This window comes from Anaerocolumna sp., assembly GCF_032079385.1.
Lineage (GTDB): Bacteria > Bacillota > Clostridia > Lachnospirales > Lachnospiraceae > Anaerocolumna.
Map to the genome: position 1 here is coordinate 1 of NZ_DAMAUC010000001.1, position 57,671 is coordinate 57,671.

Below are 57,671 nucleotides of genomic sequence, written 5' to 3' on the forward strand. Positions count from 1 at the left end.
CTCAATTTTTAAATATTGGCGCGATTCCTATCGCATAAGAACCATTAGCGAATTTCTCAAAGTCACTAGCAATATACAATATCCCCCACTCTCTATGGTCAATTTAGGTTTATGAGGCAAAGCTGTGTATTGAATAAGTTTAGATTCTCTTTTATAGGAATTTATAGTACTCTGATAGAGCCAATATTTTTACAAATTAATACTCAATCTAGATAGTAATTTCTATTGATTTCAATGTCTGTAAAATCTCTAATTCTATAGGTAATAATAGCTTTTAATCCCCATTAGCATTTGAAATATATGATCTGTTTAGAAATATGTATAGGAAATTGTAAAGCTTCTTACTTCTTTACAATTTAGATATGTTCTAAGTTTTTACTCTAGGTACTAATGATACTTGAAGGTTAGTAAACAGCTTTGCCACACAACGTAAATTGAACTCAGAAAGTGTTACTGGGGTTTTCGTAATGACTTTCGATAAAGTAAATCAGGATAACGTGGTGTATAGGATAAATTTGGCGTCATCCGGCCGAGAAGGCTGTTTATGGACGACTAGAGACTCAATGACAAGTATCGCCCTCTGCGATACTTGTCATGCGCTTTGAGGCTCTACAAAGGCCATGCCGCACGAGGGAAAGGTAGCAAAATTTATCCTATACACCGCGTTATCCTAACAAAATATAAATTGAGTCATTATGAAATCCCAGTAACACTTTCTGAGTTCTCTACAACTCCCCAGGCAAAGCGTCCTACTACGATAAATTTTTATATATCCTACAAGATTACGCCATCTCGGAATATGGAGATATCTTTATAGCCATAGATTTCGTTTTTGGTTTTTTCGCCGGAAGCAACTTTTAGTAAATAGTCGAAAAAGTCTTCGGTTACATCTTCAAAACTTTTGCCTTCTACCAGTTGGCCTGCATTATAATCAATCCAGTGCTGCTTTTTTTCAAAAAGCTTGGAGTTGGAAGATATCTTTACAGTTGGGACAGGAGAACCGAAAGGATTTCCGCGGCCTGTTGTAAATAAAATCATCTGGGCGCCGCTTGCAACTAAATTGGTACAGGATACCTGATCATTACCAGAGCCGGTAAGAAGGTTAAGACCATTTTCCTGTATGAGCTCTCCGTAATTTAGGACACCTACTATAGGAGCGTTTCCGCCTTTTTGAATGCAACCTAAGGATTTATCTTCTAAGGTGGTTATGCCACCTTTTTTGTTACCTGGTGAAGGATTTTCGTAAATGGTTTGATTATATTTTTTAAAATAGTTTTTGTAATTATTAATTAAATGAACTATATCTTTAAAAACATCTTGGGATACTGCACGTTCCATTAATAAGGTTTCTGCGCCAAACATTTCGGGAACCTCGGTAAGGATAGTAGAGCCGCCCTGTTTCACCAGAATATTATTAACTTTTCCGCAAAGAGCATTGGCAGTGATTCCAGAGAAACCATCAGAACCACCACATTTAAAGCCAAGGACTAATTTATCTGCCGATACTTTTTCACGTTTCATGGTAGATGCATAGTCTGAAAGTTCTTCAAGTAATTTTAAACCTTCTTCATATTCATCTTCAACCTCTTGGGTGATTAGGAATTTTACCCGGTTGGGGTCATAGTCTCCCAGGACAGGTCTAAAATTGTCCAAGTCATTATTCTCGCAGCCAAGACTTAATACTAAGACAGCTCCTGCATTGGGGTTATTGATAATACCTTTTAACAGCTGCTGGGTAGTTTTAAGGTCATCCCCCAACTGGCTGCATCCCATATTATGAGTATAAGCAAAGATACCATCGGTCTTACCGCCATATATAAGGTTTCCTTCATCTGCCAATAGTTTAGCAGTGTTATTAACGCAGCCAACGGTTGGAATAATCCAAACTTCGTTACGGATTCCTACACTTCCGTCGGGACGTACATAACCATTAAAATGCTTGTCTTTCTTTATTTCTGAAAATTGTTCTAAGATTTCTTTATTTGGATGATATTTATATTCAAGCAAATCATTTAAATTGGTTTTGACATTGTGGGTATGAACATGTTCCCCTTGCTTTATATCGGTAGTGGCATGTCCGATGGATTGGCCATATTTAATAATATGTTCCCCAGTTTTTATATCCTTTAAGGCAACCTTATGTCCAAAGGGTATATCTGTACTTAAGACTATGGAAATAGAACCAAGGGTATAAGTTTCACCGGCTTTCAAATCTTTTACAGCTACTGCCACACTATCTGTATCCGATATTAAAATTAATGCATTCTCAGATTGTGCCATATTCATTCTCCTATTCCTCACTTTTTGCTGTTTCTTAATTTATTCATTTTTATGTTCAATGTTATTAACAGTTTGATATCGCTTATCGTTTTTGCAACTTTATATAACTTGGATTATTTAGTTACAATTTCTTTTACTATGTCGCGAATGTTTCCATTTTCGATTTTCACTAAATAATCGGTAACTTTCTCTGTAAGGCCGCTAATCTTAGTTAAATCTTTTCCGCTCCAGAAAGCAGTATTGGAAAGGACAGCTTCCGGAATATCTTTTACGTTCTTCTTGGTCCATATGTCATAGAAGAAATCAATTACTTCTCCGTCATCTTTTATTTGATATTCTGTACCATCTGCTCGCTTGCCCCAATATTCCATACCCCGTTTTTCGCCCTGATAGAATTTAATAAATGCAGCCAGGGAGAAACAGAAAGCTTCCGGTAATTGAGATTTACGTTCCACATATTCTAAGATGGTAGGAAGACATCTGGCATTAAATTTAGAGCAGGAGTTTAATGAAATATCAAGGAGCTTATGTTTAATATATGGATTAGCAAAGCGGGCACCTACTTCATTAGCAAAAGACGCCAATTCTTCTTTTGGAAGATCTAAAGTTGGGATTACCTCATTGAGAATAACTTCATTTAAATAAGCTTCAAATACTTCGTCATTCATAAAGTCACCAACGAAATTATGTCCAGAAAGGTATGCTGCCAAAACCGTAGAAGTATGGGCACCATTTAAGATACGGACTTTTCTCATCTTATAAGGGGTAACATCCTCGGTCCAAAGTACATTGGCATCTGTTTTATGAATTGGAAGAATGTCAGCCCATTCTTTCTTACCTTCAATTACCCAAAGGTTAAATACTTCACTGGTAGTTATTATTTTATCCTGGTATCCTAACTTCTCCTCGAAATAATTGATTTGATCTTTGGGATATCCGGTAACTATACGGTCTACTAAAGTATTGGTGAATTTATTGGCATTTTCAACCCAGTTCACGAATTCTTCACCTAAGTTCCAATCCTTTGCATATTGAAGGATGATACGCTTTAATTCATCTCCGTTACGATCGATTAATTCCACAGGAAGGAATAGTAAGCCTCTTTCCATGTCACCATGAAATGCCTTGAATCTTTCGTATAGAAATGCAGTAACTTTTCCAGGGAAAGAAGAAGGGGGAGTATCGGTTAATTTGTCATCAGGTTTATAGGCAATACCTGCTTCAGTGGTATTAGATATAACAACTTCCAAGTCCTTGCTTCCGGCAAGTGTCATAAAGTCTTCATAATCATTATAAGGACTAATACATCTGGAAACAGAAGTGATTTTCTCGATTTTTTCAACAGGTTTACCATTCTCAATGCCTCTCATGGCAAGGGTATAAACTCCATTCTGGCTGTTGATAATATCACACAGACCATTTCCGATTGGCTGGCAAAGGACAATACTTCCCTGATATATGCCGTCTCGGTTAGCTTTATCAATCATCCAGTCAGCAAAGGAACGTAAGAAGTTGCCTTCACCGAATTGAAGAATTTTCTCAGGGTAATTACCATATACTTTCTCAACTGTTTCGTTAATTTGTTTCATTTTTAAGATCCTCCTATATGAAATCATTGATTAGCTGTATTATAATGTTGATTATACACCATGTATACAATGTTGTATACAACAAAATGCGAAAAAAATAAATTTGTAAAACTCATAGAATTATTTATTCAAGTATATGCAAACATATAATGAAAGTTGGGAGTCCGATTTGTATACAAGAACTATAATAATATAAAAGAAGTGTCATTTTGAGCTGAAAGGGGGAAAATTTAGTATTTTCTAAAGTTCATTGGATTTCAACCCTAGAATGACACTAATTAAAACATTATTAGAAAACATTATTAAAAAACATTATAAGAAAACATTATAAGAAAACATTATTAAAAACATTATTAAAAAGCATTATTAAAAACCATTATTAGAAGCATTATTAAAAACCATTGTTAAAGAAACATTCAAAAAGTATCGAAGAAGCATTACTAAAGGACACTTATTATAACAACATTTCCTCATATAACAAAATTATAATTCAAATCCACCAGAAAGTATAACGTTAAAAGCGGCATCTTTGCTGGCCATCAGGTGTGCTTCTAATGTATCAGCAGCTTTCTTATAATTCCTTTTTACAATTTCATTAGCAATTTCAATATGTTCTATCTGGGTTTTTTCTAAGCGATCTTTATTTAAATTACCGCTTAAAATTCTTAGTCTTGTATTTTGTGCACTCATATTATTATAACACTGTATAAAATATGGGTTTTCGCTTGAACAAACAATTAATCTATGAAAGGCATCATCCAACTCATGGATTTTAGACAAATCACCTGAACTGGAAGAAGTAATTAATTTAATTAAAGAATCACTCTCTGAAATTATTTTTTTTAGTTCATTAAAATGATTATCATCTATTCGGTTGCCGTAAGTAGCAAGAATATAAGGTTCCAGAAGAATCCGTGTCTCATAAATCATATTAATTTCATTAATATTTAAAGGTGCAACAACAACTCCTTTTTTGGGAAGGATTTTAATTAAGTTTTCCTGTTCCAATCTGCTTAAAGCATCTCGAATGGGAGTCCTGCTGACGTTTATTTCTTTACATAACTGCTCCTCATTTAAATAGGAATTAGGAGCATATTCACAGTTTAATATCTTAGTACGAATGGTTTGATAAGCCTGCTGCTTTAAACTTGTTTTCACTTTATCCTCAATTCTGGCCCTTAAGCCTATTTGGTTTCATTCAATAAATTTTTCAATATAACTTTATATTTGGAATTTTATAATATCATATATGTATACATTTGTGAATATGGGATTTTAACAATAATGTTTTAGCTATTTCTGCATTGGAACGGCTATGAGGTAATAGATGTATACAACATTAATTGTATTGTATATATAAATGCATAAAGCTATAATTAAAATATTGCTATGCTATTACCACAAGGAGATGATATGAGATGGAATGGTTACAATCATTAAATCGTGCAATTGACTATATGGAGGAACATTTAACCGATAATATTACCTGTGAAGATGTAGCAGAACATATTTATATATCAAGCTTTCATTTTCAAAGAACCTTTAACTTGCTAACCGGATTAACCATAGGGGAATATCTTAGAAACAGACGTTTATCATTGGCAGGACAGGAATTGTTAAAGAGAGAGGATAAGGTAATTGATATTGCTTTAAAGTTACTAATCAGAATTAATTTTATTGTTATTAGTAAATCTTGGATATATAATATAAGTAAGTATTTTCAATGAAAGAAGATGCTAAAATAGCCGAAAGGATTGGGTAATGTAATGGAGAAGGGTAAGTTTCAAACCGGCAGTCTTGAAAGGTTGTCCTATGGGGGATTTTTCTTAGGACAGAATATTATTTATGTGATACCATTTCAATTTTTATCTTATTTTTATCTGGAATATGTAGGCTTAAAATTAACGGATATTACTTTGATGCTATTTCTTGCAAAAGTATGGGATGCTGTAAATGATCCTATTATGGGTGCCATCGTTGACAAATGTAATTTCAAAAAGGGAAAATATCTTCCCTGGCTTAAGATTGTAACTTATTTATTACCTTTATCTTTAGTTCTCATGTTCATAAATCCCGATACATCCTACACTATAAAATTAATCTATGCTTATGCCACTTACATATTATTTGATATAGTTTATACTATTTCCGATGCACCTTTATTCTCCTTGTCTACCGTTATGAGCAGTCTGCCTTATGAACGGGATTTACTTATGTCTTATGGAAGATTTGCGGCGGCAGTTGCTGCAATACTTAGTGCTTTCTTTATGAGTATCAAAGGAAAAGCGGACTGGACACTTACCGTGGTTATTTACTGTTTCGTGGCATTTCTTGTCATGCTACCTTTACAATTTAAAGCAAAAGAACGGGTGGAATATCCCCGAAATAAGGATATTACATTTAAAGAAATATTTAAGTATCTATTTAAAAATAAATATTTATTGATCTATTACCTGGGTTATATGGCGGTGGGCTCCACCAATACACTTCAGATTATGGCAGCCATCTTTGCCAATTCGAATCTTGGAAATGATACTATGGTTACAGTTATTATGGGTGTTTCTATTCTGCCAATTATTATCATAGCTCCATTTTTACCAAAGCTTATTAATCAGTTTGGTAAGAAAAAAATCACTGTGTTTTGTTCCATTGCTACCATTATTATGTGTGTAATTCAATATGCCGCAGGCTATGATAATCTAATTGTTTTTCTCATTCTTTCAGCGATTCGTGTGGTATTTATGCAGACTCCTTTGATGTTATACGGAATGTTTACTGCAGATTGTATTGAATATGGTGCTTATATTAACGGAGAAAGAACGGAGGGCATTGCCTTTTCTCTGCAAACCTTTATAACAAAGCTTTCTGCCGCAGTATGTCAGACTTTATGCCTTGCCTTACTTAGTGTATCTGGGTATGTGGAACAGGCGGCGACCCAGTCTGCAAGAAGTTTACAAGGCATATGGATAATTTTGAGCCTGATGCCTATTGCAGGATATGCCATTATGATTATCATTATGGGAATCTATAAACTGGATGAGAAAAAAGTAGAAGAAATGCTGGAGCATAATAAGAGGAGGGAAAGCAATGGCTGAAAAAGTAAACCTTCTTAGGAAAAATCCAGAGGAGTATAGAAATTCAGAAAATGCAAGCTTCATAAAAGAACGGGCAAAACAACTGGTTTCCCAGATGACCCTGAAAGAAAAAGCAGGTTTATGTTCCGGCAGGGATACCTGGTATTTAAAATCTGTGGAAGGGCTGGGCTTAGAATCTATTATGATGGCTGACGGCCCCCACGGTTTAAGAAAGCAAGTGGAGGAAGGAGATAATCTTGGAATCGGAAACAGCCTTCCAGCTGTGTGTTTTCCAACTGCAAGTGCTTTAGCCTGTAGTTTTGATAAGGAATTAGTTTATTTAGTCGGTAAAGCATTAGGAGAAGAATGCAAAAAGGAACAGGTATCTGTTCTTTTGGGACCGGGAGTAAACCAAAAGCGAAGTCCTTTGTGCGGACGCAACTTTGAATATTTTAGTGAAGATCCTGTTCTTTCCGGGGAATTGGCTGCAAGTATGATAGAGGGTATCCAAAGTCAGGGAATTGGAACATCACTGAAACATTTTGCGGTAAATAATCAAGAAAAAAGACGTATGACCATTGATGCAGTGGTAGACGAGAGGACTTTAAGGGAGACTTACTTAAAGGCCTTTGAAATAGCGGTGAAAAAGGGAAAGCCCTGGACGGTAATGTGCGCCTATAATCGGCTAAATGGCACCTATTGCAGCGAAAATGCAGATTTACTTATGGGGATACTTCGGGAAGAATGGGGCTTTGAGGGTTTAGTGGTTTCTGACTGGGGTGCGGTAAGTAACCGCGTTCTAGGCATCAAAGCAGGCGAAGATTTAGAAATGCCCGGAGGTGTGGAGGTTAATGATAAAAGAATCATTGAGGCTGTACAGAGTGGGCAGCTATCCATGGAGGCCTTGGATACGGTAATAATTCGTATTGCCCAGTTAATACTAAAAGCCATGAAATCCAAGACAGAAAGTAAGGATTCAGATATTGAGAGACACTGCAGTATGGAAGAACATCATGATCTGGCCATACGGGCAGCAGAAGAATCCGCTGTACTTCTTAAGAATGAAGGAAGAATTTTACCTGGTAATATAGCACAGAAAGCCCTGGTTATTGGGTCTATGGCTAAAATACCGAGATACCAGGGAGCAGGAAGTTCTAAGATTCATCCGGTGAAAGTGGATAGCCCCCTTACTATGTTGATAAACTCTGGGTTGAACATAGAATATGTGGATGGATACTATATGAATGATTCAAAAAACGATAATCTGATCCGGGAAGCCTGTGAAGCAGCCAAAGGCAAGGATATTATTTATATTTTTGCAGGACTTCCTGACGGATATGAATCGGAAGGTTTTGACCGAAGTTCCTTGAGGTTACCGGAAAGTCAAAACCGTTTAATAGAAACAATTGCAGATAGTAATCCTAATGTGGCAGTAATTCTGGCAGGAGGATCCCCTATGGAACTTCCATGGGAGAAAAAAGTGAAAGGAATCCTGTTAACCTATCTGGCAGGAGAAGGTTGTGGCTCTGCAATCGCTAATCTGCTTCTTGGGAAAGCAGTCCCTTGTGGAAAGTTAGCAGAGACCTGGCCTCTTAGTATAGAGGATGTACCTTCTTATCATTATTTTCCCGGTGGAAATACATCGGTCGAATACCGTGAAAGTATTTATGTAGGCTATAAGTATTATGAAAGGGCAGAAAAACCGGTACTTTATCCTTTTGGGCACGGTTTGTCCTATACTGCATTTACTTATTCTAATATTAATGTGGAAAAAGAGAACTATGAATATGGAGAGCCGATTGTGGTAACTTTTGACGTAGAGAATACAGGAGCAGTAGAAGGTAAAGAAATTGCACTTTTATTCATAAGCCATAAGAATGAAAAAGTATTTATGCCAGTTAAAGAATTAAAAGCATTTGAGGCGGTTAAGCTGCAGCCCGGTGAAAAGAGAACCCTTTCCATAACTTTGGAACCTTCTGATTTTACATATTATAATACCCTGATTCATGACTGGTATGCAGAAAGTGGAATGTATACCATATGGATTGGAACATCAAGTTCGGATTGCAGATTACAAAGGAATATTTATATCAACAATACAGAACAACCTCAACCGGATTTAAGGGAGGCTGCTTCTGACTATTATAATTTAGGCAAGGGGGAATTACGGATATCGGATAAAGCCTTTGCGGCATTGTATGGTAAACCATTATTACCTATAGATAAAGTATTTACCCGCCCTTATGATGATAACAACACCTTAATGGATGTAAATCATACTTTTATAGGTAAGCTGATTATGAAAGCAGCCGATCATATTGCAGTTAGTAAAACAACAGGAGGACCGGAAGACAGGGCAATGATGACTGCCATGATTAGAGAAATGCCATTTCACTCCATGGTAACCTCAGGTGGAGGCATGATAACAGAGAATATGATGGAGGGTATTCTGGATTTGTTGAACGGGCATTATATAAGAGGCATCGGTAAGTTATTGAAAAATAAGAAATGAAATATGGGTATACCAGATTACTCGGTCTGTCTTCTTAAAAGGAGGATGTTTTTATATGAAACGTAATAAGCTTAATTACAACAGCAAAATAAAAGACATTTACGCCAATCCCATTGGTCATGACGTGCTTTATAAATTGTTACTGCAATTGAATAAAAGTGAAAAATTAGTAACCAATCCTATCATAAAAAACCTTTCCCTAAAAACAGTAGTTTCCCTTACCCAAAAGTCCTTAGGAACTGAATTTTTTGATGTTTTACTGGAGTTATTAAACAGTGAAGGGGAGTATCCTCGTACCGCACAAAAGGGTACTAAGCCAACATGGTGGAAAGAGGCCGTTTTCTATCAGATTTATCCCAGAAGTTTTATGGATTCCGATGGTGATGGCATTGGAGATATAAAAGGAATTATTTCAAAGCTTGATTATTTAAAAGAGCTGGGAGTAGATGCAATCTGGCTTTCTCCTATTTATGATTCTCCAAATGATGATAATGGTTATGATATTAGAGATTATTATGACATTATGAGTGAGTTTGGAACCATGGAAGATTTTGAGCGTCTTTTGGCAGAAGTACATAAAAGGGGGATGAAATTAATTATGGATCTGGTAGTTAATCATACCTCAGATGAACATACTTGGTTTCAGGAGGTCATCAAGAAACCGGAATCAAAATATAAAGAGTATTATTTATTCCAAAAATCCAAGGATGAAAATCCCCCCAACAACTGGACTTCCTTTTTTAGCGGGACAGCGTGGAATTACTATAAGGAATTGGATGAATGGGCTCTTCATTTATTTTCTAAGAAACAGATGGACTTAAATTGGGATAATGAAAATGTAAGAAAAGATATACAGAAAATGATTCGCTGGTGGTTAACAAAAGGAGTGGATGGTTTTCGTCTGGATGTGATTAACTATATCTCAAAAAGGGAAGGTCTGCCCTGGGGAAATAAAACGGTCGGAGAATTAATGGGGTACTATGGTATTGAAAATTACTATTATGGGCCAAATCTTCATAAGTATCTACGGGAAATCAGAGCGGAAGCCTTTGAACCCTTCCAAGCTTTTAGTGTAGGAGAAACACCGGGAGTTGGAATGGAAATGAGTAAACTTCTTACCGCTGATTACAGACAGGAACTGGATATGGTGTTTTCTTTTGACCATTTGGAAACACCGGGACATGTTCGCTTTGATGATTACCAATATGACTTAAATTATCTAAAGGAATATTTGATTCATTGGATGGAGCATTATGGAGATGCTTGCTGGATGTCATTATTTTATGAAAATCATGATAATCCCAGGATGATATCCAAGGTAAATAACAATCCTGCTTTTCGTGAGCCATTGGCAAAACTGTTGGCTATGATACAATTAACCTTAAAAGGAACTCCATTTATCTTTCAAGGTCAGGAAATCGGCTCTGTAAACAAAACATTTCAATCCATTAACGATTTAAGAGATGTGGAAAGTATTAATTTATATAAGGAATTAATAGAAAAGTCAAGTGCAGAGAATGCCTTTCAAAAAATTTTAAGTGGCAGCAGAGATCACGCAAGAACACCAATGCAATGGAATAATAAGAAGAATGCCGGATTTACAGAGGGTTCACCTTGGATAGGAACTGATGAAGATTATAGAGAATGGAATGTGGAAAAGCAATTGGAAAATGGGGATTCTGTTTTAAACTTTTACAAACACTTAATACAGCTGCGTAAAGAACATAAAGCTCTTACTTATGGAGAATTTGAAGCTGTTAATAAGAAGAAAAAAGATAGGTTTACTTACTATAGGAAGTGGGAAAAGGAAGAGTTCTTTATTGAATGTAATTTGAGCAATAGTACTTTAAGAAGGAGCTCTAAGGCGGTAGGGTATGAATTAATATTATCTAATTACAGTGAACCGGCAAAAGAATTAAGACCATACGAGGCAAATTTATATAAAGTGTAAAACAGAAACTAGAAATTAGCTGATAAAGGAACCTATAATTAAAGGAGGGACTAGATACTATAGTCCCTCGGCTTGGGGTACTTTAAACCATTGTGATTATTATATATTGTATTTACATCTGAGGTAATTCAGTGTATAATGAGAAAGGTGAGTTGTTAAGAAAATAACAGAGATTTCTAAGAACGAACCACTTTATATGAATGAATAAAGACATTAAATTAAATGAGAGATAAAATAAAGTTATCGTACTGAGCACAAGGATATTTTCCGAGTGAAAAGGCGAGAGTATAATATAGAAGCAGCCCCAGTAATAATGAAATATTTATTATAGGAGTTGTTATATCTATGATACCGAATCCTTGTGCCATTTCTGCCGAGGATTTTTTGTTTTATATACAATTTGTAGCATGGCTGTCCGACAGCCTTTCATAGCACATGAAAATTTGAGGGAATATAATATATATTCCGTCGCATTATCATATTGCTGTACTTCCAATTACTAAGAAAGCGAGCTGACTTATGACAAATATAAAAGCATTGATTGATACTTTAGAAGCACAAGGCTGTTTATCCAAAGAAGAATATGTAGAATTGCTGTCTAATTATTCTAAAGAAGATGCAGAGTATCTCAAAGAAAAAGCCCGTAAAATTGCAAAGAAATATTATGGTGATAAAATCTATACCAGGGGCTTAATTGAATTTACAAATTACTGTAAAAATGACTGCTATTATTGCGGTATACGGCGAAGCAACAAAAATGTGGTACGTTACCGCCTAACAAAAGAAGATATTTTAAACTGCTGTGAGCAAGGCTATGAGCTGGGTTTTCGTACTTTTGTATTACAGGGCGGAGAGGATGGACATTTCACAGATGATATGCTGATTGATATTATTACGGCTATTAAAAAAGGCTACCCTGATTGTGCTCTAACCTTATCCATTGGAGAACGAAGTTATGAATCCTATAAACGATTTCGTGAAGCGGGAGCTGACCGTTATCTGCTACGGCATGAAACTGCTAACGAAGAACATTTTGGAAAGCTTCATCCGGCCAATCAAACCTTAAAGAATAGAAAGCAATGTTTAAGAGAGTTAAAGTCCTTAGGTTTCCAAGTTGGCTGCGGGCTCATGGTAGGTTCCCCTTATCAGACAGTGGAGAATCTGGCGGAAGATTTACTTTTTATAAAAGAATTATCTCCTTCCATGATTGGAATCGGTCCATTTTTACCACATCATGAGACACCATTTGCAGATGAAAAGGCAGGTTCTTATGAACTTACCCTGGTATTATTAAGTATATTACGGTTGATTATTCCAAACGCGTTAATTCCGGCCACTACCGCACTGGGTACTATTAATCCCTTAGGAAGAGAGAATGGCATATTATCCGGTGCTAATGTAGTTATGCCGAATTTATCCCCGGTTTCTGTCCGTAAACAATATGAACTATATGATAATAAAATCTGTACCGGCGATGAAGCTGCTGAATGTAAGTTCTGCCTGCAAAACCGCATGAAACGAATCGGATATGAAATAGTAGCAGAACGGGGAGACATGAAGCCTCTATAATAAGTTCAGGTATTTAAAAACGTACTTATAAATTTAAGGATAAGTACGGTTATATATATCATGATAATCTTTATGGTTTTAAGAACCTGTTAACAAAAGTATAGTAAGGAGATGCAAATTATGTATGATGTAAAATCAAAAAAGGCAGAGGAATTTATCTGCCACCAAGAGATACTGGAAACTATAGAATATGCCAAAGAAAACAAAAGCAACCGGACGTTAATTGACAACATAATCGAAAAAGCAAAATTAATGAAGGGAATTTCCCACCGGGAAGCCGCTGTTTTACTGGAGTGTGATTTAGAAGATGAGATTCAGAAGATTTACGATCTTGCCAAAGAAATTAAACTAAGATTCTATGGGAACCGCATCGTTATGTTTGCACCCCTTTACTTATCTAATTATTGTGTGAATGGCTGTGTTTACTGTCCTTATCACCATAAAAATAAACACATTACAAGAAAGAAACTGACTCAGGATGAGATCCGTGAAGAAGTAATTGCATTACAGGATATGGGACATAAGCGTCTTGCATTGGAAACGGGAGAAGATCCAATAAACAGTCCTATTGAATATGTGCTGGAAAGTATAGAGACCATTTATTCCATCAAGCATAAGAACGGTGCCATCCGCCGGGTTAATGTGAATATTGCGGCAACAACAGTTGATAATTATAGAAAGTTAAAAGAAGCAGGAATAGGAACTTATATATTATTCCAGGAAACCTATCATAAAGAGAATTATGAAAACCTTCATCCTACAGGGCCAAAGCATAACTATGCTTACCATACGGAAGCAATGGACCGTGCAATGGAGGGTGGAATTGATGATGTAGGTTTAGGGGTATTGTTTGGATTAAATATGTATCGCTATGATTTTATAGGATTGCTTATGCATGCGGAGCATTTAGAAGCAGCCATTGGAGTAGGTCCACATACTATAAGTGTACCAAGAATTCGTCCTGCAGATGATATTAATCCGGAAGACTTTAAAGACGGTATCTCCGATGAAATGTTTGAAAAAATCGTAGCAATACTTCGAATTGCGGTTCCTTATACCGGAATGATCGTTTCAACCCGTGAATCCAAGAAAACAAGAGAACGTGTATTGGAACTTGGAATTACCCAGATTAGCGGTGGCTCTAAGACCAGTGTAGGTGGTTATGCGGAACCGGAATTAGAGGAAGAAAATTCAGCTCAATTCGATGTAGATGATAAACGTCCGCTTAATCAGGTAGTAAACTGGCTGTTAACCTTAGGTTATATACCAAGTTTTTGTACGGCATGTTATCGCGAAGGAAGAACAGGAGACCGCTTTATGAGTCTTGTAAAATCCGGTCAAATCGTAAACTGCTGTCAGCCAAATGCATTAATGACCTTAAAGGAATATCTGGAAGATTATGCAGACCCGGATACCAAAGTTAAGGGAGAAACAGTTATTGAAAAGGAACTAGAACATATCACCAACCAGAAAGTAAAGGGTATTGCCATAGATTATCTAAAACAGGTACAGGAAGGAAAGAGAGACTTCCGATTCTAATATGCCTTAAGGCTTTGTAGGAGTGTAAGAAACGTTATTTTAGAAAATACAATAACATAAGACTGAAAATATAACTACAGAAAGGTAGATGCAAGTATGAGTCTAAATGATACACCTAGGGCGAACCGCCTTCATATTGGGATATTTGGAAAGAGGAACAGCGGAAAATCTACATTAATTAATGCCATTACAGGGCATAACACGGCTTTGGTTTCTGATGTAGCAGGAACCACCACAGATCCGGTGTATAAGACCATGGAAATTCACGGAATTGGGCCATGTGTGTTAATAGACACTGCAGGATTTGATGATGAAGGCGAATTAGGGCATATGCGTGTGGAAAAGACCAGACTTGCAATGGAGAAAACGGATATTGCACTTATTGTCTGTTGTGATGAGGAGATTAGGGAAGAACTATATTGGATTGATTTATTTAAGAAGAGAAAAACTCCTTTTATTATTATCATTAATAAGGCAGATATAATTACCAATGCAGAATATATTTCCCGGTTATTTATAGAAGCCTGTAAAGAAACTCCTTTAATCATTAGCGCAAAGAACAAAATAGGGATAGATGCTATCCGGAAAGAAATAATGAGAAAGCTTCCTGAGGACTATGATGCTGCAAGTATTACAGGAAATCTTGTAGGAGAAAATGATACGGTATTACTGGTTATGCCACAGGATATTCAGGCACCCAAAGGAAGGTTAATACTGCCCCAGGTGCAGACACTACGGGAACTGCTGGATAAAAAGTGTATTGTTTCAAGCTGTACTACAGATAAACTGGATCAGGCACTGGCTAATTTTGTGATGCCGCCAAAACTAATCATTACGGATTCCCAGGTATTTCGAATTGTTTATGACAAAAAGCCGAATGAGAGTATGCTTACCTCCTTCTCCGTACTATTTGCCAACTACAAAGGGGATATTCACTACTATGCCGAAAGTGCGGCTGCCATTGAACAATTAAGACCAAGTTCAAAAGTGCTGATTGCAGAAGCTTGTACTCATGCACCTTTGTCAGAAGACATTGGAAGAGAAAAGATTCCCCGTATGCTAAGAAAAAAAGTTGGAGAGGAATTAACGATTGATATAGTGAGCGGTTCAGACTTTCCGGTAGATTTGTCAAAATACGATTTAATAATTCAGTGCGGAGCCTGTATGTTTAACCGAAAGTATGTATTAAATCGCATTGAACAAGCACAAAATCAAAAGGTTCCCATGACAAACTATGGTGTAGTAATCGCTTATTTAACAGGTATATTGGATAAAATAGAATATTAATATTAACCTCATCAGGGAAGTGGGTTTGCCTGTTTCAGCAAGAGCCAATCTCCCGCTGAAAGGCCACGTAGCGGCAATGAGGTTAGAGCCGTAGCGTAAGCGGATAAACTTGCCTTAAGCAAGTGGAATATACCCTTAGACATAAGTGAATAGAGATTTTATGAATTAGCATATCATTTAAATTAATTATTAATAATGTCATTCTTATATAAAATGTAATGAAGTTATCGTTCTTGCTGGTAGTTACTTTTTATAATGGGAGTGACATTTTTTATAGAAATTACCAAGATACTATTTAAAAGAAAACAATTGCAAAACCGGTAATTTTAAAAATTTCTTTTATTGTTGTAAATTTCATGGTATTATAATTGAGGCACATTGAAATTCACATATATTATGGAGGTATTAAAAAATGACGATTTCTTTGTTTGAATTTCTGAATCAGCTGACATCGAATCTACCTTTGCTGATTACAGTTATTCTTACGCTTGGTGTTATTCTGGTAAATGGTTGGACAGATGCTCCAAATGCAATTGCGACCTGTGTTTCTACCAGATGTTTAAGACCGGAAAAGGCTATTTTGCTAGCGGCAGTCTTTAATTTCTTTGGAGTGTTATTTATGACCGTTGTTAATGCTACGGTTGCAGAAACCATTTATAATATGGTAGACTTTGGAGGTGATACAAAGGATGCATTAGTTGCACTTTGTGCTGCACTGTTTGCAATTGTTTTATGGGCAACTGCTGCTTGGGCATTTGGTATTCCAACAAGCGAGAGTCATGCACTTATTGCAGGAGTATCTGGATCTGCTATTGCTCTTCAAGGTGGTTTAGGTGGTATTAATGGTAACGAGTGGATTAAGGTTATAATTGGTTTAATCTTTTCTACGGCAGCTGGATTTGTTGCAGGCTATATTGTTACTAAAATAGTTGAAATGATATGTAAAGGTATGAATCGTAGAAAGACCAATGAATTTTTCACCGGTGCACAAATTGCAGGTGCTGCTTCTATGGCATTTATGCATGGAGCACAAGATGGACAAAAATTCATGGGTGTATTTTTATTAGGTGTATTTTTAGCAAATGGACAAGGAAATGTTACAAATTTTACAATTCCTGTTTGGCTAATGATTTTATGCTCAGTGGTTATGGCTTTAGGAACTTCCATTGGGGGATATAAAATTATAAAATCAGTTGGAATGGGAATGGTTAAATTAGAAAAATACCAAGGTTTTGCAGCAGATATTGCAGCTTCTTTCGTATTATTAATATCTTCCGTCAAAGGTATTCCGGTTAGTACAACCCACACAAAAACTACCGCCATCATGGGAGTTGGCGCATCTAAAAGGCTCTCTTCTGTCAACTGGGGAACCGTAAAAGAAATGGTTTTAGCATGGGTACTTACTTTCCCGGGGTGTGGCATTATCGGTTATCTAATGGCACTTTTATTTATGCGCATATTTTAACGCAAAGATATTATTATAATATGAAATTTTAGTAAACATTATGTAAAAGATTTGTAAAGGAAAATTGAATCGGTTTGATTTTTATATAAGAAAGGATATAAAAACAATGGCTAAAAACAAAGATTATAATTATTTTAAGAAATTTGTAGAATTAATAGATTATTCCTGTCAGTCCTCTAAAATCTTAGAAGATAGCTTAGAAAATTTTGATACAAAAACAATTGAAAATAAGCTGGAAGAACTTCATAAAATTGAACATACTGCTGACTTAGCAAAACATGAATTAATGCATCAACTTGCCGTAGAATTTATTGCGCCCCTTGAAAGAGAAGATATTGTAAGCTTATCTCAGAAGATTGATGATATTACCGATACCATAGAAGATGTCTTAATTAAAATCCATATATACAATGTGCAGTCCATGAAGTCCGACATATTTCAGTTTACGAAATTAGTCTCCAGATGCTGCCTTGCTCTTAAGACAGCTTTAGAAGAATTCCATAATTATAAAAAATCAACCTCATTAAAAGCAAAATTGATTGAGGTAAATGATTTAGAAGAAGAAGGAGATCGTTTATACTACAAAACCGTTGCCAGACTATATCGTGAATCTAAGGATCCCGTAGAATTATTAGTTTGGACAGAGATTTATGATCACCTTGAAAAATGCTGTGATGCATGTGAAGAAGTGTCCGATGTAATCGAATCGGTTATCATGAAGAATTCCTAATAACAATATCTTGAGCTTAAATTCAACCGCTTTGAATTCTAAGCTCATTTTTTTTACCCAATAGTAAGTTTCTATATCTTTATGGTATAATCATATTATATTGGTTATCCTAAAAGGGAAAAAAGAGAGGACGTAAATTAAGGCTTCAGGAGGTATATTTATGAATCAAAACTTAAAAGAAAAAGCAAGAAAAGAATTTCAACTACAGGGGAAAACCTATCATTATTATAGTCTGTCTGTTTTGGAAGAGGAAGGCTATGACATCAAACATTTGCCCTATTCTATAAAAATTCTGTTAGAATCCCTATTAAGACAATGTGACGGATTTGGAATCAGGGAAGAGCATATACGCAATCTGGCAGATTGGGCAAGAGAACATAAAAAGCAAGGGGAAATTCCTTTTAAACCATCACGGGTTATCTTACAGGACTTTACCGGCGTTCCAGCAGTTGTGGATCTGGCCTCTATGCGGGATGCTATGGCAAGTATAAGTGGTTCCAAGGATTTGATTCATAAAATTAATCCGGAAGTACCTGTAGATCTGGTAATTGATCATTCTGTCCAGGTGGATTGTTATGGCTCAAGGGAATCTCTTCAGGAAAATATGAAATTAGAATTTGAACGCAATAAAGAAAGATACGAATTCTTAAACTGGGCAAAGAAAGTATTTGACAATTTTAGCGTAGTTCCTCCTGCTACAGGAATTATCCATCAGGTGAATTTGGAATTCCTGGCCAAAGTAGTTCGTTCTAAAAAAGAAGGGGATGAAACTGTGTTATTTCCGGATACTTTGGTTGGAACGGATTCTCATACCACAATGATTAACGGTCTTGGAGTACTTGGATGGGGAGTTGGGGGAATTGAAGCAGAAGCAGGTATGTTAGGACAGCCTTCTTATTTTCCTGTTCCTGAAGTTATTGGAGTTCGTTTGACTGGAAATTTACCGGCAGGTGCCACAGCTACGGATCTTGCATTGTACATGACTAAAATATTACGTGAGAAGGGCGTAGTGAGCAAATTCGTGGAGTATTTTGGAGAAGGAGTCAGTAACCTTCCTTTAGCAGATAGGGCTACCGTTGCCAATATGGCTCCTGAGTACGGTGCGACCTGCGGATATTTTCCGGTAGACGAAGAAACTTTGGCATATCTTAAACTAACTGGGCGGAGTGAGGAACATGTTGCATTAGTCAGAGGATATTTGCAGGAAAATGGAATGTTCTTTGAGGAAAAAGAGGAACCCACCTACACAGAGGTAATTGAAGTAGATTTAACAAAGATTGAACCATCACTGGCAGGACCAAAACGTCCTCAGGATAGAATACCTTTAAAGGATATGAAAGAAGAATTCCGAAAGTCTGTTACCGCAAAATTGGGGAATAAAGGACATGGATTAAGCCATGAGGAGTTTAACAAGAAGTGCGAAGTGGTATTAAAAAATGGTAAAAAAAGTACTATGGTAACCGGAAGCGTAGTTATTGCTTCAATTACTTCCTGTACCAATACCTCTAACCCCTATGTATTGCTGGGAGCCGGACTGCTTGCAAAGAAGGCGGTAGAAAAAGGTCTTTCTGTTCCGGCTCATGTAAAAACCTCTTTAGCACCGGGTTCTAAAGTAGTAACTGATTATTTGGAGGAAGCAGACTTACAGCAGTATTTAGATAGGCTCGGATTTTATACCGTTGGTTATGGCTGTGCTACCTGTATCGGTAACTCAGGACCTTTATTGCCGGAAATTGATGATGTGATTATTAAGAATGATTTATTAGTTACTTCTGTATTATCCGGTAATCGTAACTTTGAAGGGCGCATTCACCAGTTGGTAAAAGCAAACTATCTGGCTTCACCTATGTTAGTAGTGGCTTATGCCTTAGCAGGAACCGTTAATATAGATTTGCAAAAAGAACCTTTAGGCAAAGACAGGGATAATAATCCGGTATTTTTAAAAGATATCTGGCCTGAAGAAAAAGAAATACAAGAAGTGCTGATCCAATGTGTAAAACCGGAACTATTCAGCAAGGAATACAAAACAGTTTATCAGAATAATGAAATGTGGAACCATATGAAAGGTGGAGATAGTCCATTATATAAGTTTGATGATAGTTCAACCTATATCCAAAATCCCGATTACTTTAAAAACCTATCCAAGGAGCCGGGCAGTTTAAAAGCGCTTACTAATCTGAGAGTATTGGGTAAATTTAAAAATTCCATTACTACAGACCATATATCCCCTGCTGGTACTATTGGTGAGAATACTCCCGCTGCAAAATATTTGCTGGAGCATGGGGTAAAACAGGAAGACTTTAATACCTATGGTGCAAGAAGAGGAAATCATGAAGTAATGATGAGGGGAACCTTTGCTAATATTCGGATACGCAATCAACTGGCTCCTGGTACAGAAGGTAGTTTTACCACCTATTGGCCAACTAATGAAATCATGTCTATCTATGATGCTGCTATGAAATATAAGAAAGAAAATATTGGATTAGTGGTGCTTGCAGGAAAAGATTACGGAATGGGCTCCTCCAGAGACTGGGCAGCCAAAGGGCCAAGTCTTTTGGGAGTAAAAACGGTTATTGCAGAAAGTTATGAGCGTATTCACCGTTCTAATCTGGTTATGATGGGAATCCTGCCTTTACAGTTTCTACCTGGAGAATCAGCAGATAGTTTAGGATTGACAGGCGAAGAAACCATTTCTGTAGCCATTGATGAAAATGTAAAACCACATGATAAAATAGTAGTAGAAGCAATTGGAACAGAAGGGAATAAGAAACGTTTTTCTGTTCTATTAAGGTTTGATTCGGAAGTGGAAAAAGAATACTATAGGCATGGTGGAATCCTGCAGATGGTATTAAGAGAGAAATTAAATACCAGCTCCAATTATAAAAAGAATTATAAATTTTGAAAAATGTGATTTGAATCATAGTTTAGAGGATAATATATTGCTATATTATTGTCATAAAGATTGGAGGTAATAAAGATGGGAAAAAGAATAACAGACAAAGTAACCTGGGTTGGTAAAGTAGATTGGGAGTTAAAAAATTTTCATGGACAAGAATTTTCCACAAAAAAGGGATCATCATATAATTCATATTTAATCAGGGATAAAAAAATAGTATTAATTGATACGGTATGGCAGCCATATGATAAGGAGTTTGTTTCAAGATTAAAGAAGGAAATCGATCTGAAAGAAATTGATTATATTATTGCTAATCATGGAGAAATTGATCATAGCGGAGCACTTCCTGAGCTTATGAGAGAAATTCCAAACACACCGATTTATTGTACTGCTAATGGTGCCAAGATTCTAAAAGGACATTATCATGAAGATTGGAACTTTGTAACTGTGAAAACCGGTGATTCTCTTGACATTGGTGAGAGCAAGCTGGTATTCGTGGAAGCTCCTATGCTTCACTGGCCGGACAGTATGTTTACTTATATGACAGAGGATAATATATTATTTAGTAACGATGCATTTGGACAGCATTATGCAACAGAAACCCTGTATAATGACCGGGTGGATAAAGAAGAACTTTATGCAGAAGCCATAAAGTATTATGCCAATATTCTCACTCCATTCAGTCCTTTGGTAATAAAGAAGATAAAAGAAGTATTAGCTCTTAATTTACCGGTGGATTACATTTGCACCAGCCACGGTGTCATATGGAAAGAGAATCCCGCTCAAATCATTGAACATTATTTAGAATGGGCAGACAACTATCAGGAAAATCAGATTACATTGATTTACGATACTATGTGGAATTCCACAAGAAAAATGGCAGAAGCCATTGCAGAAGGAATACAGGAAGTGGATCCTGCTGTTACCGTTAAACTATTTAATTCCGCCATAGAAGATAAAAATGATATTTTATCAGAGGTATTTAAATCCAAAGCAATTCTTTTAGGATCACCAGAAATAAACGGAGGATATTTACATTCCATCGGAGGACTTCTGGAGATGATAAAGGGCTTGAAATTCAAGGGAAAAAGTGCAGCTGCTTTCGGAAGTTACGGCTGGAGCGGAAAAGCGGTAAAGCTATTAACGGAAGAATTAGATAAATGCGGATTTAAGATAGTAAATGAGGGACACAAGTCCCTGTGGGTACCTGATCATGCAGAAATAGAAGTGCTAAAAGAATACGGTAAAGACTTTGTAAAGGCTATTCAATAATACCTGTTATAACAGGATAAGATTTCTCTACCTGTAAGCTTAAAAAACTATTCTAATATAGTAATTAGTCAAAGAAGAATTGAAATATAGATACTCTTCATATACTGTCACTTTGCTTTACAAAGTGGCAGTTTTTAAGTTATAATCTACAAAAGGAGGCGAGAATATGAACACCATAAGTAAAAACTGTGCACATTGCCAAAATCGGTTGTGCATACATAAGGTACCTATTTTTTCATCACTTGCACATGAAGATATCATGAAAGTAAAAACATTAATTAACCATAGAGAATACCGAAAAGGGGAATGCATCTATAAAGAAGGGGATAAATTAGACTCTATTGTTATTATAAATGAAGGCAGTGCAAAAGCATTAAAGTATACAGCGGACGGAAGAGAACAAATCTTATATGTGTTCTCAGAAGGGGATTTTTTTGGAGAACAATATTTGCTTAGTGATCAAATCGCAACCTTTACGGTAGAAACATTAGAAAAAGTTAAGGTTTGTATGTTTTCAAAAGAAAATTTTACTCAGCTGATTTTAAATTATCCCAATATAGCCATGCAGATTATCGAGGAACTTGGAGAAAGAGTCACCCAGCTGTTAAATACCATCCAGAATATTGGAGCAAAGAGCGTGGATGCCCGTGTCAGCTCTTTACTATTGGATTTTTCTAAAAAGTATGGTAAGAAAGTTCCGGAGGGAATTCTCATTCGCTTGCCTCTTAGCCGTGAAGGAATGGCTAACTATCTGGGACTTGCAAGAGAAACTGTCAGCCGTAAACTTGGACAGTTTGAAAGTGAAGGGTATATACAGTCGGTAAGCAATAAATCTATATTACTAAAAGAGGAAGAAGCAATAAGGGATATAGCAGGAAATGCTTGAAATATTGAGAATATGTTGAAAAGTAATAGTTAAATAATGAAATATAGAAAAATAAAAACTAAAGAGAATGAAAAGAATAAAGACTGAGGTAAAATAAAAGGATAAAATAAGGAATAAAATAAAAGAATAAATAGAAAATAAAAGAATAAAATAGCATAATGTTTATAAAAGCATAGTGGAATAGAATGAATAGCTGGGTATGGAGATGAGAATCGAAATTTAACTGGCTATTTTTTTTGAGAAGTTTTCTTAAATTTCCAGAAGATTATGTTATAGAAATATTTACTGATTAGAAACATTTACTAAATTTTAAAAGTATCTATAAAATATGATTACAATCACAGAAATCTATCTGTCTTCCGGTTATACTTAGGTCAGAAATTAAACAAAGACGCTGAATAATGCAGCTATAACTCAAAAGGAGGATCCTTTATGAATATAATAGATAGAAACAATACAATTGGAACAGTAGTAGCAGAATTACCAAAGGCAACAGAGATTTTTAAAGAATACGGCATTGATTATTGTTGCGGTGGGCATCGTTTACTGGCAGATGTAATTAAGGAGCAAAATATAGCAGGTGCTGAAATCTATGAAAAACTTCAGCAAGCAGATGAAGAACGAAAGAATCTTTATTTCGGTCAAGAAAATAATTTTAAAGAAATGAGTCCGGAAGTACTATCCGCGTATATTGAAGATACCCATCACAGTTATCTTCGTAAGGCGTTACCGGATACAGCAGAGCTGCTTAGTATAGTTTTAAGAGCACATGGCAGAAATCATAAAGAACTGTTTGAGATTTATCGTTTATTTGGCCAATTAAAAGCGGATCTTGAGCAGCATTTACTAAAAGAAGAAACCCTTGTCTTTCCTATAGTAGGGGAGGCAGAGGAGAATTTGAAGGAAATAAAAGATTTGACCCATGAAATTATTACCGAGCATGAAGCAGCTGGAGAAATTCTTAGAGAGCTTAGAAGTATAACAAAGGATTATCAATTGCCGGCAGATGCTTGTGAAACTTTTGCAAAAACTTATAAAAACCTGGAAGAAATGGAACAGGATTTGCATCAGCATATTCATTTAGAAAATAATATTTTATTGGCGCAATATTCTGACAGGTAATTAGATATACTAAATAGGAAGGGCTTGGTGAATATGGTTGAAAAAGTAATTGATTTAAATAAAACAGTTTATGAATTATGTAATAATAATTCTGAGATACCTAATATTTTAAAAGAACTTGGATTTAAAGATATAACTAACCCGGGCATGTTAAACACCGCAGGCAGGTTTATGACCATACCCAAAGGTGCGGCAATGAAGAAGATTCCCATGGAGACCATTAAAGAAAGTTTTATAAATCATGGATATGAAATAAAAGAATAGGAGGATTGCGATGAGTGAAAGTATTAATAACAGAGAATATCGGAAAAATGTAATTAAAGAAGTTATCAAACAATTACATGAAGGAAAAACCGTTGAGGAAGTAAAACAGCAATTTGAAGAAGCATTTGCAGGAGTGTCCGCTTCTGAAATATCCGAAGCAGAAGGTGCTTTAATTGCAGAAGGATTGCCGGTTACAGAGGTTCAAAGGCTATGTGATGTTCATGCAGCAGTATTTAAAGGCTCTATAGAAGAAATACACCAGCCCACAGATCAAAAGCAGATACCGGGACATCCTGCCAATACCCTGATTCGGGAGAACAGAGTCATTGAAAAGATTCTTGAAAAAGAGATAAAACCATATTATCATGATTTAAAGGATAAAAATATGCAGGAATTAATCAAAGGCATTGATAATTTATCCAAGGTTGCTCTCCATTATCAGAGAAAAGAAAATTTATTCTTTCCTTTCTTAGAGAAGTATGGCATTACTGCCCCACCTAAAGTTATGTGGGGAGTGGATGATGAGATTCGTGAGCAGATTAAAGAAGTAAAAGGGCTATTGGTGGAATCTCCAGATGATACCGATGTTATAAAAGATAAGATAAATGCACTGATTGAGAAAGTAAATGAGATGATTTTTAAAGAAGAAAATATCCTTTTACCAATGCTTCTTGAGAAATTAACCCAGGATGAATGGAAATCCATAGCAAATGATGGAGATGAAATCGAATATTTAGTGGATAAAGTACCTGTATGGAATCCTGCAAAAGAAGCGAAGGAAGAAATAAAAGAAGAAGCCAAAGAACCGGGAGCCATTACACTGCCATCAGGGGTCTTAAAAGTGGATGAATTAACCTGTATGTTGAATTCACTTCCTTTTGACATAACTTTTGTGGATAAAGATGATGTTGTAAAATACTTTTCACAAAGTTCGGAGAGAATCTTCCCACGTACCAAAGCTATTATTGGACGAAACGTTTCCAATTGTCATCCCCCTGCAAGTGTCCACATTGTTGAAAAGATTGTAGAGGACTTTAAGTCCGGTAAGAAAAATCACGAAGACTTCTGGATCCAGGCAGGAGACAAATATATATTCATCCGCTATTTTGCAGTGCGCAGTCCAGAGGGAGAATATCTGGGAGTATTGGAAGTAACACAGGATATAAAGCCGATTCAGGAGATAACTGGAGAGAAAAGATTATTATCAGAATAAAGGTATAGAAAAGTTTATTATCAGATAAAGGTGTAGAAAAATAGGAGCGTATCGTATCTGCAAGCAAAGTATTATATCTACAAGCAGATGCAATATGTAATGGGGGTAAGAGTGAAAAATACCATTTTATTAATCATAGGATTTGTTTCTTTAATACTCGGAGCAGTTGGCGTATTCGTTCCTGTTTTACCAACCACGCCATTTGTGCTATTAGCCGGCGGCTGTTTTTCTATAAGCAGCCCCAGGCTATCAGCATGGTTAAAGAAGAGCAAATTCTTTGGAAGTTACATAGAAAACTATGAGAATAATACCGGAATTCCAAAAGAGGTTAAAATCAAAGCCATAGTAACACTATGGGCAGGTATTATACTATCTATGGTTTTGATTCAGGACAGGATAATAAACAGTATTTTACTGCTGATTGCTGTTTGTGTATCTATCTATTTGGGCAAAATGAAAACCAGATAGAATGTGTGGTAAAATAACCTGAGTTTTGTAGCAAAATAAAGTAAGAAAAACCCCGTCAGTCCAATATTAACCAGGACTGACGGGGTTTTTCTTTGCCACAAGGTTTTGGTGTAATAGCGTAGCTTTCCATTTCAATTATTTTTTATTTTTCCAGGGGAAAGCATTTTGTGATGTAGTTCTCCTTGTTCTACTTTCAATTCCCCATTGCAAAGAATATAACAATTAAGCATACTAAACAATAAAAGTTAGAAGAATAGTGTGAAAACAGATAAATTAACTAAGAAATAATTCTGTTTATTAAGAAGTATAGTAATATTATAAAAAATCCTATTGCTAAATATAAAATACTATGTTACAATAAACCTACTTAACATATCAACATATTAACATGACAAGTAGTAAGCCGATTAATATTGGCTTGATATTAAGAGAGGATGAGAAAAGTGCACATAATAAATTATAATCAAAAATATGAGAAAGGAGTGATTGATCTATGGAATAAAACGATGATTGCAGATCCAATTACATCTCATAAGTTTAGAAAGCAGGCATTATTTGATGATAACTTTGATACGGAGTTATGCTATGTTGCAATCTTAAATGATAGTGTTGTTGGATTTTTATTAGCAACCAAAAGAAAGTTTCCTTATCTTGAAAGGGGACTGGAACCCGCCAGAGGATGGATCAATGTTATGTTTGTTGATACTGATTATAGGCAAAAGGGCATCGGAACTAGTTTAGTTGAACATGCAGAGGAAAAGCTAAAATCTATGGGTGTTGAAACAGTAACTCTTGCAGCTTACAGCCCTAATTATTTCTTTCCTGGAATCGATAAAGATAACTACAGGGATGCAATTAAATTTTTCGATAAATTAGGTTATAAAGCAGGTGAAGAGAGCTATTCAATGTGCAAGGATTTACATGGCTATCAAATCAGCGAAGAAAGCTTGGCTAAATTATCAAAAGCTCAGGAAGCTGGATTTTCTTTTCTGAATTTTGATTACAAATATGCCTTAGAACTACTTGATTTCTTAAAAAATGAATTTGGTGGGGGGTGGAAGCGAAATGCATTGATTTCTATGCAAAACAATACAGCAGAAGATTGTATTTTACTGGTTTTAGATCCAAAACAAGAAATTGTTGGATTTTGTATGCGGATGATTGATGGTAATCCCATGCGCTTTGGCCCCATTGGAGTTAAAGAAGAGGTTAGGAATTATGGAATAGGTGGGATACTATTTGATATTATGCAATTAGAAATGGAGAAACAAGGAATATATCACTTGTATTTTGTATCAACAGATGCACCTGGCAGGAGATTTTATGAAAGACATGGAGTTAAAGTTTTTAGAACTTATGTAGATTATGAAAAAAAGATATAAGGAGGAGTCTAATTATGAATGAAATAAAACGAGTAGTTAGCATCGGAGCCCATTCCTTGGATGCTGAGATTTTGGGTGGGCCAATTATGCTAATGTATGCGGGGCAAGGAGTACATTGCACCTATATACATGTTACCCAGGGCCGATTGGAAGATCCCAATGCAACGGAAGAAGAAAAGAGTGAATATTTACAACAATTACTGGAACAAAATAAACATGCTGCCAATAAATTAGGCGGAGATACAATCTGGTTAGGATATGTTTCCAGTAATATGCCTTCCTTAGAAGAGTTTTCATCAAGATTAGAACAATATTTTGTAGATGAAAAAGTAGATCTTGTTATTACCCATTGGCGTGGTTCCATGCATCGTAGGCACATTAACACACATGACGCAGTGACTACTGCAGTGAAGCATTTGCGTGAAAAGGGTAATTCCATCCGATTGATTTATGGAGAAAATTTTGAAGATTTGGTTGGATTTATTCCTCAAGCTTATTTTAAACTTGAACAACATGAAGTGAAACAGTGGTTTACAGGACTGGAAGAGTACGCAGTATTCAGGGGAGAAATTAATGACTTCCCATACAATGACTATTATTCAACAATAGGTAAGGTTCGTCAAATTGAGTCAAATAATGATGGTTTTACAGTCTCCTATATGTATGCCAGTCTCATTGAGAATAAATTATGGTAGAGGTATGATGAAAGTGAATATTGATAATATAAAAACAGAAAGTCGAAATCCAAAGACATTGAATTTAGATACAATGTCTACGATGGAATTGCTTCGTATAATGAATGAAGAGGATCAGAATGTTATTGATACAATTAAAGAGGCTTTTCCACAGATTGAAGAAAGTATACGTTTAACCACTGAGGCACTTAGGAAGAACGGCAGACTGATTTATATTGGAGCCGGAACAAGCGGCAGATTAGGAATCTTAGATGCGGTAGAATGTATGCCGACCTTCTCCACAACAGATGAAGTAATCGGTCTTATTGCAGGTGGTGAGAGAGCTTTTGTAAAGGCGGTAGAAGGCGCAGAGGATTCTGAGGATTTGGCAGCTGCTGATTTAGATAATATCAGCGCAGGAGAAAAAGATGTTATTGTTGCAATTGCAGCGTCCGGCAGAACCCCTTATGCAATTGGCGCATTAAAACATGCCAGAAAATTAAAGGCAAAATGTATTGGTATTTCCTGTAATAAAGCTTCTGAGTTATCTGAATATGCAGATGTAGCCATCGAAGTCGACGCTGGTCCCGAGATTCTGACTGGCTCCACCCGTTTAAAAGCCGGCACCTGCCAAAAAATCATTTTAAATATGATATCAACAGCAACTATGGTTGGAATAGGTAAAGTATATGGAAATCTGATGGTTGATATGAAACCTACAAATCTTAAGCTGGTGGAACGTGCTAAGCGGATTGTAATACAAAGCACAGGATGTGATATGGAAACTGCTGCAGAGGCTTTAGAAGCCGCTGACTTCTCTATTAAGGAAGCAATTATAATGATATTAACAGGTGTCACAAAAGAAGAAGCGGAAAAAAGAATTAATGAGAATCAAGGCTTTATTAGAAAGTGTATTTAGTATATATTCAAGTAAGTAACCCTTTGAATTACAGGGGCAGTAGTAATAAATCAAAGAAAGGAGAAGCAAAATGGCTAAGACATTTATAAGGGTTGATGACAGATTAATTCATGGACAGACGATTGTTGCATGGTGTCCCACACTATCAATAAAGGAGATTATTGCGGTTGATGATAAAAGCGCTAAGAATCCGGTTCTTAAGTCAATTATGACAATGGGGGTACCATCCTCCTATAAGACCCATATTGTAACAACGGAAGAGGCAAAAAAGATTTTGGCTGTGGAGAGTAATGTTAATCGTTTGGTTATTGTTAAATTTCCTGGAAAATTAGATGAAATGATGGAAGAAATAAAACATGCAGAACTAATTATTTTAGGAAACCTTGCAAAACATGATGACACAATTCATAAAGTAAGCGGTGCTACAGGAATATTCTATTTAAGTGATAAGGATGTTAGCGTTATTGATCGTGTGGTTTTAGAAGGAACAGAAGTCTGTTTTCAACAATTACCATCAACGACAAAAATTAGCTGGGAGACATTTAAAAAATCTATCTAATTAGAAGAGGAGAAGAGTATGCAAATTTATCAAATTATTTTAATCGCCTTATTTGTGTATTTGGGTTCAATTGGCTCAGTTGTAGGAAATACAATCGGCTGGTATACATTAGGAAGACCATTGGTCGCTTCATTAGTTGTTGGAATTATTATGGGGGATGTTCAAACTGCCATCTTGGTGGGTATCTCATTACAGATCATGTATATGGGTAATGTGACACCGGGTGGTGCAGTTGCTTGGGATTTATCTTACGCCACCTATATTGGTGTTGCAGGCGCACTTGTATTTGGTAAAGGATTAGATATTACAGAAATAATTGGTCTGGCGGTTGTTTTTGCTGGCATTGGTGGATTAATTGGACAGATTATGTGGAATATTTCATATGCTTTGAACTTACCCTTGAATATAGTAGCTCGTAGGTATGCTGATGCAGGTGAGACCAAAAAAATGTTTATTCCCAATCTTGTATTAGGACAATTAATTGGTTTCGGGTGCCGTTTCATTCCTGCCGTAATTTTATTGACTTCTATGACGGCAGCTTCTGCCCAGGGAGATTTTGCATCTCTGATTCCGGGCTGGGTTACAACTGCATTGGGTATCTTTGGCGGTATGATGGCTGCATTGGGAATGGGAATTATACTTTCCTTCTTATTAAAGAAAAAGTATCACATCGTAATTTTCCTTGCCGGATTTATTCTGATCACTTACTTTAATTTAACTACAATGGCAGTTGCTGTGGTAGCAACGATCATCGCTGTGTTGTATTATGTTATCAATTCAGATTTAGAGACAAAGAGAGGAGAATCATTATAATGAAGAAAATTAGTGATAAAACGCTTAAAAAATCATTTTTTAATTGGTTTTTCTGGAATGGATGTTCTCAACAGGCTGAAAGTATGTTGGGCTTAGCTTTCGGACAGTCAATGGCACCGGTAATTGAAGAGTTATATGATACGAAAGAGGAAAAAGCAGAGGCATTAAAGAGGCATATCACTCTTTTTAATACAGAATCACAAGTAGGTTCTATTTGCAACGGCGTGGTTTGCGGGCTAGAAGAAGCAAATGCCAATAAAACCTGTACTCCGGAATTAATCAGCAGTGTCAAGGTTGCCTTGATTGGCCCGACTGCTGCAATTGGAGATTCTTTATGGGTTGCAACCTTCATACCGATCCTTTTAACTATTTGTTTGTCAATCTCACAGACATCTCAGGCATCTGCCTGGTTGGGACCAATTATATATATGATTGTTTATCCTATCGGAACCTGTATTCTAAGTTGGTATTTATTTAAATTGGGTTATAAATCCGGTATTGACGGCATGCAGGGATTTATGTCAACCGGGAAACTTAATTCTTTAACGGATACCATGACAGTATTAGGCTTAATCGTTGTGGGTGCATTAACCGCATCTTTCGTTAATTTCACTTTACCGATTCAAATTATCAGAGATGTATTTGATCCAACAACAGGTGAAACGCTTGTAAATCAAGTAATATTCGATGCCGATAAAGTTGTTAATTCTATTTTCCCTAAGATTTTGCCTTTGCTCTTAACCTTAGTTGTATATTACTTATATTCCAAGAAAAAATGGTCACCACTTAAACTAATGGGAATAATTCTGGTAATGGCATGTGTACTTACCTTTATAGGATATTCAACAGGATTTTATGCATAATTGAACAATCACAGCTAATAGATTAATCTGTTAAATATAAGATAAGCCAAAGGAGACTATAACATGATAAGAGTAGTAGTAATGGGGCATGGTGGTTATGCTGAAGGTGTAAAACAGAATTTAGAAATGATAGCCGGATTATCAGACGCCATGTATTTTATAGATTTAACTAAAGAAGATGATTTGTCCGGATTCAAGGCCAAGATTAATCATGTGATACAGGATTTTAATGAGGACGAAGTGCTTTTTGCCTGCGATTTACTCGGAGCCTCACCATTCCGGGTAGCTGCGGAAATCTGCGTAAATCATCCAGGGAAGTACTATACAGTAGCGGGCTTGAACACAATGGCATTTTTAGAGTTAACAATGATTGAAGATGGTGATCTCTCCATTGAAGAGCTGGCTGATCGTGTTGTTAATACCTCTAAGTCAGCGGTAGCAAAGTTTCCTGAATAAGTAAAATAAGCATATATTGGGAAGTGGTGGAGATTCTATTTTTACTTAAGCAGGTTCTTGATATATTTAGATGTAATGATTCATCAGCTGCTATCGTTAGCTATTTGCACTTTTTAAATAGTATGATATAATATTTATTAGTGTTTATGTTAACATATTAGGAGGTAGTATATTTTTATGGAGTATCAAGTACCAAAGTACTTACAAATCAAGGAGGATATTATCAATGCCATTAAGTCGGGTGAGCTGCAGCCGGGGGATAAGGTTGATAGTGGATCTGTGCTTAAGAAAAAATATAACGTATCTACCATTACGGTTAGAAAAGCATTTGATGATTTAATAAAGGAAGATTATTTGATTGGTGTGCAGGGTAAAGGGACGTATGTTGCAAAAAAACACATGAATCGGAGGTTAACCTCAATTAGTTTTAGTGATGAATTATTGCAACAAGGTTATAAGATAGATATGCAGGTGGATAAAATTGAAGAAGTTATTAATGACAGCATTGCAGATAAGTTACTAATTCCGCAAAATCAAATGATCGTATGTGTAAAAAGAATAAGACTTGTTAATAATGAGCCAATTGCTTATCAAATTTCCTATATGGATAGTAATTTACTTAGTCTTAATCAGGCTCAGAGAATTCGGGAAAATAAATCTTTTTATAAGACCTTGGCTGAAAATAATATAGTACCAGTATCTGCAACGGAGAATTATTCAATTAAAGAAGTAAATGATAGCAGAATCGCTAAATTAATGAATATTAAAAAGAATACAGATGCTTTCTTTGTTAAAAGGACAACTGTTGACCAGTCTGGTAAAGTTATCGAATATGCTGAGACTTTTTTCAATAAGGAGTGGTATTCTGTAACAGTAGAAGTAAAAATTTAAGAAGAAAATAGTGGTAAAACATTGTCGTGGTAAATAAATCATGACTACATTATAAAGAAAAATACCCAAATGGTTATGTTGTGCAGATTCGCAAAATAGCTATCATGGGTATTTTTTGTTAAATAAAATATGCCATCATACAGTATGAAATTTGTAATTTTGGCAAATGACTTAAGTGTACTAAATTCTGAGATTTTAGATAAGCTGTCTATACAATGGGGAAGAGCAGATTTATATTTGTAAAAAAGAAAAGACATTTATATGAATGTGTGGTAAAATGAACTAGAATGTTAGTACAAGGTGAATACGATATTATTACAATATAGTAAGGAAAATACGCAGGAGGCTATTATGAAGGGAATTATTCTGGCAGGCGGTTCTGGCACAAGACTTTATCCGATTACCAAAGCAGTGTCAAAGCAAATACTGCCAATTTATGATAAACCAATGATATATTATCCATTGTCCGTATTGATGTTAGCAGGTATCAGAGAAGTGCTGGTAATCTCTACACCAAGAGATTTACCGGTTTTTGAAGAATTATTGAGAGACGGCAGCAATATTGGCATGTCATTCTCTTATGCTGTTCAAAAGGAGCCCAAGGGCCTTGCAGAGGCATTTATTATTGGGGAACAATTTATTGGAAATGATAGAGTTGCCTTAATTCTGGGAGATAATATATTCTACGGAAGAAGTTTTACAGCCACTTTGGAAAGAGCAGTTGCAAGAGAAACAGGTGCTACCATATTCGGATATTATGTAAGAGATCCGAGAGCGTATGGAGTTGTAGAGTTTGATCAAGAGGGAAAAGCAATATCCATTGAAGAAAAGCCAAAGAACCCTAAGTCAAACTTTGCTGTTCCCGGACTTTATTTTTATGATAATCGTGTTATTGAAATTGCAAAAGATGTGAAACCGTCTCCAAGAGGTGAGATTGAGATAACTACTGTGAATAATGCATATTTAGAATTAGGTGAGTTAAACGTGGAAACTTTGGGACGTGGTATGGCTTGGTTGGATACCGGCAATCATGATTCCTTATTGGATGCTGCCAATTATGTAGCGTCTATTCAGAAGAGACAGGGATTGTATATTTCCTGTATTGAAGAAATAGCATATAAGAAAGGCTATATTAATAAAGAGCAATTGCTTACATTGGCAGAACCACTTTTACAAACGGATTATGGCAAATATTTAGCTGATGTATCCAAAGGATTATAGTTTAAACTAAATAAATAACAGTATAGAAGAAATAGATTTATAGGAGATATAAAATGGGACAATTTAATTTTATTAAACTGGATATAGAGGGGTTGTATGCAGTGGAACCAAAATGTATTGGGGACAATCGCGGATATTTTATGGAAACCTATAATTATGAGGATTTTAAAAACGCAGGACTTTCTCAGGTATTTGTACAGGATAATCAGTCATTATCCAGAAAAGGTGTACTTAGAGGCCTGCATTTTCAAATAAAACATCCACAGGGTAAATTGGTTCGTGTTTTAAAAGGTGTAGTATTCGATGTGGCAGTAGATATCAGGCCTGGTTCGAAAACTTATGGAAAGTGGCACGGGGAATATTTATCAGAGGAAAATAAAAAGCAATTCTACATTCCGGAAGGCTTTGCACATGGCTTTTTGGTACTATCGGAAGAAGCGGAATTCGCCTACAAATGTACGGATTTTTATTACCCGGAGGATCAGGCAGGTATTAGCTGGAATGATAAAGATTTAAATATAGACTGGCCCATAAAGGATATGGAAATCATATTATCTGAGAAGGACTTAAGACAACAAAACTTTAAGGATATAAAATAAGGAGATAGTTACAATGAAGAAAAGTATTTTAATAACCGGTGCCAACGGACAGTTAGGACGGGCGCTGAATGCAGTATTAAAAGAACAGCTAGATTCAGACACTATAATCCTTAACACCAGCAGAAGAGAGCCCACTGCTTATTGTCCGATAATTCTTGATATAACCAATCCACTGGCAGTTACCAACATTGTGCAAGATTTAAAACCGGATGTTATCGTGAATTGTGCTGCTCATACAGCAGTGGATTTGTGTGAAAGCGAGAAGGAAAAGGCATATGAAATGAATGCCCTTGGACCAAAAAACCTGGCTGTGGCTGCTCATGCCATTGATGCAAAATTCATTCATGTATCAACCGATTATGTATTTGATGGTGAGAAAAAAACTCCTTATACAGAAGAAGATGAGACGAATCCCCAAACCGTATACGGTAAAACTAAATTAGAGGGGGAAAGATTCGTACAAAATTACTGTGATAAGTACTTCATTATACGTACTGCCTGGTTTTATGGTGAAGGTAAGAACTTTGTAAATACCATGCTTAAACTGGCAGAAGAACATAAGGAAATTGGTGTAGTAAGAGACCAGTTTGGTACTCCCACCAGTGCACAGGAATTAGCCAAAGCTATCGTATTCTTGATGAATACGGAAAACTATGGACTTTATCATGGAACTTGTGAAGGTATCGCAACCTGGTATGAATTTGCTACGGAAATATTCCGATTAGCAGGTAAAGCGGTAACAGTAAAATCTCTTACCACAGAAGAATATCCGACACCGGCAAAAAGGCCGAAATATTCTGTTCTTGAGAACAAAAAGTTAAAAGAATTGGATTATTACATGAAACCATGGAAGGATGCTTTACAAGAATATATGAAAGCTAACATTACCTTATAGAAGAATAAATAACAGGAGGACAATCGTGAAAACTTATTTAGTAACCGGAGGTTCCGGATTTATAGGTTCCAATTACATTCATTACATGTTTGAAAAATACCAGAATAATATTCATATTATTAATGTGGATTGCCTTACCTATGCAGGAAATCCTGAAAATCTGACTTCCATTGAGAAGAGATCTAATTATACATTTATAAAAGAGGACATTTGCAACAAAGATGCTATTCATGAGATTTTTCAAAAGTATGATATTGACAGAGTTGTTCATTTTGCAGCTGAAAGCCATGTAGACCGCAGTATTCGTAATCCTCAGGTATTCGTAAATACTAATGTAATGGGTACCTTAAATCTGTTGGATGCAGCTAAGTGTGCCTGGGAGACAGAAGAGGGTTATAAGGAAGATAAAAAATATCTTCAGGTTTCCACAGATGAAGTATATGGTTCTTTGGATGATGAAGGAGGGTATTTTTATGAGTCAACACCAATAGACCCTCACAGCCCATATTCCGCCAGTAAAGCATCCGCAGATATGTTAGTAAAGTCTTACATAGACACCTTCCATTTTCCAGCTAATATAACAAGATGCAGCAACAACTATGGGCCTTACCAGTTCCCGGAAAAACTAATTCCTTTAATGGTTAATAATGCTTTGCTTGGTAAGAAACTCCCAATCTATGGTGACGGAAAGAATGTAAGAGACTGGTTATATGTAACAGATCATGCCAAAGCCATTGACATGGTGATGGAACAAGGAAAACCTGGTGAAGTCTATAATGTAGGCGGACATAATGAAAAAGAGAATATTGAGATTGTCCACTTGATTATACAAACTTTGTCTGAGCTTTTACCGGATCAGGATCCTCGTCAGGGACATCTTAATCAGGATTTAATTCAGTATGTAGATGACCGCAAGGGACATGACAGGCGATATGCCATCGCTCCTGATAAAATAAAAGATGAAATCGGCTGGGAACCGGAAACAATGTTTGCAGAGGGTATCCGCTTAACCATACAATGGTATCTTGAGAATCAAGAGTGGATGGAACATGTAACAAGTGGGGATTATCAAAAGTACTATGCAGAAATGTATAAGTAATATAAACCCTTATCAATAAAAGTAATAAAATTATATATAAATAGTATGTGGCGAAGAATCTCAGATAAGGAAAAGGTTCTTCGCTGCTTTTATGTTTTGGCATGTTGAAGGAAATGATTTACCACAGATACAAGCATAGCATTAATGCAATACTAACGGTAAAATTAAAAATTACAAAAAAAACTTGATTTTTTACAAAAAGGTGTTATAATTATTACATAATTATTAAATAATTATTACTTGATTTAAATATTTTATCCTAAATTATTAAATATATGAAACATAATTTAAGGATATGACTATCTTTATCAGGCTTTAAAAGGAGATTAATATGAGATTCAGAAAGTTAGTATTGTGTATGGGTGTAGGAATCCTACTATGTGCATTTCCTAAAATCAACACATATGCAACAGAAGAAGTAACCGTTAATGCAGAACAAGTAGAAGCGACTGAGACAGAGGAAATAGAAACAACAGAAGCAGCAAAAGTAATTGAGGCAGCAGGTGCTGTTGTTACACCCGTAACAGAAGAAGCTACACCAAAAGCAGAAGAAGCTGCTCAGGAAGAAAAGACAGAAGAAATAAAAACAGAAGAAGATAATAAAGAAACAAGTAATATAGATAAAAAATCAGAACCGGCGAAAGAAGTTAAAAAAGCGAAAGAAGTTAAAAAAGCGAAAGCAGAAGATTCTGATAAAAAAACAGAAGCAAAAGCGAAAGAGAAAAAAGTAGAAAAAAAAGCGGAAAAGAAAGAGGATAAGAAGAAATATTCTGAAGCAGATCTTAGGTTATTATCCGCTATTATATACTGTGAAGCAGGAAGTGAATCCTATAAGGGTAAAGCAGCAGTTGGTATTGTAATTATGAATCGTGTAAGATCTGGTTCATTTCCCGATACAATCAAGGGAGTCGTATATCAAAGCTATCAATTTAGTCCTGTTAGAAATGGTTCACTGGATAGAGCTTTAGATCAATACGATAAGGGCAGATTTACATCAGAAGATGAAAAAGAATGCATACAGGCAGCTAAAGAAGTATTAAGTGGCAAAACAACCCTTACCTTAGATGGTAAGGAAAAAGATTTTAGTAAGTATTTATTTTTCAGCGGAAGATTAAAGGGTCATACCCTTTCAATAGGGAATCATCAATTTAAATAAGGATAAGAATAGGTTATTGTAAAACTGTCATTTTGAGCCGTTTAGGTGAATAATTTCATTATGAAAGTGAGATTATTCCAGTGAATCCAGCATTGCTGATTAAATTCAGCTTTGCTGAATTCGCACTCTCAAGATGGCAGTTATTGTTTTGCAACAGCCTTTTTTAAATTTACAATAGAATGAGCAAGGTTAAAAAATTAATTCTCAACCTGTGAAAGGAGCAAGGTTACAAATATGATTAAAACAATTATTTTGGACATTGGACAAGTTATGGCACATTTTAGATGGAGGGAATACTTAACAGATTGCGGTTATGATAAGGAAAAAATAGATAGAGTAAGTAAAGCAACGGTATTAAGTAAAGAGTGGGGTGAGGAGGATAGAGGTATTTTAAGTGATGAAGAACTTATTAATGCATTTATTTCCAATGATCCAAGCGTTGCGAAGGAAATCAGGCAGTTAAAAGGAAGTCCTGAAAAGCTTGTTCAGGAATATGATTATTCTGCTGACTTTGTGAAGAAACTGAAAGCAAACGGCCATAAGGTATATCTGTTATCCAACTATGGAAAGACTAATTTTGCATATGCCAAATCAAGTTTTAAATTTATACCCTATGTAGATGGGGGCATAATTTCTTATGAAGTAAAGCATATAAAACCGGAACCTGAGATATATCAGGCACTTATTGATAAATATCAATTTGATCCTAAAGAAGCGGTATTCCTTGATGATTCCTTAGCAAATCTTGAAGGAGCAAAGGCCTTTGGTTTCCATACAATTCATTTTACAGAATATGATAAAGCGGTGGAAGAATTAAAAATCCTTGGAGTTAATATCTAGACAGAAAGAAAGATTTCATATAAAATATCATAATGTCATAAATATTTAGGCCATGGAAGGAATAAAGTTAAATGGAACGTGATGAAATTATAATTCGAAATGCCATCGTACATATACTGGACTCTACATTAGGAATGCCGGTGTTGTCCGATTATCTACTGGAAATGGGTCCGGATTTAAATGATTTTTTAAGAGGTCATATTTACCGGATTGCTGCCAGTGATGATATGAAAAACTGTAATTTTAATAAAGAAGAGTCCTATGTATATAAATGTATCGAAAACTTTTCAGAAGAGAATTTGATACCCATCAGCCAGGAAATTGCAAAATACCTATACACCATTATGAATCAGAATATAGATATAACACCTGCTGATTTACTGGTTGTAACTTATCAGGTAAATAGTACACTTCATTTAGCATTGTTAAAGATGAATTACAAAGAAACATATATTCATTATGCGCAAGCGGTAGAAAGTGGTAATTATAATGATATTATTAAGCAAAAGGTAACCCTGCCCAATGAATCTGCAAAACTGTCAGAAGCAGTACTAATTAATCTAAGTGATTATACCATACAGCTGGTGGAAAAAAAATATGAAGTAAATGGAGTGAAAACAAATTATTTATCCCAGGTTTTTTTACAATGTCAAACCAAATTGTCGCAAAAGGCAAAGCTAAATATTATTACCAAGGCTGTGGATCAAATCAATCAAAAGTATTTTGAAGAAGATTTGGACAGACAAATGGAAACCAAAGCTGCCATATATCAGGAATACGTAGAGCAAGGCTCTATTAACGTGGAAAGTATCAGCGAGAAACTTTTTCAGGAACAGACGGAATTAAAAGAAGAATTCACGGAGAAATTGGAAAAGTATAATTTGCAGACAGAGGAAGTAAAACCACAGAATAAGCAAACCACAAAGAAATTTGAAAAACAATTTTTAAAAACAGATACAGGAATTGAGATTAATATACCTATGGAACAATACAACGATAATAGTGTTGAATTCATTAATAATCCGGATGGTACGATTTCGGTTCTTATTAAAAATATTAATCATATATCATCAAAATAGTGGGAAAATAAAATATTATTACGGTATACTTCTTATTGGGAAATAATGCTTGTTTAACTTATTATATTCATATATAATGGTATTAAATCTCATATACAGTTTGGGTACCCTATTAAGGTGCCGGAAGCCAGGCTCCCTATTGTGTGGGATTCTGCTGGCAATATAAGAATGGAGTGATTCATATGAAGAAAAGAAAATATACGATATTATTTATATGCATAATAACAGCTTGTCTTGCATTAGCAGCATGCGGAAAGAAGAAAGAAGGGGATAATACAGGGAAAGAAACGATCACCCCCAGCCCTGCACCTACTTCCACTCCCACACCAACGCCAACTGTAACGCCAAATATCACACCAACACCGGAAGAACCGGATTATATTAGCGAAGCAGATGCTATTAAGAATATTCAAAAAGTTATTGGTGAACGTGGCTATACCATTGAATTATTGGAAGACAACCTTATGGTAGACGGAAAAGAATACTATAAATTCCAGATTAGTGATAGTTTAGCGGTCATAGAACCTGATGTGATTGTAGATAAATTAAGCGGTGAGATATTCTGTTACTATCAGGATGGAATAGTAAGTACTTTTGAGGAACATCCTTTGTTTACTCAGACAACTAAAGATCCGGAAGAAACAAGTCATGATTTTACCAAGGAAGATGCCCTTGCTAAATTAAATGAAGTTCCTGGGAAAATACTTAACCTGCCGGCGGAATTGTCCGAATATACCATTATTTATGATGATTGGACAACCATGGTAAATGGAGTGGAGTGTTATGGAATTAATGCTTTTGCTGAAGTAAAAGACAATAAAAGAGTAAATATGGGTGTGTATTATGTAGCCGTAGACGGAAGCGCAATGTTTCAATTTGATAGTTTAAGTGACGATTTTGTAGAAATTAAATAAATTAAAGGGCTGTTGCAAAATGTATGGATACCGGATACGGATATTTCTTAATCCACAATCTAGTGAAACACTCATTTTGCAGCAGCCCTTTTGTATTATCTAAAATATAAGATTAAAAGCATCTATTTTTATCTAAAAGGCTTGATCTAAATCGTAGATAATATCATCAATATGTTCCGTACCAATAGATAGACGGATAGTATTCGGTTTGATTCCGGAGGCGAGCAATTCTTCCTCTGACATCTGGGAATGTGTAGTACTTGCGGGATGAATGACTAGGGACTTAACATCTGCTACATTGGCTAATAAAGAGAATATCTCAAGCTTATCAATGAATTCTTTTGCTTCCTTTGCACCACCCTTGATTTCAAAAGTGAATATAGAACCTCCGCCATTGGGAAAATACCTGTTATACAATTGGTGATAAGGGTTATCCGGCAGGGAGGGATGATTTACTTTCTCTACTTGAGGATGCTTGCTTAAATATTCTACAACTTTTAGAGTGTTTTCCACATGGCGTTCAACACGTAAAGAAAGAGTCTCTAAGCCTTGTAAGAAAAGGAAGGAATTAAAAGGACTTATAGTAGAACCGGTATCTCTCATTAATGTTACGCGGATTTTTACGATGTAAGCAGCGGCACCTAATGCTTTTGTAAAACTAATACCGTGATAACTTGGATTAGGCTCTGTAAGGGAGGGGAATTTGCCGGAGGCAGTCCAGTCAAATTTACCGGAATCAATAATAACACCACCGATGGAGGTACCATGCCCCCCTATAAACTTTGTGGCAGAATGAACAACTATATCAGCACCGTATTCAATAGGACGGAGTAAATAAGGAGTAGCAAAGGTGTTATCAACAATAAGGGGTATTCCGTTTTTATGGGCGATTTCTGCCACGGCTTCCATGTCAATGATACTTGAATTGGGATTTCCAAGGCTTTCTATAAAGATTGCTTTTGTATTTGGCTGTATGGCTCTTTCGAAACTTCCTTCCACATCTGGATTTACAAATGTAGTAGTAATTCCGAAATCAGTTAAGGTATGGGCAAAAAGATTGTAAGTACCTCCATAGATGGTGTTGGCCGAAACAATATGATCCCCGGTATGCGCAATATTTTGGATTGCATATGTAATAGCAGCTGCACCGGAGGAAGTAGCAAGAGCAGCAATCCCTCCTTCTAATGCGGCAATTCGCTGCTCAAATACATCCGAAGTAGGATTCATAAGGCGAGTATAGATATTACCGCCTTCTGCCAAGCCAAAGCGGCCTTCCGCCTGAGCTGAATTTGCAAAAACATAGGAGGAAGTCTGATAAATAGGTACGCAACGGGCATCTGTTGCAGGATCCGGCTTTTCCTGTCCGGCATGAAGCTGAAGTGTTTCGAATTTAAGATTTCTTTTTTCTGCCATAGATAATACTCCTTTCAAAATTAAATATATGTACTGAATTCATATATTAATACTATGAATTAAATAAATTATAGGAAGTATAATCTATAAATAATAAAAAGTCAATCATGAATATCAAGTTTATGCAAAATAGAAGCTACAAAATAAAGTCAGAAATAAAACAAAACACCATTAGATTGATCATAAACAATCTAATGGTGTTAAAATGTCTCACAATATGAATATTTCATAAGAGGGAGTACTGCAAATGGATATAGACTTCGTATCTTTCCATATTAACTGTGGCAGACGTCCGTTATATTACATAATCATTACCTAACAAACTATTATGATGATCTACCAGATCGGAAAGGGTAATATTATCTATTACCTGATCAATTGCATCATTCAGCTTTTCCCAAACCATAAGTGTAGCACATTGATTGGCACGGGTACATTGATTTGGCGAATCATCTAAACAACTGACGGGAGTAAGATTACCTTCGATTAATCGAAGAATCATTCCAACAGTATATTCTTCCGGTGCCATAGCTAATCGGTAACCGCCCTGAGCACCCCGGGTACTTTTAACATAACCTGCCTTACTAAGCTGGGTAATAATCTGCTCTAAATATTTATCGGATATTTCTTGTCTTGCTGCAATACTCTTAATAGTAATATATTCACCTGTATTATTAACCGCTAAATCTAACATTAAACGCAGTGCATAACGTCCCTTTGTTGATATTTTCATAAGAGCCTCCTTATATATTACATTGTCAGCGGAGGATTTTATCCGCCGGTAATATTTCTAATCAATATAATACCATAGGGAATAGTATGATTTCAAGTGTTTTAGAAATAACAACAATATTTAGGATAATATTTACTGTATTTAAACATTTTTATAGAGAAATCTTTGTCCAATTTCCTCTGGAGAAGCGAATGAAATTAGCAGTAAATCGAAATGCCTGATCTATAAATAATGCGATCCAGGCGCCCTGTAATCCTAAGCCCGCAGGAAAAGCTAAAATCCACGTAAGGGTTGGACGAATAATAGCAATGCTGACTAAAGAAACCAGTGCTACAAAAACAGTATCTCCGGCACCTCTTAGGCAGCCTGAAAATATAACCTGTGAAGTTTGGAAATGGGTAGTAAAAGCAATGATAATTAATATAGTAGAACCAAGTGCAAGAACTTCCGGAGTATTACTGTATAAGGAAACCAATGAGTATCTTCCCAATATAAAGATTCCAAACAGTATGGAAGAAACAATAAAAGCTAAACGTTGACCGGTTTTTCCATAAACGATTGATAAATCCGGTCGGTTGGCACCTAAATTCTGTCCTACCAATGAGGAAGCAGCAATTGCAAAACCATCACCGAAACAAAAGGATAGATTCAGGATATTCATACAGATAAGATGAGTAGCATATGGTGTTTTGCCAAGCCTTGCAACAATAACCGAATAGGCCATGAATCCAATTCTCATAAATACCTGTTCCACAAAGGCACTGCCACTTACCCGGATAATAGGGTTCATAATGGAATTGGTAATTCTCCAGCTGGCTTTATACCGAAGACTTAAAAAAGCCTCTTTATTAAAGAGAGTAAATATAGAGATAAGACAGGCAGCAATGGTACCCAGCAAAGTAGCAATAGCAGCGCCTTTCACTCCCAGTCTTGGAAATCCGAATTTACCATTGATCAGCAGATAATTAAAAATAATATTAATTACATTTGCAACAATATTGGTTCTCATGGAAATTTGTGTTTTACCGCTGCCTCTTTGGGCTGCATTAATGGTGAGATTTAAGGCGGTAAAGAATATGCTTACCATAATAACCCTATAATAATCCAGTGCATCGGACATATAAGAAGCTTCTGCACCGGCAAATTCCAGTATAGGTTTTGCATATAGGTATCCTAATAACGACATAATAATAGATATACAAGAACTTAATATAATACCAATTCGCAGAGTACGATTGGCACCCTCTTTGTCTTCTTGACCTTTTCTGCGGGCAACAATCGCTGTTATTCCTACATTCAATGAAAAAACCATGGATAACAAAATGAATTTTGGCTGATTGGTAATGCCGACTGCAGCAATAGCTCCATCTCCCAGGCCGCCAACCATGATAGTGTCTATAGAACTTATTAAGGCTACCAGTAAAGCTTCTAAAGCAGATGGCCATGCAACTTGAATAAAGTTTTTATAAATAGTTTTACTTTGCGGTATAGAACCAACAATTTGCTCCGGTTTTAACATACTTTTTACTGAAAATATGCTAGTCATTTGTTTTGTCATTTTCAAAACCTTCATCCTTACGTAATAGTAATGTATTTTAAGAAAAGCCCTGTTAACTGGCACTACCGCTAGTATTAGGGCACATAGACTAGTATATCATGTATAAATATTATTTCAATGTCTTTTCAATAGGTTTTTAGATTCATATTTTTATAAAGAATAAAGAGAATAAAGAATATGCGAAAAAAATAAGAAAAAGGCTTGACAAAAATAAGCTTCATAAATATAATGATTAAGTACCTGTTAAGTGCAGTGTGTATGGGATCTTAGCTCAGCTGGGAGAGCATCTGCCTTACAAGCAGAGGGTCACAGGTTCGAGCCCTGTAGGTCCCATTGATTCAAAATATAATTATATACGGCGAAGTAGCTCAGTTGGCTAGAGCATGCGGTTCATACCCGCAGTGTCGGCGGTTCAAATCCGTCCTTCGCTACTTTACAAGATTGTCTTTAGACAGTCTTTTTTTTATGAAATGATGAAATTCTGTTATTGGTACAATCAACTAAGAACCTGAAAGATGATTTACGTGGGATTCTTGGACAAATTAAAGATTTAACCGATAATTTGAAGGAAAGAGCATTAAGCTTAACAAAACTCTCAACAGACTCTTCCATAAGAACGGAAGAAGTAGCCGATGCTATGGAAAGCTTAGCAGAACAATCTAACATGGCAAAAGAGGTATCTGACTTGTCAACAGATTTAAATGATATATCCGAAAATATAAACAAAGCAGTTAATAGATTTCATATGTAATACAAAAAGGGGTTGTCACGCCAATGAGCGGACAACCCCTTTGACAACCTGGACATAAACTAACGGTAGGTATCCTTGATTATTTGCATATTCTTTTTATAGGTGGATTCTTTACAAGTACACCTGGTTTTGTAAAATATTGGTTGATGATAAATTTTACTATCATATAGGAGTCATTATGTTATATAATAGAAAAGAAATCATGTTAAAGAAACTCGAAAGAAAACGAATGCAGTAGCTATTACTATGATTTTTATTTAAAGCAATAGGTGAATATAAAACGAATCGTTTGAAAATATATAAAGAAAGGATGCCGCAATAAGCTTCTACTGCTTATTTTGGCAGTGTTACATCTGTAAACAGATTAACATGGGCATAAATATGAGAATTGGACAGGGGTATGATGTACACCGTTTAGTTGAAGGCCGTCCCTTAATAGTGGGTGGCGTTACTATTCCATATGAAAAAGGATTATTAGGACATTCGGATGCGGATGTTCTGTTACATGCAATTATGGACAGTTTATTAGGAGCAGCAGCGCTGGGAGATATAGGAAGACATTTTCCAGATTCAGAGGAAGAATATAAAGGGATCTCCAGCATGGAACTGTTAAAAAGAGTTGGTAAATTAATTGAAGATCACTTTTATTTTATAGAAAATATTGATGCTACTATTGTAGCGCAGAAGCCAAAAATGGCACCCTATATACGGGATATGGTATCTAATATAGCTAATGCATTAGGAATTAAGGAAAATCAGGTTAATGTAAAGGCTACCACAGAAGAGGGGCTTGGATTTACTGGTGAAGGAACGGGAATTTCTGCAAAATCAGTGTGTTTACTAATGTCGGTAGAGAATTTCAGTTATTATGATTCCGAAGAGGAAACTGGTGCCTCAAGAAACTGCAGCTCCTGTTCAGGTTGTACGGGGTGTTTTAAAAAATAAGTATTCAATCATTGTGATACCGGGAGTATTTACAGATGCTTAGACTCATAATAATAGAATAAAAATTATTACTGACTTGTATACCATACGGAGAAAGGATTGACATACCAATGAATATTACTTTGTATGATAATATAAACGAGATATATGGAGAAGAAAAACGTGCCAGAGAAGAAATCTACGGTCTTTGGCAGGAGTGTTTTGGGGATTCAAAGGAATATATGGACTTCTATTTTAATTGGAAAGTAAAAGACAATCGTATTTTAACCATTTATAAAGAGGAAGCCCTTTGTTCTATGCTGCATTTAAATCCGTACTTACTTTCTGTAAGAGGAAAGGAGGTTCCGGCTAACTATATAGTTGGTGTTGCTACCAAAAGAGAAGAGCGCAGACAGGGACTTATGAAAATACTTTTGGAAAAAGCACTTCACCAGATGTATCTGGAGAAAATGCCATTTACGTATCTAATGCCTGCAGCAGAGGCGATATATACACCCTATGATTTTCGTGTGGTATATGAACAGGAACCTTGGAATGAAATTATGAAAGCCATGATTCAGGATTTAAGAGAGAAGACTGAAACAAGCAATGTGAACAAAGATATAACTGTGAGGCCCTTAAATCCGAAAGATATAGACAGTATGAAGGGATTGTCTGACTTTTGCAATGATCAACTTTCAAAAGACTGTGACATATATGTGCATCGAACCCCTTATTATTATGAAAGATTGATTCATGAAATGAAAAGCGGGTATGGTGAAGTTTTAGTTTGTTATAGGCAGGAACAAATCCTGGGCTATCTTTCTTATATGGCAGAAGATGCAATCTATATTACAGAAATGATAACAAATAATAAGGATAAAGAAGCAGTTTTAGAGTCATTTGCAGCGTATTTAAAAAAGAATGTCCGAAAAGGAATGCATGAGGATAAGGAACTTAAGACCACTGCCATTATGGCAAGAATCGTAGATTTTAAAACCTTTGTTAAAAACATTTCAGCAACTGAAGAAATACAGATTGTTATGGAAGTATCGGATGCTATTTTAGAAGAGAATAACGGTATCTATCAATTAAAGTTTACAAAAGAAGGATGTCATATTACAGAAACCGAAGAAGAACCGGAAATCAGGCTAAATATAGCAGAAGCGGCAGAATTATTTTTTGGTCGATTACAATGGGATGAATTCATAAATACAGGCAGCAGTACACGAGCTGCTGTTCATAATAAGGCAATTCTTGATAAATTAGATAAAATAAATAGTTATTCTCAAGTATATATTAATGATGTTGTATAATATACTATATAAATGCTAAAACACTGTTTCAGGATGATACAACGGATAGATAAAAGCAGCTTAGATGTGTTGACAAATGGAGATATTTTGCATACAATATGAAATGATATATTATATAAAAAGGCGTAGATCAGAAGAGTAGTTTGTAGGAAGGCTACAGAGAGAGAATGTCATCGGCTGAAAGCATTCTTAACCGGAATATAAATGAAGTGCATCTGGGAGCTGATTAAGTGAACCAAGTAGCTTAATCCGGAGCAGCCGTTACCTGTAGAAAGATTATATAGAACAACTGGTTCTATATAAAATAGAGTGGAACCGCGGATAAACTTCGTCTCTTGTTTGAGACGAAGTTTTTTTACTGTTAATATTCATATCATAATGTATGATTTTATGAAAAACGGATATGAAATTTGCATGAAATATTGTAATGGAGGTTGAAATAATGGGTTTTATAAGATATATTAAAGAAGAAATGCAAATCATAAAAGAACGTGATCCGGCAATAAAGACTCCTTTAGAAGTATTTTTATATCCAAGTTTTAAAGCTATTATAAGATATCGCATTGCGCATAAACTATATTTGAAAAAACATTATTTTTTAGCAAGATGGTATTCTCAAAGAACAGCCAGAAAAACAGGGATTGAGATTCATCCGGGTGCAACTATTGGTAAAGGATTATTTATTGACCATGGTAATGGAGTAATTATTGGAGAAACTACAATCATTGGTGATAATGTAACCTTATATCAGGGGGTAACTTTGGGCGGTACCGGAAAAGAGAGCGGAAAGCGTCATCCTACTATAGGAAACAATGTTATGATCAGTGCAGGTGCTAAAATACTAGGCTCTTTTACTGTTGGTGAAAATTCTAAGATTGGTGCAGGTTCAGTAGTATTAACGGAAGTCCCTCCTAATTCCACCGTAGTGGGTGTTCCTGGGAGAGTTGTAAAACGGGATAATATAAAGATTCCAAGAGAAGATATGGATCATATACATTTACCCGACCCTGTATTTAATGACATTTCAACATTACAGGCTGATAATGTGAAGTTAATGGAAGAAGTAAAGAAAATTTCCAAGAAAGTAAAACAGTTGGAGCAGCAAGTAAAGGGTAAGTAAATAGAAGAATTAAAAGAATAATGACATAAGGGTAAAATATGGATATAAAGAAACGAAAAATAGTTTAGATGTTTACAAAATGTTTATGTTATGTAAAATTAAAATAAGATTATATTTATTTTTGATATATCCATGAATAAGAACGAAAGGACAGAACATAGGAATTTCTGTGAAGAGGTAAATTATGAAGATATACAATACGCTTACAAAGAAAAAAGAAGAGTTTGTACCTATCGAAGAAGGAAAGGTTCGTATGTATGTATGCGGTCCTACTGTATACAATTATATTCATATCGGAAATGCCAGACCGATTATAGTGTTTGATACAGTAAGAAGATACTTTGAATATAAAGGATATGAAGTGAACTTTGTATCTAACTTTACGGATGTAGATGATAAAATTATTAAAAAAGCAAATGAAGAAGGGGTTTCAGCACAGGAAATATCAGAACGTTATATCAGGGAATTCCAAAAAGATACGGAAGGCCTGAATGTAAAACCTGCTACTCATAATCCGAAAGCGACTGAAGAAATCAGCGGGATGATAGACATGATTTCTAAATTAATTGAAAAAGGTCATGCTTATGAGAAAAATGGCACGGTATACTTTAAAACAAGAAGCTTTCAGGAATATGGTAAATTATCTAAGAAAAATATTGATGACCTGGAGGCAGGAAGCAGAATTGCCGTAAGTGATGAAAAAGAAGATCCCATGGATTTTGTATTATGGAAACCAAAGAAAGAAGGAGAACCTTCCTGGCCATCTCCATGGAGCGACGGAAGACCGGGCTGGCATATTGAATGCTCTGTTATGAGCAATAAATATTTGGGAGAGCAAATTGATATTCATGCGGGGGGAGAAGATTTAATTTTCCCTCACCATGAAAATGAAATTGCACAAAGTGAATGCTGCAATGACAAAGAATTTGCGAAATACTGGATGCATAATGGCTTCTTAAATATTGATAATAAAAAAATGTCCAAATCCGATGGCAATTTCTTTACCGTGAGAGAAATAAGCGAACAATATCCATTAGAAATATTACGTTTCTTTATGTTAAATGCTCACTACAGAAGTCCTATTAACTTTAGCAGAGACTTAATGGAAGCCGCTAAGAACAGTTTGGAGCGTATTACAACTGCTACCTATAATCTGGAGCATCTGTTAGAAGCAGCAAACGATAAAGAAATGACAGAAGAAGAACAAGCTATTATGACAGAAATTCAGGAATTAACCGGGAAATATGAAGCTGCTATGGACGATGATTTTAATACGGCAGATGCAATTGCTGCTATTTTTGAAATTGTAAAAGTGGCAAATTCCAAAATATCTTCTGATAACTCCCAAGAATTGATTGAGAAAGTTTTAGAACGTATCGTTAAATTATGCGATATTTTAGGAATCAAAGCTGAAAAAGAAGAAGAATTATTAGATGAAACCATTGACCAATTAATTCAGGAAAGACAGGATTCCAGAAAAAATAAAAACTTTGCAAGAGCGGATGAAATCAGAAATCTTTTGTTAGAAAAAGGTATCGTTCTTGAGGATACAAGAGAAGGGGTAAGATGGAGAAGGAGTTAGGCGATAGCAGAGAAAACGAAAATGCAGAGGATAACTGTAATATCATAAATTTCATCAAATCTTACATGGACTTGCCTGAAGCGGATATAAGAACCTACTCTCCTTTAACTCTTGCGTTTATTGGTGACGTTATTTATGATTTGATTATGCGCACCATTGTTGTTGAAAAAGGCAATGCACCGGTGAATAAATTACACAAAAAAGTAAGCAGTTTGGTAAAGGCTCCTGCCCAAATGGAACTGTTCCATAAGATTGAGGAAGAGCTGACAGAGGAAGAATTGGGAGTATATAAAAGAGGCAGAAATGCGAAATCCTTTACTTCTGCTAAGAATGCAAGCATTACAGAATATAGAATTGCAACCGGTTTAGAAGCCTTGATAGGGTATTTATATTTGACCAATCAATTTGCTAGAATACTGGAATTGGTAAAACTAGGGTTGGATAACCAGCCACGAAAGGAACAATAATTTATGAGATACGAAGAATTTACTATAGAAGGTCGTAATGCAGTACTGGAAGCCTTTCGATCTGGAAAAACCATAGACAAGCTTTTTATATTGGATGGATGCCAGGATGGACCAATTAAGTCCATTACCAGAGAAGCTAAAAAGGGTGATACCCTTATTACCTTTGTAAAAAAGGAAAGATTGGATCAACTATCACAGACCGGTAAACATCAGGGTGTTATTGCATTTGCAGCAGCTTATGAATATGCAGAGGTAGAGGACATGCTAAAGGCAGCGGAAGAAAAGGGAGAACCACCTTTCCTGATTTTGCTGGATAGCATTGAAGATCCCCACAATCTGGGAGCCATACTTCGAACTGCCAATCAGGCAGGAGCTCATGGTATCATCATTCCGAAGAGAAGAGCAGTGGGCTTAACGGCAACGGTGGCTAAGACTTCAGCAGGTGCTATTAATTATACTCCTGTAGCCAAAGTAACGAATCTGGCTGCAACCATGGAAGAACTAAAAGAAAAGGGATTATGGTTTGTGTGTGCAGACATGGAGGGTGAAACCATGTATAACCTTGATTTACGAGGACCAATTGGCCTTGTAATTGGAAGTGAAGGGGAAGGTGTAGGCAGATTAATTAAGGAAAAATGCGACTTTGTAGCTAAGATTCCTATGTTCGGTAACATCGATTCTCTGAATGCATCAGTTGCTATGGGTGTTTTATCTTATGAAATAGTAAGACAAAGACTGAGCAAATAAAGGGCTTATCATTGGGATTAGCATAATATACAACAAAGGATGATTTCATATTGGCTAAAGAATTTCTTTTAGTGGATGGTTATAATATAATATTTGCGTGGCCTGAATTACGGGATATATCCAAATACGACTTAGAATCGGCAAGAGTAAAACTTGCCGATATTCTATGCAATTACCAGGGATTTCGAAAGAATGAGGTAATTCTGGTATTTGATGGTTATAAATCAAAAGGCAATCCGGGCAGTGTGATTCATTACAATAATATTGACATTGTATACACCAAGGAAGCTCAAACAGCAGACCAGTTTATTGAAGCTGTATCCTGGCAAATGGGCAAAGATTTTCAAATTCGTGTAGCTACTTCAGATGCTACGGAGCAAATGATTATCTTGGCCGGAGGTGCTGCTAGAATGAGCGCAAGAGAATTAAAAAGAGAAATTGAATCAGCTAATAAGGAAATTAAAGAAACTTATCAAAAGAAGAAAGATAATAGCAGAAACCGTCTTATGGATAATTTGTCTCCTGAAATGGCTGAACTGCTGGAAAAGATGAGGCTGGATGATAAAAATTAGAGCTATTACAAAAAGCTTATTTGAAATCGGGCCTTTAAGGTTAACATAAACTTTGAATACTAATTAAAAACAATTTTATAATACAAGTATGGGCAAGGACCACGGGATAATGGCCTTGCCCATAAATTCATGTCAGTTTTTTGAATTAACACGGACTTTAAACGGTTTCTTTATATTAGTATTTAAGTTAACACGGACTTTGAACGGTCTCTGCATATTAGTTTTTGAGTTTATACAAGCTTTGAAATCTCTTTATATTCATTTTTGAGTTTATACGGATTTTAAAATGCCATAATGACCTTACTTTCGTTGCCTCAATTCTGACAGTTTACCCTTTTAATAATTGTTCTTTAGAGTCAATTAACATTTATTTTACATCTAATATCAAAGATTCTATATCAACGTTATTTTCAATCATACCATTGTCAAGCATAAACTGTGTAGTTTTCCTCATGGATTCAATATCGCTATCTTTAATTTCCATGTTAAAATCATACATATCGTACATTTCCTTTACAGCATCTGCCGGCAGCTCTGTTTCAGCAGCTGTGATTTCAATTATTTCTTCGTAATTATCCTCAATATATTGTAAGGTTTCCTTTTGTACGTCCAAGAACTTCTTAACTAGTTCAGGATTCTTTTTATAAAAATCATTGCTGGTGGCAACAACAATGGTAGCATCAACAAGACCGGTACCGTCAGTAACTACATGAAAGCCATCCTTTTTCATATTGTAAGCAACAGGGCCTGCAGCTAAGGCGATATCAACACTGCCTCCTGCTAAAGCAGCCTGAGAACTGGGGATATCCATAGATACAAAATTAATATCTTTTTCACTTAAACCGGCAGTGTTCAGGTAGGATATTAGCAGCTCATGTAAAATAGTTCCTTTTGGTCCTGCAACAGTTAACCCTTTTAATTTTTCTGGAGAATCAATGCTGTCATCTTTGGAAAACATAACAAATGCTTTTGGAGATCTGCTGTACATACTGATTATTTTAATATCTGCTCCATTGGAAGCGGAGAGAATAACAGAAGTTGCACCTACTGCATTTAAGAATTGAATATCACCGGATGCCAATGCCTGTGTTTGTTCAGGACCTGTTGTTAAATCAGAATAAACAATAGGCAAGTTATATTCAGCATAACCTTTGCCTAAGAAACCTTTATTATTCTCTACTATGGAAGGCACGTTTAAAGGAGCTTTTACATAAGTTACAGCAATATTATCTACAGTAAAATCCTTTACAGCTTCTTTAGTGGGAGTTGTTTGTGAAGCGTCATTAGAGGTATCTGTGCCTGTCGGTGACTCTGTAGGAGTTGTAGTGGCTCCCTCTTTATTGGAGTCCTTATTTGCTTTACCAGTACAGCCCACTAAAACAAAACTCAGGGCGAATACAGTGAATAGGGTCAATAATTTTTTCATAATGTTCCACCTTTCTTACTTTTCGTATTGTAATACGATTATTTAGAGACTATCCCTTAAAGAAAATCCTCCACAGAATTTTCTGACGGCATTCAACAAAATCCTTTAAAGTTATGTCTCTTTCATTATATTTAAAATGTCTTTCTTTAGCTCGATTAGGGGTTTTGAAAGTACATCTCTAACGTAAGTAAATCCTGACAAATCGTAATCTGCTTTTATCTTACCTGACTCAAATACAATAATTCTCTGTCCCAATTTTAAAGCTTCATCAATATTATGGGTAACAAATACCATTCCAATCCCATTGGCTTTATGAATTCGAAGGATTTCATTTTGTAGGCTCTCTCTTGTGAAAAAATCAAGGGAAGCAAAGGGTTCATCCATTAGCAGCAGGGAGGGGTTATAGATCAATGCCCTGGCAAGTGCAGCACGCTGTCGCATGCCGCCGGATAACTGAGGAGGATAGGCCTTTTCAAACCCATTTAGTCCAACCAGATTGAGGGTGTTTTCTACTAAAGATTTATTTATCTGCTTTTTTCTCAGACTAAAAGTAACATTATCCCAGGTGTTAAGCCATGGCATAAGCCGGTCTTCCTGAAATACCATACCTAATTTAGAATCTCCCGGTAAGAGAATGTTGCCGTTATCCGGCTGTTCCAAACCATGAAGCAGTTTTAAGAAAGTAGTTTTACCACAGCCGCTTTTCCCAATAATAACGGTAATACTTCCTTCGTCAATAGTTAGATTTATATCATCTAAAACCGGTATTTTTTTGTCCGAAACCATATAACTTTTACTTAAATGTTCTATTTTAACTCCAGCTATCGCCAACACCTCCATGAGAAATCTTCTTTATACCAAAGGAAAATAATTTATCACAACAAAGACCAACAGTACCTATTACGATAATACCAACAATCACTTTATCAGAGCGGGCCATTTGTTGTGCATCCAATATAAAGTAGCCAAGACCGCTGGAGGCAGCAATCATTTCAGCTCCAATAATAGAACGCCAGCTGTATCCAAGACCGGTACGCATGCCTACCAGAATATCAGGGATGGCATTTGGCAGCATAATGTGAAAGAATTTGCGGCTGGTAGTAAATCCAAAGGAATCACCTACTTCCAGCAACTTAGTATCACAGGAAACCAGCCCCTTTTTTGTATTCAAAAACATAGGAAAGAAGGAAGTCAAAACAATAATAATTATCTTGGATGTTTCACCAATTCCAAACCATAGAATCAGCAAAGGAATTAGGCTTAATGGCGGAACATTTCGAATAAATTCAACCATATGGCTATAGTAAGGAGCAGAGTCAGGTTTAATACTTGATAATACACCCAAAGAAAATGCCAGAAGGAATGCAATTGAAAAACCGATAATAACCCTCAATAAACTGTCCCATATATGAGTAAATATCTCTCCGGACTTACACATTTTAATAAAAGTATCCAATACTTTTCCTGGGCTTGGAAGCACATAAGCACTCCATATATGCAAAGATGAAAATAAAAACCATAAAGCAAGTATGATAACAATAATGGAAATGGATTTGATATATTTTTTCATAATGGCACTTCCTTTTAAAAATGAATCGTAATAATTACATGTCTAATATAAATTCCCGAATTACTAATTGATTTATGTGTTAATAAATTATAATCATATATGAAAAAAATATAAAATAGTAATTTATAATTTGCAAAAACATATTTTATAACTTAATATATCCTTATGTACAATAAAAAAACCTTGCAGTCAAGAAGACGCAAGGATAGAAATCAATAGCTCTACAACCATTGATGTAAATTCACTATTCATACATCGCCTTCTTACTCGGGACGAACCCTTGTATAATCAGCACGATAAATAAAAAATCAAGGCGACAAGAATTGAACGAGTTCAATTCTGCAATGGAGCCCCTTGACTATATAACTTTACTATATAAAAAATCGAGGCGACAAGATTTGAACTTGCGACCTCTGCCTCCCTAAGACAGCGCTCTAGCCAAACTGAGCCACGCCTCGATTACTCATGAAATATCAGTTGATTTTCACAGCAATAATATAATATAATATTCTTAGAAGAAAATCAAGTCTTTATCTAATAATATTTATAAAAAAGATAATTTAGTACTTTTTCTTTACAGAATGAGAGGAAAATTGATGAATAAAAGAAATTATCAGAAAGAATTGGATGCACTCATAGAACATTTTACAAAAGAAGGAATTACACCAACCCTTTTACTTCATAGTTGCTGTGCCCCTTGCAGTAGTTATGTTCTGGAATATTTATCACAATTCTTTCATATAACCATATATTTTTACAATCCTAACATTACCTCTAAGGAGGAATATGAAAGGCGTATTGAAGAACAACAACGGCTTATCAGCAAATTACCCGTTAAGAATCCGATAAAATTCTTACGGGGAGAGTATGAGCCAGACCGTTTCTATCAAGTGGCAAAAGGTTTGGAAAAGGAACCGGAGGGCGGGGAACGTTGCTTTCGATGTTATGAATTGCGCTTGCAAGAAACCGCTAAGTTAGCAAAAGAATTGGGCTTTGATTATTTTACAACCACTTTGTCCATAAGTCCTTTAAAAAATGCAGCTAAGTTAAACGAAATAGGGGAAATGCTGAGGGAGAGATATGATACTCCATATCTGTTCTCAGATTTCAAGAAAAAGAACGGTTATAAACGTTCTACAGAACTATCCAAAGAATATAACTTATACCGCCAGGACTATTGTGGCTGCGTGTATTCTAAAGTGGCACGTGAAAATGAAAAGAAAGCCTGCTTGGAAAATCATTAACGATAATAACACTTGAAATAATATTTGAAAAAGTACTTAATAATATATACAAAATAATATATACAGACATTTAAAATAATATTTGAAATAATATTTAAAAAGCATTTAAAGTAAAATTTAAAAAGCACTTAAAATGATATTTGAAATAAAACTTTAAAATAATACTTGAATTGTTATCTAGAAAGTAATCTAAATAAAAAAGAACGATAAAAATGAATCAGGAGGTGGTAATATGCTTGAAGAAAAATATGATGTATTATTGGATGAGGATATTATCGCCTTAATCCATAATAACGATCCCGATGCCATGGATTACATGCTAAACCGATATAAAAATCTGGTACGTAAAAAAGCAAAAGCCCTGTATCTTATCGGGGGAGATAAAGACGACCTGATACAAGAAGGAATGATTGGGCTATATAAAGCCATTAGGGACTATGATTCTGATATGGATAACTCTTTCTTTAATTTTGCAGATTTATGTATATCCAGACAAATATTCAGTGCTATTAAGGCTTCCAACCGAAAAAAGAACCTTCCACTAAATACATATGTATCCTTGGATACGCCTGCCTATATTGAAAATTCAGATGCAGATGAAAAAGCTTCCTTGGTGGATTTAATGTATGAGCATAAAGGTTCAAATCCGGAAGAATTAGTTATTGACAAAGAGAGTACAAGTATGTTAGAATATGAACTCGTAAGGCACTTAAGCGGATTTGAAAAAGACGTGCTGGATTTGTATTTACAAGACTATTCTTATTTACAAATAGCGGATAAATTAGACAAAGAGCCCAAGTCCATTGACAATGCATTACAACGAATAAAAACAAAGTTAAATAAGTTACTAAAGAAATTATAATAGTAGCTAACTGCCCCCGTAGCTCAGTCGGTAGAGCGTTACCTTGGTAAGGTAAAGGTCTCGAGTTCAAGTCTCGTCGGGAGCTTTTGAAAGAAATATTGTAAATTTAATAGGACAGCGGTTTAAAGACAAAGTAAAAGCACTCTGAAATGAGTGCCTTTTTCATTGTTTGGGGTTTATTTGAGGTTTATCTGTCCAAAAAAAGAACGCAGTAGGGTGGCAGAAGTATGACGAAGACCATGCAGAGGTATGTTGGGAAGTTTTAAAGAGTTATCCTCAACCGTAGCATTATATTTGTGGATAATATCCTTGAAAGTCTGATACGGTGTGGATATATTCATCTGCTTGCCGTTCCACTGGATAAAGATATTATTATTTTCCTGCCAGTTCTTGCCTTCACAGCCTTGCCACTGATCGCCAAGGCTTACTTTAAGTTTCTAGAATCTGGTGTAAAGGTAGTTTCCTCTCTGATTTGTTTACCTGTTACATCATAGCCATTACTTACTGTGATGCGGTAGCTGCTACCTCTCTTTTCTACTGTAGCCATTGTATCAAACATCCTTTCGTAATGTGCTATTTGAGCCTGTATGATACAATATACGTGTTGGAGTTATTGTTATAGGCTCATGCTTATATAGTATCTATTTAAGCCGTTCCTGTGCCAACAGGAGCAGTTTTTAACGTTGTTGACTTTATTATGTATTTTAGGAGATAATATGCTTAGCAAGACAGCCGGAAGATAGCTCAAACCTATCCGTCCCGGCGAAAATTATATTACGATAAAAATAGTCGTCCTAACTTTTTTGCGGAGAGCAGGGCGGCTATTTTTTTGTGCTTGTCATTTCTGACAAGTGTTATAATAGCTATAAGCATAAATATTTTTTTACTTCGCTTTACGAAACTGTAAAG

53 protein-coding genes, 4 tRNA genes and 1 other annotated feature (1 of these 58 running past the window's edge) are annotated in these 57,671 nt (G+C 35.7%); of the genes, 45 read left to right on the forward strand and 12 right to left on the reverse strand.

From position 1 onward, the window contains the following. Positions 1-774: 774 nt before the first annotated feature. The 3 genes from RT261_RS00005 to RT261_RS00015 all read right to left on the reverse strand — a co-directional run bounded on the left by RT261_RS00005 (position 775) and on the right by RT261_RS00015 (position 5,027). Positions 775-2,280, reverse strand: coding sequence for a UxaA family hydrolase (locus tag RT261_RS00005; protein WP_313127812.1), 1,506 nt, complete (start codon positions 2,278-2,280; stop codon positions 775-777). Between the two features lie 113 nt (positions 2,281-2,393). Next, a complete protein-coding gene (locus RT261_RS00010; protein WP_313127813.1) occupies positions 2,394-3,869 on the reverse strand; it encodes a tagaturonate reductase in 1,476 nt (491 codons plus the stop codon). Between the two features lie 483 nt (positions 3,870-4,352). Then, positions 4,353-5,027, reverse strand: a complete 675-nt coding sequence (locus RT261_RS00015) for a GntR family transcriptional regulator (protein WP_313127815.1) — start codon at positions 5,025-5,027, stop codon at positions 4,353-4,355. Positions 5,028-5,287: 260 nt separating this feature from the next. Here RT261_RS00015 and RT261_RS00020 point away from each other — a divergent pair, with 260 nt between their 5' ends. From RT261_RS00020 to RT261_RS00175, 32 genes are all read left to right on the forward strand, one after another. Beyond that, complete coding sequence (locus tag RT261_RS00020; RefSeq protein ID WP_313127817.1) at positions 5,288-5,596, forward strand: AraC family transcriptional regulator; 309 nt, start codon at positions 5,288-5,290, stop codon at positions 5,594-5,596. 39 nt (positions 5,597-5,635) lie between these two features. After that, a complete protein-coding gene (locus RT261_RS00025; protein WP_313127818.1) occupies positions 5,636-6,964 on the forward strand; it encodes an MFS transporter in 1,329 nt (442 codons plus the stop codon). Next, positions 6,957-9,455, forward strand: coding sequence for a glycoside hydrolase family 3 C-terminal domain-containing protein (locus tag RT261_RS00030; RefSeq protein ID WP_313127820.1), 2,499 nt, complete (start codon positions 6,957-6,959; stop codon positions 9,453-9,455). Before RT261_RS00025 ends, RT261_RS00030 begins: the two co-directional genes overlap by 8 nt. A 55-nt stretch (positions 9,456-9,510) precedes the next feature. Then, positions 9,511-11,406, forward strand: a complete 1,896-nt coding sequence (locus RT261_RS00035; RefSeq protein WP_313127822.1) for an alpha-glucosidase — start codon at positions 9,511-9,513, stop codon at positions 11,404-11,406. A gap of 519 nt (positions 11,407-11,925) precedes the next feature. Then, positions 11,926-12,975: a [FeFe] hydrogenase H-cluster radical SAM maturase HydE gene (gene hydE, locus RT261_RS00040; protein WP_313127824.1), complete on the forward strand. Its 1,050-nt coding sequence runs from the start codon at positions 11,926-11,928 to the stop codon at positions 12,973-12,975. A gap of 120 nt (positions 12,976-13,095) precedes the next feature. Continuing rightward, complete coding sequence (hydG, locus tag RT261_RS00045) at positions 13,096-14,514, forward strand: [FeFe] hydrogenase H-cluster radical SAM maturase HydG (protein ID WP_313127825.1); 1,419 nt, start codon at positions 13,096-13,098, stop codon at positions 14,512-14,514. A 96-nt stretch (positions 14,515-14,610) separates the two neighbouring features. Further along, positions 14,611-15,801: a [FeFe] hydrogenase H-cluster maturation GTPase HydF gene (gene hydF, locus RT261_RS00050; protein ID WP_313127827.1), complete on the forward strand. Its 1,191-nt coding sequence runs from the start codon at positions 14,611-14,613 to the stop codon at positions 15,799-15,801. A gap of 412 nt (positions 15,802-16,213) precedes the next feature. Next, a complete protein-coding gene (locus RT261_RS00055) occupies positions 16,214-17,266 on the forward strand; it encodes an inorganic phosphate transporter (protein ID WP_313127828.1) in 1,053 nt (350 codons plus the stop codon). A gap of 106 nt (positions 17,267-17,372) precedes the next feature. After that, positions 17,373-17,996 carry a DUF47 domain-containing protein gene (locus tag RT261_RS00060; protein WP_313127829.1) on the forward strand — a complete coding sequence of 208 codons (624 nt, stop codon included), beginning with the start codon at positions 17,373-17,375 and terminating at the stop codon, positions 17,994-17,996. Positions 17,997-18,156: 160 nt separating this feature from the next. Then, entirely contained in the window at positions 18,157-20,898 is a 2,742-nt protein-coding gene (gene acnA, locus RT261_RS00065) for an aconitate hydratase AcnA (protein WP_313127831.1), read from the forward strand. Positions 20,899-20,973: 75 nt separating this feature from the next. Continuing rightward, a complete protein-coding gene (locus RT261_RS00070; RefSeq protein ID WP_313127832.1) occupies positions 20,974-22,164 on the forward strand; it encodes an anaerobic nitric oxide reductase flavorubredoxin in 1,191 nt (396 codons plus the stop codon). A gap of 166 nt (positions 22,165-22,330) precedes the next feature. Then, positions 22,331-23,050 carry a Crp/Fnr family transcriptional regulator gene (locus tag RT261_RS00075; protein WP_313127833.1) on the forward strand — a complete coding sequence of 240 codons (720 nt, stop codon included), beginning with the start codon at positions 22,331-22,333 and terminating at the stop codon, positions 23,048-23,050. Positions 23,051-23,482: 432 nt separating this feature from the next. After that, complete coding sequence (ric, locus tag RT261_RS00080) at positions 23,483-24,172, forward strand: iron-sulfur cluster repair di-iron protein (RefSeq protein WP_313127835.1); 690 nt, start codon at positions 23,483-23,485, stop codon at positions 24,170-24,172. 33 nt (positions 24,173-24,205) lie between these two features. Then, a complete protein-coding gene (locus RT261_RS00085; protein ID WP_313127837.1) occupies positions 24,206-24,436 on the forward strand; it encodes a DUF1858 domain-containing protein in 231 nt (76 codons plus the stop codon). A gap of 10 nt (positions 24,437-24,446) precedes the next feature. Continuing rightward, entirely contained in the window at positions 24,447-25,649 is a 1,203-nt protein-coding gene (locus tag RT261_RS00090) for a DUF438 domain-containing protein (protein ID WP_313127839.1), read from the forward strand. Between the two features lie 111 nt (positions 25,650-25,760). Next, positions 25,761-26,117, forward strand: coding sequence for a YbaN family protein (locus RT261_RS00095; RefSeq protein WP_313127841.1), 357 nt, complete (start codon positions 25,761-25,763; stop codon positions 26,115-26,117). Between the two features lie 443 nt (positions 26,118-26,560). Next, complete coding sequence (locus RT261_RS00100) at positions 26,561-27,499, forward strand: GNAT family N-acetyltransferase (RefSeq protein ID WP_331665343.1); 939 nt, start codon at positions 26,561-26,563, stop codon at positions 27,497-27,499. A 14-nt stretch (positions 27,500-27,513) separates the two neighbouring features. Next, positions 27,514-28,194, forward strand: coding sequence for a PIG-L deacetylase family protein (locus RT261_RS00105; protein ID WP_313127845.1), 681 nt, complete (start codon positions 27,514-27,516; stop codon positions 28,192-28,194). 4 nt (positions 28,195-28,198) lie between these two features. After that, entirely contained in the window at positions 28,199-29,092 is an 894-nt protein-coding gene (gene murQ / locus RT261_RS00110) for an N-acetylmuramic acid 6-phosphate etherase (RefSeq protein WP_313127846.1), read from the forward strand. 70 nt (positions 29,093-29,162) lie between these two features. Further along, a complete protein-coding gene (locus tag RT261_RS00115; protein WP_313127848.1) occupies positions 29,163-29,651 on the forward strand; it encodes a PTS system mannose/fructose/N-acetylgalactosamine-transporter subunit IIB in 489 nt (162 codons plus the stop codon). Positions 29,652-29,669: 18 nt separating this feature from the next. Continuing rightward, the gene (locus RT261_RS00120; RefSeq protein ID WP_313127850.1) at positions 29,670-30,464 is read left to right on the forward strand and encodes a PTS mannose/fructose/sorbose/N-acetylgalactosamine transporter subunit IIC; all 795 of its coding nucleotides are present in this window, start codon (positions 29,670-29,672) and stop codon (positions 30,462-30,464) included. Beyond that, complete coding sequence (locus RT261_RS00125) at positions 30,464-31,327, forward strand: PTS system mannose/fructose/sorbose family transporter subunit IID (protein ID WP_313127852.1); 864 nt, start codon at positions 30,464-30,466, stop codon at positions 31,325-31,327. Before RT261_RS00120 ends, RT261_RS00125 begins: the two co-directional genes overlap by 1 nt. Positions 31,328-31,390: 63 nt before the next feature. Then, a complete protein-coding gene (locus RT261_RS00130) occupies positions 31,391-31,783 on the forward strand; it encodes a PTS sugar transporter subunit IIA (RefSeq protein ID WP_313127854.1) in 393 nt (130 codons plus the stop codon). 177 nt (positions 31,784-31,960) lie between these two features. After that, the gene (locus tag RT261_RS00135; protein WP_313127855.1) at positions 31,961-32,674 is read left to right on the forward strand and encodes a GntR family transcriptional regulator; all 714 of its coding nucleotides are present in this window, start codon (positions 31,961-31,963) and stop codon (positions 32,672-32,674) included. A 351-nt stretch (positions 32,675-33,025) separates the two neighbouring features. Beyond that, on the forward strand, positions 33,026-33,895 hold the full coding sequence (gene rfbA, locus RT261_RS00140; RefSeq protein WP_313127857.1) for a glucose-1-phosphate thymidylyltransferase RfbA: 870 nt from the start codon (positions 33,026-33,028) through the stop codon (positions 33,893-33,895). Between the two features lie 53 nt (positions 33,896-33,948). Beyond that, positions 33,949-34,494, forward strand: coding sequence for a dTDP-4-dehydrorhamnose 3,5-epimerase (gene rfbC / locus RT261_RS00145; protein ID WP_313127859.1), 546 nt, complete (start codon positions 33,949-33,951; stop codon positions 34,492-34,494). A 13-nt stretch (positions 34,495-34,507) separates the two neighbouring features. Then, positions 34,508-35,389 carry a dTDP-4-dehydrorhamnose reductase gene (gene rfbD, locus RT261_RS00150; RefSeq protein WP_313127860.1) on the forward strand — a complete coding sequence of 294 codons (882 nt, stop codon included), beginning with the start codon at positions 34,508-34,510 and terminating at the stop codon, positions 35,387-35,389. 25 nt (positions 35,390-35,414) lie between these two features. Continuing rightward, positions 35,415-36,488: a dTDP-glucose 4,6-dehydratase gene (gene rfbB / locus RT261_RS00155; protein ID WP_313127862.1), complete on the forward strand. Its 1,074-nt coding sequence runs from the start codon at positions 35,415-35,417 to the stop codon at positions 36,486-36,488. Between the two features lie 331 nt (positions 36,489-36,819). Then, positions 36,820-37,644 carry a cell wall hydrolase gene (locus RT261_RS00160; protein ID WP_313127863.1) on the forward strand — a complete coding sequence of 275 codons (825 nt, stop codon included), beginning with the start codon at positions 36,820-36,822 and terminating at the stop codon, positions 37,642-37,644. 234 nt (positions 37,645-37,878) lie between these two features. Beyond that, positions 37,879-38,484, forward strand: coding sequence for an HAD family hydrolase (locus RT261_RS00165; protein WP_313127864.1), 606 nt, complete (start codon positions 37,879-37,881; stop codon positions 38,482-38,484). Positions 38,485-38,555: 71 nt separating this feature from the next. Then, positions 38,556-39,563 carry a nucleoid-associated protein gene (locus RT261_RS00170; protein ID WP_313127866.1) on the forward strand — a complete coding sequence of 336 codons (1,008 nt, stop codon included), beginning with the start codon at positions 38,556-38,558 and terminating at the stop codon, positions 39,561-39,563. A 182-nt stretch (positions 39,564-39,745) separates the two neighbouring features. Beyond that, positions 39,746-40,477 carry a hypothetical protein gene (locus RT261_RS00175; RefSeq protein WP_313127868.1) on the forward strand — a complete coding sequence of 244 codons (732 nt, stop codon included), beginning with the start codon at positions 39,746-39,748 and terminating at the stop codon, positions 40,475-40,477. A 132-nt stretch (positions 40,478-40,609) separates the two neighbouring features. On the opposite strand, the gene RT261_RS00180 is transcribed toward RT261_RS00175, so the two are convergent. The 3 genes from RT261_RS00180 to RT261_RS00190 all read right to left on the reverse strand — a co-directional run bounded on the left by RT261_RS00180 (position 40,610) and on the right by RT261_RS00190 (position 44,181). Next, positions 40,610-41,890 (reverse strand): O-acetylhomoserine aminocarboxypropyltransferase/cysteine synthase family protein, encoded by a 1,281-nt coding sequence (locus RT261_RS00180; protein ID WP_313127869.1) that lies wholly within the window; start codon positions 41,888-41,890, stop codon positions 40,610-40,612. A 295-nt stretch (positions 41,891-42,185) separates the two neighbouring features. Further along, positions 42,186-42,623, reverse strand: a complete 438-nt coding sequence (locus RT261_RS00185) for an RrF2 family transcriptional regulator (RefSeq protein WP_313127871.1) — start codon at positions 42,621-42,623, stop codon at positions 42,186-42,188. Between the two features lie 151 nt (positions 42,624-42,774). Next, positions 42,775-44,181, reverse strand: a complete 1,407-nt coding sequence (locus tag RT261_RS00190; RefSeq protein ID WP_313127872.1) for an MATE family efflux transporter — start codon at positions 44,179-44,181, stop codon at positions 42,775-42,777. 260 nt (positions 44,182-44,441) lie between these two features. Here RT261_RS00190 and RT261_RS00195 point away from each other — a divergent pair. The 10 genes from RT261_RS00195 to RT261_RS00240 all read left to right on the forward strand — a co-directional run bounded on the left by RT261_RS00195 (position 44,442) and on the right by RT261_RS00240 (position 51,660). Next, positions 44,442-44,514: transfer RNA gene (locus tag RT261_RS00195), tRNA-Val, on the forward strand. A 24-nt stretch (positions 44,515-44,538) separates the two neighbouring features. Continuing rightward, positions 44,539-44,612: transfer RNA gene (locus RT261_RS00200), tRNA-Met, on the forward strand. Positions 44,613-44,668: 56 nt separating this feature from the next. Beyond that, complete coding sequence (locus RT261_RS00205) at positions 44,669-44,932, forward strand: hypothetical protein (RefSeq protein ID WP_313127873.1); 264 nt, start codon at positions 44,669-44,671, stop codon at positions 44,930-44,932. Positions 44,933-45,313: 381 nt separating this feature from the next. Next, a complete protein-coding gene (gene ispF / locus RT261_RS00210; protein WP_313128538.1) occupies positions 45,314-45,877 on the forward strand; it encodes a 2-C-methyl-D-erythritol 2,4-cyclodiphosphate synthase in 564 nt (187 codons plus the stop codon). Between the two features lie 110 nt (positions 45,878-45,987). Continuing rightward, positions 45,988-47,172: a GNAT family N-acetyltransferase gene (locus RT261_RS00215; RefSeq protein ID WP_313127874.1), complete on the forward strand. Its 1,185-nt coding sequence runs from the start codon at positions 45,988-45,990 to the stop codon at positions 47,170-47,172. Positions 47,173-47,289: 117 nt separating this feature from the next. Next, positions 47,290-47,511, forward strand: a binding site (T-box leader). Between the two features lie 103 nt (positions 47,512-47,614). Continuing rightward, on the forward strand, positions 47,615-48,292 hold the full coding sequence (epsC, locus tag RT261_RS00220) for a serine O-acetyltransferase EpsC (protein WP_313127876.1): 678 nt from the start codon (positions 47,615-47,617) through the stop codon (positions 48,290-48,292). 184 nt (positions 48,293-48,476) lie between these two features. After that, a complete protein-coding gene (cysS, locus tag RT261_RS00225) occupies positions 48,477-49,874 on the forward strand; it encodes a cysteine--tRNA ligase (protein ID WP_313127877.1) in 1,398 nt (465 codons plus the stop codon). Continuing rightward, positions 49,859-50,341, forward strand: coding sequence for a ribonuclease III domain-containing protein (locus tag RT261_RS00230; protein ID WP_331665346.1), 483 nt, complete (start codon positions 49,859-49,861; stop codon positions 50,339-50,341). The genes cysS and RT261_RS00230 overlap by 16 nt, the downstream gene beginning before the upstream one ends. Before the next feature lie 3 nt (positions 50,342-50,344). Then, positions 50,345-51,088 carry a 23S rRNA (guanosine(2251)-2'-O)-methyltransferase RlmB gene (gene rlmB, locus RT261_RS00235; protein ID WP_313127879.1) on the forward strand — a complete coding sequence of 248 codons (744 nt, stop codon included), beginning with the start codon at positions 50,345-50,347 and terminating at the stop codon, positions 51,086-51,088. A gap of 50 nt (positions 51,089-51,138) precedes the next feature. Then, complete coding sequence (locus tag RT261_RS00240; RefSeq protein ID WP_313127880.1) at positions 51,139-51,660, forward strand: NYN domain-containing protein; 522 nt, start codon at positions 51,139-51,141, stop codon at positions 51,658-51,660. A gap of 367 nt (positions 51,661-52,027) precedes the next feature. On the opposite strand, the gene RT261_RS00245 is transcribed toward RT261_RS00240, so the two are convergent. The 4 genes from RT261_RS00245 to RT261_RS00260 form a co-directional block, all read right to left on the reverse strand. After that, positions 52,028-53,086 (reverse strand): ABC transporter substrate-binding protein, encoded by a 1,059-nt coding sequence (locus RT261_RS00245; RefSeq protein ID WP_313127881.1) that lies wholly within the window; start codon positions 53,084-53,086, stop codon positions 52,028-52,030. A gap of 111 nt (positions 53,087-53,197) precedes the next feature. After that, positions 53,198-53,926, reverse strand: a complete 729-nt coding sequence (locus RT261_RS00250) for an ABC transporter ATP-binding protein (RefSeq protein WP_313127882.1) — start codon at positions 53,924-53,926, stop codon at positions 53,198-53,200. Next, positions 53,898-54,656 (reverse strand): ABC transporter permease, encoded by a 759-nt coding sequence (locus tag RT261_RS00255; protein WP_313127883.1) that lies wholly within the window; start codon positions 54,654-54,656, stop codon positions 53,898-53,900. Before RT261_RS00255 ends, RT261_RS00250 begins: the two co-directional genes overlap by 29 nt. Positions 54,657-55,039: 383 nt before the next feature. Further along, positions 55,040-55,114: transfer RNA gene (locus RT261_RS00260), tRNA-Pro, on the reverse strand. A gap of 138 nt (positions 55,115-55,252) precedes the next feature. On the opposite strand from RT261_RS00260, the gene RT261_RS00265 reads away from it, so the two are divergent. From RT261_RS00265 to RT261_RS00275, 3 genes are all read left to right on the forward strand, one after another. After that, positions 55,253-55,900: an epoxyqueuosine reductase QueH gene (locus RT261_RS00265; protein WP_313127884.1), complete on the forward strand. Its 648-nt coding sequence runs from the start codon at positions 55,253-55,255 to the stop codon at positions 55,898-55,900. A 232-nt stretch (positions 55,901-56,132) separates the two neighbouring features. Beyond that, positions 56,133-56,762 carry an RNA polymerase sporulation sigma factor SigH gene (sigH, locus tag RT261_RS00270; RefSeq protein WP_313127885.1) on the forward strand — a complete coding sequence of 210 codons (630 nt, stop codon included), beginning with the start codon at positions 56,133-56,135 and terminating at the stop codon, positions 56,760-56,762. Between the two features lie 12 nt (positions 56,763-56,774). Then, positions 56,775-56,847, forward strand: a tRNA-Thr gene (locus RT261_RS00275). 339 nt (positions 56,848-57,186) lie between these two features. Here RT261_RS00275 and RT261_RS00280 read toward each other — a convergent pair. Both RT261_RS00280 and RT261_RS00285 read right to left on the reverse strand, forming a co-directional pair. Next, complete coding sequence (locus RT261_RS00280; RefSeq protein WP_313127886.1) at positions 57,187-57,309, reverse strand: hypothetical protein; 123 nt, start codon at positions 57,307-57,309, stop codon at positions 57,187-57,189. A 336-nt stretch (positions 57,310-57,645) separates the two neighbouring features. Beyond that, on the reverse strand, positions 57,646-57,671 hold the 3' portion of the coding sequence (locus RT261_RS00285) for a helix-turn-helix domain-containing protein (protein WP_313127887.1). Its footprint extends 973 nt past the window's final position; only the last 26 of its 999 coding nucleotides appear in the window; the start codon falls outside the window, past its right edge; the stop codon is at positions 57,646-57,648.

What these genes read in the sequence shown, in the direction of transcription:
- RT261_RS00005 (WP_313127812.1), bottom strand. Translation starts at nt 2,280, where the DNA reads ATGGCACAATCTGAGAATGCATTAATTTTAATATCGGATACAGATAGT.
- RT261_RS00010 (WP_313127813.1), bottom strand. Translation starts at nt 3,869, where the DNA reads ATGAAACAAATTAACGAAACAGTTGAGAAAGTATATGGTAATTACCCT.
- RT261_RS00020 (WP_313127817.1), top strand. Translation starts at nt 5,288, where the DNA reads ATGGAATGGTTACAATCATTAAATCGTGCAATTGACTATATGGAGGAA.
- RT261_RS00025 (WP_313127818.1), top strand. Translation starts at nt 5,636, where the DNA reads ATGGAGAAGGGTAAGTTTCAAACCGGCAGTCTTGAAAGGTTGTCCTAT.
- RT261_RS00030 (WP_313127820.1), top strand. Translation starts at nt 6,957, where the DNA reads ATGGCTGAAAAAGTAAACCTTCTTAGGAAAAATCCAGAGGAGTATAGA.
- RT261_RS00035 (WP_313127822.1), top strand. Translation starts at nt 9,511, where the DNA reads ATGAAACGTAATAAGCTTAATTACAACAGCAAAATAAAAGACATTTAC.
- hydE (WP_313127824.1), top strand. Translation starts at nt 11,926, where the DNA reads ATGACAAATATAAAAGCATTGATTGATACTTTAGAAGCACAAGGCTGT.
- hydG (WP_313127825.1), top strand. Translation starts at nt 13,096, where the DNA reads ATGTATGATGTAAAATCAAAAAAGGCAGAGGAATTTATCTGCCACCAA.
- hydF (WP_313127827.1), top strand. Translation starts at nt 14,611, where the DNA reads ATGAGTCTAAATGATACACCTAGGGCGAACCGCCTTCATATTGGGATA.
- RT261_RS00055 (WP_313127828.1), top strand. Translation starts at nt 16,214, where the DNA reads ATGACGATTTCTTTGTTTGAATTTCTGAATCAGCTGACATCGAATCTA.
- RT261_RS00060 (WP_313127829.1), top strand. Translation starts at nt 17,373, where the DNA reads ATGGCTAAAAACAAAGATTATAATTATTTTAAGAAATTTGTAGAATTA.
- acnA (WP_313127831.1), top strand. Translation starts at nt 18,157, where the DNA reads ATGAATCAAAACTTAAAAGAAAAAGCAAGAAAAGAATTTCAACTACAG.
- RT261_RS00070 (WP_313127832.1), top strand. Translation starts at nt 20,974, where the DNA reads ATGGGAAAAAGAATAACAGACAAAGTAACCTGGGTTGGTAAAGTAGAT.
- RT261_RS00075 (WP_313127833.1), top strand. Translation starts at nt 22,331, where the DNA reads ATGAACACCATAAGTAAAAACTGTGCACATTGCCAAAATCGGTTGTGC.
- ric (WP_313127835.1), top strand. Translation starts at nt 23,483, where the DNA reads ATGAATATAATAGATAGAAACAATACAATTGGAACAGTAGTAGCAGAA.
- RT261_RS00085 (WP_313127837.1), top strand. Translation starts at nt 24,206, where the DNA reads ATGGTTGAAAAAGTAATTGATTTAAATAAAACAGTTTATGAATTATGT.
- RT261_RS00090 (WP_313127839.1), top strand. Translation starts at nt 24,447, where the DNA reads ATGAGTGAAAGTATTAATAACAGAGAATATCGGAAAAATGTAATTAAA.
- RT261_RS00105 (WP_313127845.1), top strand. Translation starts at nt 27,514, where the DNA reads ATGAATGAAATAAAACGAGTAGTTAGCATCGGAGCCCATTCCTTGGAT.
- murQ (WP_313127846.1), top strand. Translation starts at nt 28,199, where the DNA reads ATGATGAAAGTGAATATTGATAATATAAAAACAGAAAGTCGAAATCCA.
- RT261_RS00115 (WP_313127848.1), top strand. Translation starts at nt 29,163, where the DNA reads ATGGCTAAGACATTTATAAGGGTTGATGACAGATTAATTCATGGACAG.
- RT261_RS00120 (WP_313127850.1), top strand. Translation starts at nt 29,670, where the DNA reads ATGCAAATTTATCAAATTATTTTAATCGCCTTATTTGTGTATTTGGGT.
- RT261_RS00125 (WP_313127852.1), top strand. Translation starts at nt 30,464, where the DNA reads ATGAAGAAAATTAGTGATAAAACGCTTAAAAAATCATTTTTTAATTGG.
- RT261_RS00130 (WP_313127854.1), top strand. Translation starts at nt 31,391, where the DNA reads ATGATAAGAGTAGTAGTAATGGGGCATGGTGGTTATGCTGAAGGTGTA.
- RT261_RS00135 (WP_313127855.1), top strand. Translation starts at nt 31,961, where the DNA reads ATGGAGTATCAAGTACCAAAGTACTTACAAATCAAGGAGGATATTATC.
- rfbA (WP_313127857.1), top strand. Translation starts at nt 33,026, where the DNA reads ATGAAGGGAATTATTCTGGCAGGCGGTTCTGGCACAAGACTTTATCCG.
- rfbC (WP_313127859.1), top strand. Translation starts at nt 33,949, where the DNA reads ATGGGACAATTTAATTTTATTAAACTGGATATAGAGGGGTTGTATGCA.
- rfbD (WP_313127860.1), top strand. Translation starts at nt 34,508, where the DNA reads ATGAAGAAAAGTATTTTAATAACCGGTGCCAACGGACAGTTAGGACGG.
- RT261_RS00160 (WP_313127863.1), top strand. Translation starts at nt 36,820, where the DNA reads ATGAGATTCAGAAAGTTAGTATTGTGTATGGGTGTAGGAATCCTACTA.
- RT261_RS00165 (WP_313127864.1), top strand. Translation starts at nt 37,879, where the DNA reads ATGATTAAAACAATTATTTTGGACATTGGACAAGTTATGGCACATTTT.
- RT261_RS00170 (WP_313127866.1), top strand. Translation starts at nt 38,556, where the DNA reads ATGGAACGTGATGAAATTATAATTCGAAATGCCATCGTACATATACTG.
- RT261_RS00175 (WP_313127868.1), top strand. Translation starts at nt 39,746, where the DNA reads ATGAAGAAAAGAAAATATACGATATTATTTATATGCATAATAACAGCT.
- RT261_RS00180 (WP_313127869.1), bottom strand. Translation starts at nt 41,890, where the DNA reads ATGGCAGAAAAAAGAAATCTTAAATTCGAAACACTTCAGCTTCATGCC.
- RT261_RS00185 (WP_313127871.1), bottom strand. Translation starts at nt 42,623, where the DNA reads ATGAAAATATCAACAAAGGGACGTTATGCACTGCGTTTAATGTTAGAT.
- RT261_RS00190 (WP_313127872.1), bottom strand. Translation starts at nt 44,181, where the DNA reads ATGACAAAACAAATGACTAGCATATTTTCAGTAAAAAGTATGTTAAAA.
- ispF (WP_313128538.1), top strand. Translation starts at nt 45,314, where the DNA reads ATGAGAATTGGACAGGGGTATGATGTACACCGTTTAGTTGAAGGCCGT.
- RT261_RS00215 (WP_313127874.1), top strand. Translation starts at nt 45,988, where the DNA reads ATGAATATTACTTTGTATGATAATATAAACGAGATATATGGAGAAGAA.
- epsC (WP_313127876.1), top strand. Translation starts at nt 47,615, where the DNA reads ATGGGTTTTATAAGATATATTAAAGAAGAAATGCAAATCATAAAAGAA.
- cysS (WP_313127877.1), top strand. Translation starts at nt 48,477, where the DNA reads ATGAAGATATACAATACGCTTACAAAGAAAAAAGAAGAGTTTGTACCT.
- RT261_RS00230 (WP_331665346.1), top strand. Translation starts at nt 49,859, where the DNA reads ATGGAGAAGGAGTTAGGCGATAGCAGAGAAAACGAAAATGCAGAGGAT.
- rlmB (WP_313127879.1), top strand. Translation starts at nt 50,345, where the DNA reads ATGAGATACGAAGAATTTACTATAGAAGGTCGTAATGCAGTACTGGAA.
- RT261_RS00245 (WP_313127881.1), bottom strand. Translation starts at nt 53,086, where the DNA reads ATGAAAAAATTATTGACCCTATTCACTGTATTCGCCCTGAGTTTTGTT.
- RT261_RS00250 (WP_313127882.1), bottom strand. Translation starts at nt 53,926, where the DNA reads ATGGAGGTGTTGGCGATAGCTGGAGTTAAAATAGAACATTTAAGTAAA.
- RT261_RS00255 (WP_313127883.1), bottom strand. Translation starts at nt 54,656, where the DNA reads ATGAAAAAATATATCAAATCCATTTCCATTATTGTTATCATACTTGCT.
- RT261_RS00265 (WP_313127884.1), top strand. Translation starts at nt 55,253, where the DNA reads ATGAATAAAAGAAATTATCAGAAAGAATTGGATGCACTCATAGAACAT.
- sigH (WP_313127885.1), top strand. Translation starts at nt 56,133, where the DNA reads ATGCTTGAAGAAAAATATGATGTATTATTGGATGAGGATATTATCGCC.
- RT261_RS00280 (WP_313127886.1), bottom strand. Translation starts at nt 57,309, where the DNA reads ATGGCTACAGTAGAAAAGAGAGGTAGCAGCTACCGCATCACAGTAAGT.